This is a genomic window from Carboxylicivirga fragile (assembly GCF_050589805.1).
Taxonomy (GTDB): Bacteria; Bacteroidota; Bacteroidia; order Bacteroidales; family Marinilabiliaceae; genus Carboxylicivirga; species Carboxylicivirga fragile.
On record NZ_JBNGOY010000037.1, the window covers coordinates 1 to 57,671 of the forward strand.

A 57,671-nucleotide genomic window follows, 5' to 3' on the forward strand; every position below is an offset into this window, starting at 1 on the left:
TGGCAAAAGTGCCTGTTTTCGGGGTTTTATTATATCATTAAAATAGTGATAATTATTTAATTATCAAAGTAATATGTCACTTAAGAATATGCCTACATATACTCGGTTAGAAAATGACTTTCCATGTATTCCTTAAATTCACGTGTCATATTCTTAGATAAATCACCTAACATACAAGTTCCAATAATACACGATCTTTTATCGCCTGGGCACGACTGAATAGTGACCTTACCTTCTATTGCCTCATAAATAGCCAATAATGATAACTTAGCCGGATCAATTTTAATAACAAACCCACCACTAGGCCCTCTGTTTGAAGCTACAAAATCCTCCTTAGCTAATCGTTGCATTACCTTAGCAACATGATGTTTCGAACTTTCAATGGCTTCTGAAATCTGGTTCACATTCAGTTTCTTTTCACTTCGTGCAATCAATACCATAGCATGCAAAGCTATGGATGCCGCTTCGGAGAGGGTAACTATTTTTGACATAATACTATTTTCAGGTTATTCAATACTTAAATGGTTTAAAAAGGCTAAAATATAAAAAAACCCGCAACAATTAAGTTACGGGCTAATTTTATTAGCAAAAGAATTACTCTTGCTCGTATTTTAATGTCTTTGTAGTTAAATCACATACCTCAGTTGGACCAAAGTATTGAATTGGACCAGGGTAAACATATTTCGTATTTCCTGCCCAATCTTCACGTTGTTCAACAAACTTTTTATAAGGAGCACCATCCAAACGAACCAATGCCTTTTGAATAACAGGCTTCATTTCTCCATGACGCTTTTCCATGTTCATCATCATCGTTACTGGCACACCGCCTGCAATCCACTCTTCAGATGGCGCAATTAAGTTACGTACAGATGCCATATATCCTGTTTTACCCTCAGCGATTAATACCGATGCAGTACATCCCAAAGAGTAACAATAATCAGCATCAAAATTAGATGGTGCGGCACAACGCCCTTCGTAACCAAAGAAATGAGGCTGTCCTTTGAATTTACCTTTAAATTCACCAGCTTTCTTCATTTTCTTCAATTTGGCTTTCACCATATCAATCAACATCTTCTCCGTTTCAATTAACGAAACCTGAACGTTACCATGTGGATCACGATCTAACATTAATTGGTTTGCAATTGAATTAGGAAGAGAAACAAACACTTCACGTGATTCTTTTGAAATACGCTCAGCAACAAATTCACGTTTCTCTTTATTTCCTTCAAATGCATTTACTTCAGCTTCGTTATGTGCTAAAAAGTCGTTCAACTCAGCAATTAATTTCTTCATGGCTGGTATAAACTCAACCAAGCCTTCAGGAATAAGAGCAGTACCGAAGTTATCTCCATTAGCAGCGCGCTTAGCTACAATATTAGCAATATCAGTTACTACATCATCCAAAGTCAACTGCTTAGCCTCAACCTCTTCAGAAATAATACAAATATTAGGTTGTGTTTGTAAAGCACACTCTAAACCAATATGCGAAGCTGAACGCCCCATTAATTTAATAAAGTGCCAATATTTTTTAGCTGAATTAGCATCACGCTGAATGTTACCAATCAGCTCGCTATATACTTTACAAGCAGTATCAAAACCAAATGAAGTTTCAACCATCTCGTTTTTAAGGTCGCCATCAATTGTTTTTGGAACACCAATAACTTGGATACCTGCTCCTTTGGCTTTGTAATACTCTGCTAAAACACAAGCATTGGTATTTGAATCGTCACCACCAATAATGACTAAGGCAGTAATGTCCAACTCTCTACAATTCAATAGAGCCTGCTCATACTGTGCTTCCTCTTCAAGTTTTGTACGACCCGAACCAATAATATCAAAACCACCTGTATTACGATAGTGATTAACTACATCTTCGGTTAACTCGATATACTGATTATCAACCAAACCACCTGGTCCTCCAAGAAAACCAAACAATTTATTATCTGAATTTAGCTTCTTTAATCCATCGTATATTCCTGAAATTACATTGTGACCACCCGGTGCTTGACCACCTGAAAGAATTACACCAACATTTCTTGCTGAAGATACTTTTACTTCACCTGGTTCAAAACTCAACAATGGCATTCCATATGTATTCGGAAATATCTTCTCTATTTCAGCCTGATCAGCTACTGACTCAGTATTTTTTCCTTCAACAATTTTAACGCTACCTTGCAAAGACTTTGGCAATTTTGGAGCGTAATTCTCACGTGCAATCTGAAGTGGACTCTTAATCATTTTATCGTTCGATTAATAAATAACATATTGGCACTTTACAATGATAAATAAGTGCTTTTATAAAGTTTTGCAAATTTGCTGATATTTTTTCAAAATAGAAATAAAAGGGCCATACAATTTACAATCATTAACTTATTTAAACCAATTATCGTTAGATAGATAATATTTACCGCCCTCTATTTAACATTAACTCACGCTCATTTAAGTGAATAACCTTAAAACCTGTCCATTATCATTTATATTTATTAAATTTGGTAATATCACCAGTAATGAACAAAAAAGCTGTAAGTAAATAATCCGAAAATACTGCAATTTAAAACCTTACAACATGACACTCATTAAAAGTACTCCGAAAACAATAGGTATTTTAACAGGTGGTGGAGACGTTCCCGGCCTAAATCCAGCCATTCGAGCAGTCACCATTCGAGCTATTCACGAGGGCTATCGTGTAATTGGTATCCGAAATGGGTGGAAAGGTGTGATTTCAATTAATCCTTCACTAAGTATACATGAACAACCTTTTCTTTTTGAATTAAATGAAAATATAGTGAACCGCTTGGGACGAACAGGTGGAACATTTCTTCATTCAAGCAGAACAAAAGCCAATAAAGTAGCACTTGCAGATGTTCCTGAGCATTTGAAAGGTGATTACAAAGACGAATATAATGACTTAACGGATGAAGCGGTTCGAAACCTGAAATATGTTGGCATTGATTACCTCGTACCAATTGGAGGCGATGATACTTTAAGCTATGCAGTACGACTACATCATGAAGGAATAAAATTAATAGCTATACCCAAAACCATGGATGGTGATGTTCCGGGCACCGAGTATTGCATTGGATTTAGCACATGCGTTACAAGAACCATTGAATTAACTCATGCCCTTCGTACATGTGCCGGATCGCACGAGCGCTTTCTTGTACTAGAAGTATTTGGCCGTAATGCAGGATTCTCAGCACTTTTGCCAACAGTTGGTGGAGCTGCCGACCGTTGTGTGATACCCGAACACGAATTTAACATTGAGCAACTCACAGCTTTAATGGTTGAGGATAGAAATAATAATCCAAGTAAGTATTCAGTGGTTTTGGTTTCAGAAGGCGCAACTTTTGAAGGTGGCGATACTGTGTATAGTAGCAATGAGACGGACGCCTTTGGCCACAAAAAACTGGGTGGTATAGGTGAGATGATAGGCTCACAACTAAAAACACTGTCACCTAAATTTAATAACGGTAAAGAAATCAACATTATCAATCAAAAATTGGGGTACCTGGTTCGATCCGGTGAACCGGATGCCTTAGATTCAATTGTTCCTACAGCCTATGCCAATTTAGCACTCGATTTAATAATTAAAGATAACTGTGGTCAGATGGTCTGCATTAACGATGGAAAGTACAACCATGTTTCTGTTGAAGCGGTTAAAAAAGATGCCCACGGCAAAAGTACTAAAAGAGTGAATGTTCAAAGGTTTTACGACATAAATCGATACAGACCCATATATTCAAACATTGTTGGTGATCCAATGATGATATTAACCCGGGAATAAACTGAGTGCGTTTTAATATTTTTTAATAAACATTATAAAGTTTCTGCATAGAAGCATTAATAATGCCTTAATAGATTTGTTATATTTGTGCAAATTGAAACAAATGCACTTCTCTGTCATCATACCCGTATATAATAGACCTGAAGAAATAGTTGAATTATTAGAATCACTAACGCTTCAGTCTTTAATATCATCGTTCGAAGTAATTATTGTTGAAGACGGATCTACTGTCACATGCAAAGAGGCAATAAAGCACTATTACGATGAATTAGATTTGCACTATTATTTTCAAGAGAATCAAGGACCGGGACCAGCAAGAAACTATGGTGCTTCCAAAGCCAAAAGTGGTTATTTGATCTTTTTTGATAGCGATTGCATCATTCCATCCAATTATTTCAATATTGTTATTAAAGAATTAGAAGCACAAAACCTCGACTGCTTTGGAGGACCAGACAGTTCTCATCCGTTTTTCACACCCATACAAAAAGCGATCAGCTATTCGATGACTTCGCCTATTACCACGGGCGGCATTAGAGGTGGAAAGAAAAAGTTAGATAAGTTTTATCCTCGAAGCTTTAACCTTGGTATTACTGCTGAACAATTTAAAGAACTAGGTGGTTTTGCACCAATGCGATTTGGCGAAGATTTAGATTTTAGCATGCGTGCCGTCGAAAAAGGACTAAAAGTTGGTCTCATTAATGATGCACTTGTTTACCACAAAAGACGAACTCACTTTAAAGCCTTTTACAAACAGGTATTTAATTCTGGTATTGCGCGCATAAACCTTTCTTTAAAACACCCGGGCACACTTAAATTGGTGCATTTGGCTCCATCATTGTTTACAATAGCGTACCCATTGCTTGTTCTTATGGCTATCCTACTTAGTCCCTGGATCTGGATTGTAGCAATGATTTTCCCATTAACCATTATTGTCGATGCCTGGTCGCGCACAAAAAACCTAAAAGTCGGTTTTTTAAGTATGCTTGCATCCTTCGTCCAACTCTTTGGGTATGGCTTTGGTTTCATCCAAGCCTTTTGGGTAAGAATAGTAAGGGGCAAAGGTTCTTTTCATAGCTTTGCCCAATCCTTTTACGATTAAATAATAAAACTAATTGCTTACATGCTCAATATTGCAAGTCTCAGTTTTAACGAACTGATAACTTCTCGCAAATGATTTTAAGCGACCAGTTATAGCTTGTAAAGCTTTAGAATTTCCGAATTGTTTATCATCGACATACGATTCATAAACCGACAATAATCGTGTTGCCTCTTCTTCGAGACACAAATAATCTTGAGTAAACATTCTATTCATAGGCATTTTTTAAGTTTATATTCCTAAAACGCAGCCTACAAATATATATTGTCTTTTAGTTTAAGTTAGCGACAAGGATATGTTACGTTCCTCCATCATTCGACGTAGGTTCATAAGTGCATAACGCATTCTCCCCAATGCTGTATTAATACTAACATCCGTCTCTTCCGCTATTTCCTTAAAGCTTAAATCTCTGTAATGGCGCATCTCAACAACCTCTCGCTGATTGTCGGGCAATAATTTAACCAGCTTTCCAACTTCACCAAGTACCTGGTCGTAGATCATTTTTTCCTCAATCGATTTATCCGAAAATTTCACCGAATTAAATAAGTCATATTCATAACTATCATTTGAAATAACCGCCTTATTTTTTTGCTTACGATAAAAATCGATGATCAAATTATGAGCTATACGCATCACCCACGAAGAAAACTTTCCACTATCAGAATATCTGCCCTGCTTTAATGTTTTAATAACACGAATGAAAGCTTCCTGAAAAATATCCTCAGCAAGCTCCTGCTGCTTGACACACATTAAAATATAAGAGAATATTTTTGATTTATGTCTATCGATTAGAACATCAATAGATCCATAATTACCCTCAATAAAACTCTTTACAAGATATTCATCAGAAAGCAAAGTTTGCTTTTCCATAACACTATTTTTTTGGTTCTTGTAAAGGTCTACTTATAGGCAATTTTTTAAATGTGAATAATAATTTTGAGAGCTTAAAAAAAGTAAAAATTGTTTATATACACAAGTTTAATTTCCATTTACGCAAAACTCATCAACAAGTTTCAAATATCAAAACTTTTATATTCAACACCTTATACAATAACCCTCCTATACACAGTTTCTCTAAGAGAAAAATAATCCTTAATCAAGCACAGCTAAAATCGCCAAAAAATCAGTCTCATTACAGAACTTTCTTTAAAACACTAATTTAGAACTAAGAAATTTTCGCAACTAAAGCCAGCTTGTCTATCTTTGCATTCTTGAAATAATTACGAAAGGAAAGCATGCAAAATAATGCCATAATAATAAAGGGAGCTAAAGTTCATAATCTTAAGAATATAGACTTAGAAATTCCTCGTGATGAGTTTATTGTTATTACAGGTGTATCGGGCAGCGGGAAATCGTCGCTGGCATTTGACACATTGTATGCGGAGGGGCAACGTAGATATGTTGAAAGCCTTAGCTCTTACGCAAGACAATTCCTTGGCAGATTAGATAAACCGGAAGTAGATTACATTAAAGGCATACCACCAGCCATTGCAATAGAACAAAAGGTTAACACTCGTAATCCACGTTCTACTGTCGGAACGAGTACCGAAATATACGATTACATCAAACTTATTTTTGCTCGCGTTGGAAAAACCATTTCTCCAATTAGTGGAAATGAAGTAAAACGGCATTATGTATCAGATGCCGTTGAACATGTAAAGTCTCTTGCTGAAGGTACTAAACTAGCCATACTTGCTCCAGTGCAACATTCTGAAGACAGAAATTGTAACGAACACCTGGAGGTATTACTCAAACAGGGATTCAGTCGCGTTGAGATCAACAATGAATTCAAACGGATAGAAGACATCATAAAAGGATCGGAAGAATACCTGCCAGATTGTAAAACCATCAACTTGGTTATCGATCGAATTAGCTATTCAAATGACGAAGACACCATAAATCGATTAGCCGATTCGGTACAAACGGCATTTTACGAAGGGAAAGGTGAATGTGCTTTAAAAATATTCAATGGCAATGAAACTACCTTAGTTAATTTCAATAATCGCTTCGAACTAGACGGCATCGAATTTGAAGAACCTGGGGAGCACCTATTCTCCTTCAACAACCCAGTGGGTGCATGTCCTAAATGCGAAGGATTTGGTAATGTCATTGGCATTGACGAGGATTTGGTTATTCCAAACAAAAGTCTATCCGTTTTTGAAGGTGCAATCGCCTGTTGGAAAGGTGAAAAGATGGGGCAATGGAAAGAACAACTAATCAACAATGCGCATCGTTTTGATTTCCCTGTCCATAAATCATATTTTGAACTTAATAAAGAACACAAAAAATTACTTTGGACAGGCAATGAGCATTTTAATGGACTGAATGATTTCTTTACACACGTAGAGGAAAAGCAATATAAGATTCAATACCGTGTAATGTTATCGCGCTACAGAGGCAAAACGGTTTGCCCTGAATGTGATGGAGCCAGATTAAAGAAGGAAGCAGCTTGGGTGAAATTAGCCAACAAAAACATTCACGAATTAGTTAATTTACCAGTAGCTCAACTAAGTCATTTCTTTGATGATTTAAAACTGAACAAACACGACCAAGAAGTTGCCGGACGACTCTTAAAAGAAATTCAACTTCGTTTACAATTTCTTTGTAACGTTGGCCTTGGCTACTTAACCTTAAACCGCCTTTCTTCTACCCTATCGGGCGGCGAAAGTCAACGCATTAATTTAGCAACAAGTCTGGGAAGTAGTTTAGTTGGGTCACTATACATATTGGATGAGCCAAGTATTGGACTTCACTCTCGCGACACCGATTTACTTATTAAAGTATTGAAGAACCTGAAAGATCTGGGCAATACTGTAATTGTTGTTGAGCACGATGAAGATATAATTCGGGCATCGGATAAAATTATTGACATTGGCCCAGGTGCGGGAAGACTTGGTGGCGAATTAGTATTTCAGGGCGATTTTCGAGCACTTGAAGCATCCGATAAAAGCTTAACAACAAAATACCTCAAGGGAATTGAAAAAATTGAAGTTCCCAATACGCGAAGAAAATTCAACAACACAATAGATATCAAAGGTGCTTGCGAAAACAACCTAAAGAATATCAGTGTCAAATTTCCACTTAACATCATATGCGCCATTACTGGGGTTTCTGGTTCAGGAAAAACTTCTTTGGTACGAAAAATTCTATACCCGGCTCTGAAAAAACATTTAGGTGGCTATGCCGACAAAACAGGCTCGTTTGATCAAATGACTGGTGCCTTGGGTGAAGTTACCGACGTTGAGTTTGTGGATCAAAATCCTATCGGTAAAAGTTCGCGCTCCAATCCGGCCACCTACCTTAAAGCTTACGATGAGATTAGGAAGTTAATGTCGGAACAGCAGGCAGCTAAAAACAATGGATTTAAGCCGTCTCACTTCTCTTTTAATATCGATGGGGGCCGTTGTGAAGAATGCCAGGGAGAAGGCACCATAAAGGTGGAAATGCAGTTTATGGCAGATATTGTACTATTGTGTGAAAGTTGTCATGGGCATCGTTTTAAGGATGATGTTCTTGATGTAAAATACAAGGGCAAAAATGTATTCGACATACTTGAGATGACAGTGAACGAAGCCATTGAGTTTTTCTCTGAAACCAAAGATACGCTGTCGAAACGTATAAGCAAACGCTTAAAACCTTTGGCTGACGTAGGTTTGGGATATGTTAAACTCGGCCAATCATCGAGTACCTTGAGTGGAGGTGAAAGCCAACGTGTGAAGCTTGCTTCTTATCTGGCCAATGAAAAAAGCCAACCTACACTCTTTATTTTCGATGAACCAACAACCGGACTACATTTTCATGATATCAAGAAACTACTAAACGCTTTTGCCGCTTTAGTAAAGAATGGTCACTCCTTATTAATTGTAGAGCACAATATGGAGATAATTAAATCAGCCGATTGGATAATTGATTTAGGCCCTGAAGGAGGACAAGATGGTGGAGCCATTGTGTTTGAAGGCACGCCTGAAGATTTGATTAGCTGCAAAGAATCATACACAGGTCATTTCCTAAAACCTTACTTACAATAAACAAGTAAGCCACGCGATTGCGTGGCTTTTCTTTATATTCTTTCAATTAATTTCTATCACTTCTTATCTGGCTCCACCCCAAACAATACGGCAACACATCCAGATATAATGTCATTATCCTGTACTTTTCGTTCAAGAACTTCCATCTCCACAATCAACATCTGGGTTGATTCTACTTCAAAATCCCAAACTAAACTATAGTTGTGGTTACTATTATCAAAAATCACTTTACCTGAACGCTCTACTACTCGAAAGTGAATGGTTGGCAAACTCTCAATTTTGCTAATGCTAACCCTATACTTTTGCCCTTCAAAAAAGGTTTTAAAAAGCTCAGCTTTCTCTCCTTCAGATAGTACCGTTGCATTATAGTTACCATCATGAATATATTCACCAAGTTTTGCTTTACCAACATTTTTGGCAAACGAAAAGCATTGTGCTTTCAGAGAAATAACACCAAGTAGCATAAAAGCTACAAGTAAAAGGGATTTTTGGGGAAGTCGCATTAGGTTAGAGCTAGGGTGATATTAATACTACGATACAAACTCATTTCTAATTTCAGCAACTTTTTCAAGTAACTTATCAAAAACGTCATCAGAAATATAAGTCTCCGAATCGGCTTTAATTGTTGTCACTTTCTTTTCAGCATCAGTAGTAGCTTCAACTTTAGAAGTATTAATAATCTTAACCTGATCAAAAATTACCTTTAACTCATTTGTCTTTGTTAACAAGTAATTAATGTCTTCATTATCCTTATAATCTTCCAACAAATTAATAACGGTATATAAACTCAATTTTTGATAGACAATACGATCAATTAAACGCTGGTTACTTTCCAATGAACCATCCGTTAAACGAGTAGCTAAATACAGGCCTTCCATCCAACCCCCAACTAATACCATAACCGCAATTGCAGGTCGATCATTCTCAGTTAAATAAGCATTTGAAGTCATGAATGTTTCAGATATAATGTCCATCATTACATCACGGTTATTCATGTTATTCTCAAGCTTACGAAGCGTATTTTCATCAATCGCATCAATAATACCAAGTCCTTCGGCCAATTTTTTAGTATTAGCCATGTACTTAATCGAACTTTGCGTTTGATCAAACAAACTAGTATAACTCAAATCGGCAGAATAAATACCAAGATTCAGAGCCATCTGACGATTAGTTGTATACTTCTCAAGGTTATTTAATGGATTAAGTAAATCCTCATTATAGGTAGCTCCAGCTCTTTTTATCAACATAGCTGTTTCCAAAGGAGAAGGCAAGGAATAAAAAATCAGTTTCGATTTTTTAAAATCATCCATCACTTTTCCGTCAACTGTAACTGATTCTACAATCTTATCTTCCTCGGTTGCTTTCTTATCTTTCGAACCTGAAATACAGGCAGTAAAAGATGCTGATATTGCTAATATGGCAAAGAAATAAAAAAATGGTTTGGCCAGATTTCTTTTCATGAGAATATCTATTTTTTCGTAATTTACTGGGTAGTACTATTTATATTAATTCTGAAAAATACTATAAAATTTTTAAATAAAACAGGCCAAAGCTACTTTTAGCGCATTTTTTTTCAATCAGAATAAGCAAGACAAGGCATTGGACAGAATAAAACGACTATCGGACAATACATTACAATCTATCACACCAAAAAGCCCTATGATCTACTAAATCACAGGGCTTTTTAACTTATTTTATATTTTTTACTCGTACTTCGAAAAATACTTCATAAACTGTGCTCTTTCGTACATTCCTGGTTCTGTAATTTTACCATAATTCATGGCACCTCTAAAGTCAGATACTTTATCATAACCTTTTTCATCCATCCAACTACCCAACTTCTCGATCATCTCGGTGATAACCTTAGGGCCGTTCTTATATATTGATGAACACACCTGAGCAGTTGTTGCTCCGGCTAACAATTGCTTAATTAGGGCTTCTCCATCATGAATTCCAGTTGATGCCGATATATCAACATTCTGCACTTTATCCGAAACAATTGCTACCCAACGCAAAGTACGTCGCATATCAGCGGACGAACTAAGCACTTCAGCTGAAGTCATGCTCATTTTATTTATATCAATATCTGGTTCATAGAATCGATTAAACATAACCACTCCCTGAGTTCCTGATACTGATAATTTGTTTACCACATTAACTAAATTAGAAAAATACAATCCTAATTTTATGGAAACAGGGATATTAACAACTTTAGCTACATTCTTAGATACTTCATAATATAATTTTTCGTATTCAGCTGACTCAATATTTTTGTCGGTATTAACCACAAAAACATTCAACTCCAATGCATCGGCACCAGCCGCTTCCATCTGCTGGGCAAAATCAACCCATTCATCAGCTGAGAAACAATTAATACTGGCTATCACAGGAATATCATATTTCTCTTTACATCCCTTTATGAGATTCAAATAATCACCCACCTCATTATCGCGGGTATAACCTTTTATATAATCGATTGCTTCAGGATAATCAACACCTTCACCTTTGTAAATGGAATTGTTAATCTCGTGATTAATTTGCTCTTCAAAAAGCGATTTTAATACGACAGCACCAGCGCCTGCATCCACCAATTTACCGATTTTCTCAACACTATTGGTTAAGCCAGAACTACTGACAACAACCGGATTCTTAAGGTTTAAGCCTAAATATTTTGTTTCTAAATTTGCCATTGGGAATTGCTTTTTTTAACCATTATACTGAAACAAATATAAATAAATCTGTTTCAGTAGAAATACAAACTGCTATTTTCTTATCAGGTAATCTTTAATATAGAATGTTTTCACGCAAGCTACTTGTTGTAATTACGAGCACCAAATATCGAACTACCAACTCTTACCATTGTACTACCTTCTTCCAGTGCCTTTTCAAAATCGCCAGACATGCCCATGCTAATTTCTTTAAATGAATCTGAAGTTGAGAAAACACTTTGCTTTAATCGCTTAAACACATCTACCAGATTTCGGAATTCTGTTCGAATCTGATTCTCATCATCCACATAGCTTGCCATGCCCATTACACCTTGTATATCAACAAAAGATAGATCTGCTAATAACTCAGGCGATAGCAATTCCACTAATTCTTCAGCGCTAAAACCAAATTTGGTTTCTTCAGTAGCAATATGTACTTGTAATAAACAAGGTACTTTTCGCTGGCATTTAGCACCCTCTTTATTGATGGTTTTAAGCAACTTTTGCGAATCAACACCATGAATCAAACTTACAAACGGAGCAATGTATTTCACCTTATTGCTTTGCAAATGGCCTATCATATGCCATTTAATATCCTTTGGCAATGATTCGTATTTACCAACCAACTCCTGTACTTTATTTTCACCAAATACACGCTGACCAGCAGCGTATGCTTCTTCAATGGCTTCATTTGGTTTGGTCTTTGATACGGCTACTAAACAAGCTTTCTCTCCTACCAATTTTCGTACCTTATCCAGATTTTCTTTAATCGACATAGCTATCTTATTAATACTGCAAATTTACACATCCAACTAAGTTGAACAAAAAAAGCCTCCCTAAAAATAAGGAGGCTTTCGAGAATATCTTATGAATTCCTATTTAGTTTCCAACTTATGGATAACTAAACCAGAACGTAATTTTGGCTCAAACCAAGTTGTTTTAGGAGGCATAATATTACCAGTATCAGCAATATCGATTAACTGTTGCATCGAAACTGGATACAATGCAAACGCAACTTTCATACTACCAGAGTCAACACGTTTCTTCAACTCACCAAGGCCACGGATTCCACCAATGAAATCGATACGAGTTGAACGACGTAAGTCCTCTATGCCTAACATCTTATCTAAAACATGGTCAGAAAGAATAGTAACATCTAATACGCCTATTGGGTCGTTATCGTTATATGTACCATTCTTAGCATTTAACTTGTACCATTGTCCTTCCAAGTACATGCTGAATTCGTGCAATTGAGCAGGACGATATTCGTCAGCACCCATGCACTCAACCTCAAATACACCTTCTAGCTTAGTTAATAACTCTTCTGGAGTTAAACCATTTAAGTCTTTAACAGCACGGTTATAATCAATAATTTTCAACTGATTATCTGGAAAGTGAACTGCCATAAAGAAGTTATACTCTTCATCACCAGTGTGATTTGGATTTTGTCCACTTTTTTCATCACCAATACGAGCAGCAGCAGCTGTTCTGTGGTGACCATCGGCAACGTATGTAGCAGGTACCTTAGTTGTAAATAACTCTTCTAAACGAGCATTGGTTGCAGCATCGTTAACAGCCCATAGATGATGACCAAAGCCGTCTTCAGCAGTAAAGTCATAATCGGCAGCTTGACTCTTCACAATGTTTTCAACGATTTCGTCAATCTCTGGAACAGCTTTGTATGAGAAGAATACTGGCTCGATATTAGCATCCAGGTAACGTGTCAAAATCATGCGATCCTCTTCCTTATCCGGACGAGTCAACTCATGTTTTTTAATGATGCCATTTTTATAATCTTCGCAAGCAGCAGCACCCACAATACCATATTGTGTGCGTCCATCCATTGTTTGCGCATAGATGTAATATTTAGCTTCTTCATCTTGAGCCAACCAACCTTTTGCCTGGAACGCCTCAAAATTAGATACTGACTTTTCATATACCTCATCGGAATGAATATCAGTTCCTGCAGGACAGTCAATCTCTGCACGGGTAATGTGTAATAAAGAACAATCTTTTCCTTCAGCCATTTGAGCTGCTTCCTCACTGTTCATTACGTCATAAGGCAAACAAGCCAAGTCCTCAGAAATGTTTTGCGGGGGTCTTAATCCTTTAAACGGTTTTACAATTGCCATTACTTGATATTTAGTTAGTTTCTATAATTATTTCTTAACTCTTATGTGAAAGCAAAAATGAGAATAAGAATTTGTAAAATAAGTGATATCGGTCAATCATTCAAGTTTTTTTTATGCTTTACAACACATATTAAAGGAGGTGGTAAAATAGTAAATTAGTATACCAGTGAAATAGTAAATTAGGGTAATAGAGGAGATAGTGAATTAGGATAATGCATTAAGTAACAAAAAAAACAATAGCAATTCATTAAAAAAACCAGAAAGACTATTTCACTATATCACTACATTACTCAATACTATTTTACTTTCTTATCTCCGCCTTATAATCTTTGCAAATACTTTTTATATCCCACAGCCATTTTTGATAGTTCAAGTAACTTCTCTCTTGCACTATAACTCTCCTCTGATGAAATATAATTCTGCTGCAATGCAATTGAATTACAGACCACACATTCTCTAATTGAACCTTTTGAAATCCGGAGATATCTTAATGCCAAAGGTATTGTCTCCCCATACCCTTCCCCAATATTTAATGCTATAGAATTGGCAGCCCTTCTATATTGACCTGTCAACCCATATATTTCATCCTCAGGAAAGCTCTTTGTTTGTTCATATACCAAATCAATAAACGCCATAGCTTTTTTATACAAACCCAAACTTTCAAAATCAAAAAATCCAGTCATGATTCATGCATTTATTAATCTGAAAGTTACAAAAAACTTCAAAAGTAGCGAATACAATATCTAGGCAAATAGTAATATTTGATACAATTATTATAATTACATACTAATCATATTTCTATGACTAAACAAAAATAGCAGGACACTTGCGCACCCTGCTATTTACTATATCACTAAATTACTATTTCTCTAACAAGAACTACTTATTTACCTTAAATGTTTCGTCGCCATTTTCAAGAAAACCAATGATTTGACGAGCAGCAGCAGCGCCGGCATTAATGTTAGCCTCAGCCGTTTGAGCACCCATTTTCTTAGGTGTAAAGAAGAAACGTCCTTCGAAATTAGCTTCAAACTCAGCTTTACAATCTGGTGCGATGTCAGAAAGATATTTAAAGTCAGGACGATCAGCCATTACTTTCAAAATCTCTTCTTCGTGAATCACCTCTTTACGAGCCGTATTAACAAGAGCAGCTCCTTGAGGCATGCTTGATAACAATGCATAATTAATGGATTGCTTCGTTTGTGCATTGGCTGGAATGTGTAAAGAAATGTAGTGACATGTTTTGTATAATTCTTCAACCGTTTCAACAGGTGTAATACCAGCTGCTTCAATTGTTTCTTTTGCCACAAAAGGATCAAAAGCATACAATTCCATACCAAAACCTTTGGCAATTTCAGCCACATACTGACCTACATTACCATAAGCATGAATACCTAATTTCTTACCTCGTAACTCAGTACCAGCAGAACCATTAAAACCATTACGAGCCATAAATACCATCATGCCTAGCACCAATTCTCCAACCGCATTGGAGTTTTGTCCAGGTGTATTCATAGCCACAATGCCTTTTTCAGTACATGCTTCTAAATCTAAGTTATCGAATCCTGCACCAGCACGAACAACAATCTTCAATTCAGATGCCGCTTCAACAACTTCGCGAGTTACTTTATCAGAGCGTACAATTAATGCTTGCGCATCTTTTACCGCATCTAACAATTGAGCTTTTTCTGTATATTTTTCAAGAAGTGCCAACTCATAACCTGCAGCTTCTACGATTGGACGAATTTCGTCAATTGCAGCTTTTGCAAATGGCTTCTCAGTAGCAACTAATATTTTTTTCATGGTTATATTCTTAAATGGTAACAAAAAGCTGAGTCTCATACGAGACTCAGCATATCGGTAATTTTATTAAATCCTAGTGTTTAGCTTCGAATTCTTTCATTGCATCAGCTAAAGCTTGAATACTTGCTTTTGGCATAGCATTGTAAGTAGAAGCACGGAATCCACCAACTGAACGGTGACCTTTAATTCCACTCATACCTCTAGCAGTAGCAAAGTCAAAGAAGTCTTTTTCCAATTCTTTGTACTCGTCATTCATGATGAAACAAATGTTCATTAATGAACGATCTTCAACGTTAAGAACAGGCGCTTTGAATAAACGGTTACGGTCAATCTCATCGTAAAGAACAGCTGCTTTCTCAATGTTAATTTTCTCCATTGCAGCAACACCACCTAATCCTTTCAACCACTTCAAAGTTTGAAGCGCTGAATATATTGGGAATACCGGAGGTGTATTAAACATTGAACCACCGTCGATATGAGTACGGTAGTCTAACATTGTTGGGATGTGACGATCCATTTTACCAAGTGCATCTTGCTTAACAATAGCAAAAGTAACTCCTGCAGGCGCAAGGTTCTTTTGAGCACCACCATAAATTAAGGTGTACTTAGATATATCAACCGGACGAGAGAAAATATCAGAAGACATATCTGCTACCAAAGGTACATTTACATCTAAATCAGTTTTAATCTCAGTACCATAAATAGTATTGTTAGTTGTGATGTGGAAATAATCAGAATCAGATGGGATATCATATCCTTTTGGAATATGGTTATAAATAGAATCTTTAGAAGATGCTACTTCAACCACCTCACCAAAAGCCTTAGCCTCTTTTAATGCCTTATTAGCCCAAGTACCAGTATTTAGGTAAGCAGCTTTTTTAGCCATTAAGTTGTAAGGAACCATGCAAAACTGTGTACTAGCTCCACCTCCAACGAAAACCACTTCGTATCCGGCAGGTACATCTAACAATTCTTTAAATAAAGCGGTTGCTTCATCCATTACGGCAACAAACTCTTTGCTACGGTGCGATACCTCTAACAATGATAAACCTGTACCTGCAAAATTTAAAACGGCTTCTGCTGAGTTTTTAATTGTTGACTCAGGCAAAATTGAAGGCCCTGCTGAAAAGTTGTGAATCTTCATTTTATAAAAATTTTAAAACTGCGTATTTTGTTAATGTTTCTACAATTTGATGTTTTGAGAGCACAAAATTATGAAATATCTCATTCATAGACCACAAAATAATGAAGAATAATGACTTACAATTCGTAAGCAATTTCAATATGCAACCTTATTTTGTCCGATGCCGATAACATTTTATCAGGCACTTACTCAAACACAATCAACTAATTAGTTATTTTTCTATCCTCAATATAAATACATGACATTTATCATGTAGCGCGATAAAATATTTAAGTTTACCTCAAATATTTTAAACAAAAGGCAACTTAACTACTTTTGCTTTTAGCTTACGATTACGTACTTTGATATACACTTCTGTTTCGAACTTTGTGTATCCTTTGTTGATATAACCTGTTCCAATCCCTTTTTGTAACATTGGCGACATAGTACCTGAGGTAACACGCCCGATTACTTCGTCATTCTCGTTAACAATTTCATAATCCTTACGAGGAATACCACGGTCGATCATTACAAAACCACGAAGACGTTTCGAAACACCTTCTTCTTTTTGCTTTAGTAAATAATCCTTATCAACAAAGTTGTTTTGATCATTGAATTTTGTGATCCAACCTAATCCAGCTTCTATTGGAGAAGTCGTATCATCAATGTCATTTCCATAAAGGCAAAATCCTTTTTCTAAACGTAAAGTATCGCGAGCCGCCAATCCTATTGGAAGAATACCTTCTTCTTTCCCAGCTTCAAAAATCGCATCCCACATCTTAGCACCATCGGCATTGTGCATGTATAATTCAAAACCACCCGACCCAGTATAACCAGTATTTGAAATTATCACATCCTCAGCACCGGCAATTTTACCAGTTACAAAAGTGTAATACTCAATTTCTGATAAATTAATATCAGTTAATTTTTGAAGTATAGCAGTAGCTTTTGGCCCCTGAATTGCTAATTGAGAAATAGCATCGCTGGCATTTTCAATTTCAGCACCCATTGTATTTTGCTCGTTAACCCAAGCCCAATCCTTATCAATATTAGAAGCGTTAACAACTAACAAGTATTTTTCCTCAGCATATTTATATACTAACAAATCGTCTACAATCCCACCTTTTCCATTAGGAAAACATGAATATTGTGCTTGTCCAACACTTAAAGCAGCCACATCATTTGATGTAACTTTTTGCACAAGGTCAAATGCATTAGGACCTTTTACCCAAAACTCACCCATGTGCGATACATCAAAAACACCAACACCATTACGTACGGTCATGTGTTCATTATTAATGCCACTGTATTCAATTGGCATTTCGTAACCTGCAAACGACACAATCTTAGCGCCTAGTGCCTCGTGCTTTTCGAAAAATGCTGTTCTTTTCATTTGTATATAGTTTATATTGTTTTTACTCATCTTGTGGTAATTATGACATATTAAACCGGTCACACCCTTATTCCACACCTTGAGCAAATGTAGAAAAATAATCACCTGGTAAAAAATGATAATTACTCTGATTTTTGCCTAATAAATATCATCGCCATAAAAAAGACATATTTATTACCTACGAAATAATCCTCTACCAGATTGAAATAGATTTATTCTATCCATAGTTATTCCAATCAAAATTAGATTCCACTCATATCAAAACCCTTTACACATCTGAATTACTATACATTAAAACACACTATTAAAAACCAAACCAAGTTAAATACCTAATATCAATTTGCCTTTTAACCCGAGATAAAATCAGCATCAGCTATCAGCTTTAGGCCTTCTAGTATTGTTAAAAATCATGTTTTAAATGCTTATGTTTTTCAACACATGAGCACAAAAGACTGCTTCTTGCGTGAGTACCTTACTTTAAAATTCATAAAAAATGTTAGATTTGTTTATATTTTTGTAATTTGAAAAGCCAAATCAATAAATAACAAATGTCAAATTCATATCAGCACATTGATCTAAGTTACTTGGAAAGCATTACTGATGGTAGTCTTGATATAATTAAAGAGTTAATTGCCATTTTTGTGGAACAAGTACCCGAATTCACAGAAGATTTTGCGGACGGCATGGCAAATAAAGATTGGAAGAAAATTGCTGCAGCTGCTCACAAAGCAAAATCATCGGTTGTTTCAATGGGAATTAATAATTTAGGTAATATTGACCTTAAAAATTTAGAACTCCTTACAAAACAATTGTACGTAGATGAATTAGTTGCGAAGGGTGAATCAACAAGTGAGTTGGAGCAACTACAAAAAGTATTGGCAAGTTATCCTGAGGATAAAAAACAATGGATCGCTGAAAATAAGAATGAAGAAACAGTTATAGGACTCATTAAAAAATTTGACATTGTTTGTGAGGAAGCTGTTGAAGAATTAAATCAAGTTTTGGACAAATAGAAAATCTTAAAATATGTTGGAATTTAAAGAACAAAGTGGACTTATTATTGGATCTTTAGTCGACACTGATCGCTTAAATGCTACCGTTGCTTCTGAAGTTAAAACTGAATTAACCGATGTTTTGTCTAAAAGTGGCACCAAACTACTCATCAATCTTTCAAACGTAAAGTTTATTGATAGTACTGGTATTGGTGTTTTAATTAGTGCTCTTAAAACAGCTCGCCAACATAATGGAAGTTTATATTTATGCAGTATCCAAAGTCAGGTAATGAGCCTACTGTCACTTATGAAGCTTGACAAAATTTTTGAAATATATAAAAACGAAGAAGACGTAATGTAATATAAAAACCGCCCAAAAGGCGGTTTTTCTTTTTAATGTCTGGATTTTGTTACCATCATTTTTTCTTGCAAACGCTCAATGCCCATTTCACGTAAATAGGTAATTGTTGTTTCTGGTAAGAATTGTCTCATTCGGGGCTCATCATTCTGCTTAATAAAAGCACGAACTTTACTGGCGCTTACATATTCAGCATTCCCTTCAAGCTCAACCTCTTTTCGTTTTACTTCGGTATAACTTATACCCTTAGATGGTAAAATTAATTGCATTGCTTTATTATAGAAAGCTGTAGTGTTGCAATAGTCTTCAGTACCCACATAGCGCGATTGAATTCCCAGAACCGGAGCAATGTGCTCACAAAAAATGGCAATATCCAGTTCTGCCTGTTTTTGCGTAATCACATCAGGGTTTTCATTCTTCAGAAAGTAATTTGGAAAAGTTGCACCTGAAACAACATATTCTCCACCCTTCACCATTTTCACATTAGGCAAATGGGCAATACCAGCTTCAATCATTGCCCACCTATCCTTAAAAGAGAAACTTGAACGATCTTCTTCTACCACAAATAAATAAACCAAGCCATTTTCGGCGGAAGCTTTTTCAATTAAAAATTGATGCCCCAATGTAAATGGATTGCAATTCATTACAATGGCGGCTGTTTCTCCAAGAACAGACTCTTCTTTAAGCGACTTTAAATACTGCTGATAATCCTTAATACTTTTATAGCCAAATTCGAGCACTGCCATAAGTGGCTCTGCCGAAGCAATATGTGTATATCCAATTCCACAAAAGCGTGTAATATTTTCGGGACGGGTAAAAACAAAAGCCTGTTGATGGCTTTGCATTACATACTCTGTAAGATGAGTAACGATGTGCGCAAAAGCACCTGACTCACGGAATTGGGGTGCCACTGCAACGTATTTCAACACCTTTCCCTGGCACGAACCTACACCAACAATATCATCGTTAAGTGTATAAAGTATAACAGAATAATCCACGCTCGACTCATCAAAGTAAAAACCTAATGGGCCTAAAAACCGACGTATCAAATCAGTGTCGTATCGACTACTTAAATCCGGTTCCTCAATTCGAAATTCTGAATTCTCAATCATCCTATAAAACTGTTGTATCAGTCTGACAAAAATGAACAAATAATGATATTGCCAATAAATCTGCTGAGCCACCTGGAGAAATTTTATTCTCATTACACCAAGCTACCAGTTCGGTATAAATCGAAGTTTCCCCTCTTTGAAACGCTTCCATTGCCATTGTAGCTTTTTGCTTCAGCGTTTCCAATATGGTTTTATCGTGACGAAACAATACATTGGTATCGTTATTATTAGCTATTATCTTAAGTAATAAAGGAATAAGTTGATTCGCTAATTCTTTATCAGTCAACTTATTAAATTGGTCATTAAAGTGCTCCTTCATAAAAGGAAGTGCATGGTGCATTACCGTTGGAAAACCTTGTTCGGCTTCACCTCTTGCTCCTGCCCCTTGTAAACCATATTTCATAAAGCACACCTCTCCGTGGCTTAGACTCGAACTCTCTTTAAGACTACATAATTCGCGCTGAATAACACCTCGGGTTATTTGCTGAACCACCGAAGAAAACAGGTTTGATTTAAAAACACCTTTCTTCTTTTTAATCACACGGATGGCTGCGAATACACTTATGGCCAATAAAAATATGGCTCCTTTATGCGTATTTACGCCAAATGTAGCCTTGGTCATAGCCGCCTCCATCAATAAACCTATTTCACGAATATCCGGCAAAACATTGGACAGATCATTCCCCTTGTGCTCAATTGCTAGTTGTGCAATATCCTGAAAGAATGGCGAAATAGCTACCATCGAATCCATGAAAGTACGGTAATCCATATCTGTATGACAGCCCTGCGACGCCCTACAAACCAATCCAGGTTTTGGACTTAATGCAACTTCATACATCATAGCTTTTAGAGCATACTTCGAAACTGAACTTACCAATTCAGCATCATAGCAAAGCTCATTATATGTTTCCATTTTATGAAACATATTCTTGCGCACCTCTTCAATGGTATGTGTTCTTGAGTTACGACAAAAAGCTGCCGACTCATCACAAATAAAACATCTCTTAGCTTTACCCGAAGAGATGGCTTTACCCTTGGAGTCAAGCACATCCAAATCAATCAAACGACCATACTCATGCGATTCCTCAAAAGCCTCGGTAAGATCTTTCAACTCTTGAGCACCCATATTGGCCTCCGGAACTAAAAAAGCAATCCATTCACCAGCAGCATCTTTGGCTTTCTTTTTCTCCTTCTTATATTTTCCAATTGCTCTGCAAATTAAATAACGCTCAAACTCATTCTCAATCAAGCGCATAAATTGCTCACTGCATTCGCTTGACTTTGGATAACCAGGCACATTTAACTGCAGGGAAACAAGGTGCCATCCATATTTGACCAATGATAATTTGGTATTCCAACGGCTCTCCCTCGCTTCTAACAAAGCGCTTATTATTGAATTTGTATCGTTTGATTTTTGCATCAATCTTTTACTTGACGTATCACATCAATAATACTTCCATCGCGGTATTCAACAACACCAACAATTCTATCTGTATTCTCAATTGGTTTTGCTTTCCCAGTTATCTTTTCAACTTCAGTAGCAAGTTCCTTAATATCTTTAACGGCAATTCCTGCCTTAATTAAGTTTTCACGCAACTCAGGTCGCTTAGGGTTAACACATATACCTCGCTCAGTTACCAATACATCAATGCTTTCGCCAGGCGTTACAATTGTATGCACCTTATCCTTAACAATAGGAATTCGTCCACGAAATGACGGACAAACAACAACTGTAAGGTTAGCTCCAGATGCAGTATCGCAATGACCTCCAGAAGCGCCTCGTACATAACCTTCTGAGCCAGTAATTACATTCACATTAAAATCAGTATCTATTTCCAAAGCACCAAGCACAACAATATCTAACTTATTGGTCATACATCCACAGTTAAACGGGTTGGCATATAAACCAGCTGGAATCTCTATGTGATAGGGATTATCCATCAAAGAAGTACTTACAGCTGCATCAAATGACTGTACATCAAAGATAGATCGAAACAAACCTTCGTTAAGCATATCAACACCATAAGATGTTACTCCACCAAGGATAAAGCTCCCTTTGATCTCGCGGCGACGCATTATTTTACGAAGGTATTTGGCCACCGCTAATGATGCACCTCCTGCTCCAACCTGGAAACTAAAATCCTCTTTTAACTCACCTGAATGCTCAATAACGTTGGCAGCCAAACGAGCAATTTGCAAATCCATAGGTGCCTTTGTAATACGAGTTGTACCACCCGCAATTTTCGACGGATCACCAATTGAATCAACCTTCACAACGTAATCGACATAGTTTTGCGATATAGATCTTGGCACACAAGGATAGTCAACAATATGATCAGTCACCACAATTACCTGTTTGGCATACCAGGCATCAATGGAAGCATATCCCATCGAACCAAAAGCCGACTTACCATGTGACCCCGTGCAATTACCTTCCTCATCGGAGGCTGAGGCAGCTATAACAGCTAAATCAATCTTGATACGACCAGTATGAACACTTCGAACACGGCCTCCATGCGAATGTATTACAGCTGGTTTAGGCATCACACCTTCAGCTATGGCTTTTCCTAATTCACCACGTATACCACTTGAATATATCTGTGTGATAGTACCATCTTTTAGATAGGGCAAAATCGGATCGTGTGCTGAAGTTAAACTACTTGAAGCAAGTGTAATATCTTTTATACCTAGCTCTGCTAATATCTGAATAGATTGAACCAATAGACTATCTCCACCGCGCAGGTGGTGATGAAAAGAAACTGTCATTCCATCCTTAGGATTGGTTCTTAAAATAGCTTCTTTTAAATCGCTACATGTTTTATCAGAGTGAGGCATTTTAGCTTTATTGGGTGGAGGAACAGTTTCTTCTTCCATCCAGCCTTTCTTTAATTTAGTAAACGCCCCTGCAAAGGGCTCAAGTTCACCAATGCCCTCTAATTTCTCTGGTATATCTCTTTGAAGTATATTTTTCACAACCTTAGCTTTAATCATTAAGTACTCAACGTCAATTCAAATTACAAATCAGCCATTTCTATATCGGCCATTTCAAGTACGCGCATGGCACGTTGAACAACTGGAGCATCAACCATTTTACCATCTACAGCAAATACACCAATGCCTTCTTTTGTATTACGTTCAAAAGCTTTCACTATTTTAACCGCTTTCCGAATTTCTTTTTCGGTTGGTGTGAACACTTCATTAACTATTTCAATTTGACGCGGATTAATAATGGCTTTTCCAGTAAATCCGAGTTTCTTAATGTATTCAGCATCTTCACGTAAACCTTCTTCGTTTTCAACATCTACAAAGACAGTATCGAAAACATCAATCTTACATGCCTTGGCCGCCATCACAATTTGCTTTCTTGCATAGTCGATGCCAATGCCATCGTTAGCTTTTACCAACTGCATATCGGCTGCTAAATCCTGTCCCCCAATAGATATAGCATCAATACGTGGAGAGTACTTTGCAATATCATATACATTCTGGACTCCAAGAGCGGTTTCGATCATTACATGCACGTTCATTTTATCATGCGGTAACTGATGCTCATCCTCAATCTGCTCGATCACATCAATGATGCGCTTTATCTCATCTAAGGTTTCAACTTTAGGTAGACGAATAGCATCTGGTTGAAGCGGAACAATTTGCTTTAGATCTTCTAAACCAAAGGGTGTATCAATATGGTTTACACGCACGGTTACTTCACAACCCTCATACGAAATATACTCAAGCATGTGAGACACCAATATACGAGCGGAATCTTTCTGGTTTAAAGCCACTGCATCTTCTAAATCGAGTAAGACACCATCAGCTCCATATACACTACCTTGCTGCAACATAGCTGGATTGTTTCCAGGAATGTAAAGCATGGTGCGACGTTTAAATGTTCTTTTTTTAATCTCCATGTTTCTACTAGCTAAGGGTTCCTGATTGAATTCCTGCCGAACGCTTAAGAGCGGTTTCAAGGCGAGCTGAAATGGTTGGTGGCAAAGCACCTTTATCGTTTATTATAACGCGTACATCACTTATAGCAAATGTATCTAAATCGGTATTGATTTGGTTCAACAAATCCTCACCAAATTGCTGTAAAACAATCGACTCTAATTCGATTTTACGCCCAACTCCAAGAGGTTGAGGCTCCACCATTATTAGTACATCACTCGACTCAAAACTTCCTGCCTGAGCCTTTATTTTAAGTTCCATAGTCTTCAATTAAAGAAAATTTTCGTCAAATTTAATTTTATTAATCTATTCCAAGCTAATATAAAAGCTATTTTACAACACATTTTTCGAATGTTACAAAAAACAAACACCTTCCTACTGTTACACAAGCACATATAGACTTTATGATTTTTCTCAGTGTTCAAATATTTAGTAGATCCTTAATTTAAGACTATAGTTTATTTTTTAACAAAAAAAGCATTAAACACCTTCCAAAATAACAACTTAGCAAATTATTTACACATACTTTTACGAACAACTATAAACAACAATTATTCTAAACAATCTATAACTTGAACCAAAATAAAAGTAGAAAGTTTAGTTCTGAAAAAAAGGTGCTAAAATTGGTTGTTCCAACAATAGCACCTTTTCATTTTTTTATAGAGATTGATCTACTGATTTACAAAAAACAATTGTTCATTTTTAACATCAACCATAATTTTAGCATCTTTCGATACTTGATCAGCCAGCAGGCTCTTTGACAAATCGTTAATTAAATATCGCTGAAGCGCTCTTTTGATTGGCCGTGCACCAAACAAAGGATCGAATCCTGCTTTTGCTATCCATGTAAGTGCTGCTTCGCTAATTTCGATTTCAACATCCATCTGCTTCAATCGTTTTTTCAAAGCATTAAATTGCAAGCTAACAATCTGGCTTATTTCATCAACCGACAATGGCGTAAACATAATTATCTCATCAATCCGATTTAAAAACTCAGGCCTTATGGTTTGCTTCAACAAATCAAACACCTCACCTTTTGTTGCTTCAATACTCTCTGGCGTAATGCCTTTTGAACTATCAAGACCTTGCTGTATTAGATGTGAGCCCGTATTGGAAGTCATAACAACAATGGTATTCTTAAAATCAACCACACGTCCTTTATTATCGGTTAAACGCCCATCGTCTAGCACCTGTAAGAGAATATTAAACACATCGGGATGCGCCTTTTCTATTTCATCGAGTAAAACCACCGAATATGGTTTTCGACGCACAGCCTCGGTCAATTGCCCACCTTCATCGTAACCCACATAGCCAGGAGGTGCACCTATTAAGCGAGAAACGGAATGTCGCTCCTGATATTCCGACATATCAATACGTGTCATTTGATTTTCGTCGTCGAATAAAAACTCAGCCAATGCTTTTGCCAGTTCGGTTTTACCAACTCCGGTTGAGCCAAGAAAGATGAAAGATCCGATAGGTCGATTCATATCCTGTAAACCAGCCCTACTTCGTCGTACTGCATTAGCAACGGCATCAATGGCTTCATTTTGTCCAATCACACGTTTGTGCAGTTCATCTTCGAGTAACAACAGCTTTTGTTTCTCCGATTTAATCATCTTGGCCACAGGAATACCAGTCCATCGACTCACCACATGAGCTATATCTTCTGCATCCACCTCTTCCTTTATCATGGGGTTTTCAGATTGAAGCTGCGCTAACTCAACCTTTAAACGATCAATATCAGCCTCGGCTTCTTTTATTCTACCATAACGCAGCTCGGCTACCAGTTCATACTGCCCTTCACGCTCGGCTTTTTCCGCTTCGTATTTGTAGTTTTCAATATCACTTTTACTCTTCTGAATTTGATCAACCAAGGTTTTCTCTGCCTCCCACGATGCACGTAAACTGGTAAGTTCTTCCTTTAACTCGGATATATCCTGATTTAAAGATTGCAACTTATGGGCATCTTTTTCTCTTTTGATGGCTTCACGTTCGATCTCCAACTGTTTAATTTTACGCTCTACTTCATCTACCTCTTCGGGCACTGAGTTTATTTCCAAACGCAACCGACTTGCCGCTTCATCCATCAAATCAATGGCTTTATCGGGCAAATAACGATCGGAAATATAACGGCTTGACAACTCCACAGCCGAAACAATTGCCTCATCCTTAATTCTTACCTTATGATGCGACTCGTACCTTTCCTTTAATCCACGCAGTATTGACACCGAACTGATTGTATCTGGCTCATTCACCATTACCATTTGAAAACGACGCTCGAGTGCCTTGTCCTTTTCAAAGAATTTCTGAAACTCGTTCAAAGTAGTAGCACCAACAGCACGCAATTCACCACGAGCCAAAGCCGGTTTAAGAATATTGGCTGCATCCATAGCCCCTTCGCCTTTTCCAGCTCCAACCAAAGTATGAATTTCATCGATGAATAAAATAATCTCTCCATCGGCATTTTCAACTTCCTTAACAACCCCTTTCAAACGCTCCTCAAACTCACCTTTGTATTTTGCACCTGCAACCAAAGCCCCCATATCCAAGGAGTAAACTTCTTTACTCTTTAAATTTTCGGGTACATCTCCATTGATAATACGTTGAGCCAGACCTTCAGCTATGGCCGTTTTACCAACACCAGGTTCACCCACCAATATTGGATTATTCTTTGTTCGACGCGATAGAATTTGAAGTACCCGACGCACCTCCTCATCTCGGCCAATAACAGGATCAAGCTTACCATCGCGGGCACGCTGATTGAGGTTAATGGCAAAACGACTCAAGGTTTGGTAGGTCTCTTCGGCCGAAGCACTATCCACCTTCGATCCCTGGCGCAGCTCTTCAATGGCAGCCAACAAACCCTTTTCGCTCAGTCCTGCATCTTTAAGTAAGGATGAAACATCGCTCTTGACCTTTAACAATCCAAATAGTAAAAACTCGAGACTCACAAACTGATCACCATGTTTCTTCGAAGCTTCCGTTGCCCTTTGCAGAACTTCGCTAGAAGTACGCGATAAGTACACCTCAGCACCCGAAACCTTAGCATAGGATTCAATTACCGAATCGAGCACGCGTGTGTAATCACTTAATCCATTCTTTTTAACAAGAAAATCGATAATTGATTGATCGACTTGATGAATGGCTAATAATAAATGCCCCGGTTCAATGGCCTGATGATTTTTAGAAGTAGCTATCTGAGCAGCTTTCTGAACCACTTCCTGTGCTTTTATTGTAAATTCTTTTAAATTCATTTTGTAGTGTTTTTTCAAAGCACCACAAAACATCTACCAAACTTATTATCAGGACAATGTGTCATTTTAAAAAGAGTTTTTACAGACATAATTTCAGCTTTTAATTAAATTAACATACAAAATGTCAGTTTGCTTTTAAATAGAATATTAAAAAAGCCGTTTAAGAAATCTCTCAAACGGCTTTAATGGTATATTTTTTTGTCAATCTACTTCAAAAAGTCATCGAAATAGCGAGTCACCTTTTCCATTAAATGAACACGATCTCTACCTCTTACATTATGCTCGTGACGAGGATACATAAAATAATCCAATTGAACACCCTTCTTTACACACTCTCGCACGTACGATAGACTGTGTTGCCACACCACTACAGGATCAATCGCACCATGAATAAGCATTAATCGTCCTTCTAGATTTTCAACTGTTTCTTTCAGGTTTGCATTGGCATATCCCTCCGGGTTCTCCTCTGGTGTATCCATGTAACGCTCGCCATACATTATCTCGTAATAACTCCAATCAATCACTGGTCCACCAGCTACTCCAACTTTAAATACATCTGCATGCTTAGTCATCATTGAAATGGTCATGAAACCACCATAGCTCCATCCGTGAACTCCAATTTTATCGGCATCTACATATGGTAAGGATTTCAGATATTCAATGCCTTGCATTTGATCTTCAACCTCAAGCACTCCTAATTGACGATGTATGGCTTGTTCAAAATCTTTACCTCGATGCTGCGTTCCTCTGTTATCCAAAGTAAAGGCAATGTAACCCTTCTGGGCCATATACAATTGCCATCCTCTTGCTCCTCCCATCCAACGATTTTGCACCATCTGCGAATGTGGACCACCATAGACATAAACAATTACAGGATACTTTTTACCCGCGTCAAAATTTGGAGGCAAAACAATTCTTCCGTGTAAATCTGTTGTACCATCTTTTGTTTTAAGATCAATCAATTTCACTTCACCTACTTCAATATCCTTATATGGATTCTCACTCACATTAAGCGTTTCAATCAATTTACCCGTGGTACTTAAAAGATTAGTTTTTGATGGAACTTTTAATGAAGAAAATCGGGTTAAAGCATATTTTCCATCTGCGCTAATCTTAACACGATGAACACCTGCCTCCTGAGTTATCTTTGTTAATTTACCAGAAGAGACACTAACTTTATAGGCATGGCTCTCCAGAACGCCATCCTTTGTGGTCTGAACAAATAAGTTTTTGCCTTTTTTATCAAACCCATCTACATTAATAACTTCCCAATCGCCTGATGTCAACTGCTTTTTTAGCTTTCCTTCAAGGTCGTACAAGTATAAGTGATTGTAACCACTTTTTACACTTTGCCAAATAAACAGATTAGTTGAACCTGGAATAAATAAAGCTGCATGTTGCGGCTCCACCCACTTTTCATCTTTCTCTTCAAACAAAGTCTTTACCAGTTCACCAGTTTGTGCATCATATTTATTCAAATGCATGTGGTTTTGTTCGCGGTTTAATTCCGCAATAAGCAGATACTTTCCATCAGGTGTCCACGTAACATTCGTAAAGAAACGATCCTTTGGTTCGCCAGTTTTGAGATAAACTGTTTGCTTTGAAGCCACATTATATACACCAACTGTAACATGGTGACTAGCCATACCAGCCATTGGGTATTTAATATTTTCCAATTTAGCCACGCGCTCATCAACATTAACCAAGGGATAATCGCTCACCATCGACTCATCTTTTCGATAAAAGGCTAATTGGTCTTCATTTGGCGACCAAAATGTTCCTTTATGAATTCCAAACTCATTACGGTGTACCGTCGTTCCAAAAACAATATTGGAATCTTCTGAACTTGCAACTTCAAGTTCTTCACCTTTCTCATTTTGGATATATAAATCATTCTCTTTGGTATAAGCAAGCATAGAATAATCATTAAGCCAATCGCTATTGGCAGCTCCAACTGGCGTTTCAATAACTTTTAAGCTTGACAGTTTAATGTCAATCAGGAAAATATTTTTTCGAGCATTAATAACCACATTATTTTCCGATTGCCATTTTAAACGGGGCATACGCTTCAACTCATCCTGGCCATTTTCCTTCATAAGCTTATTCAACCAAGCTAAATCAAACAATAACTCTTGTTTTTCACTACCAATGGTTTGAACAATAACTGAATCCTGTCGTTGAAAAACCAATTGATTGGCTTCTCCTCTAAACTCCACATTATAAGGCCATAAATAATACTTTGCAAAGCTTTTACCACCTGGAATAACATCGTCTAATTTCAATTGAGCATTAATGATTAAAGCTACAAACATCAATAAACTCAAAGTTGATACAAATCGTCTCATATACTACTTTTAACTATTACTAATCAAGAATGCATAGTTGGTAAAAATATAGCAATTATACAATGAGAAATCTCTGCATTGGCCGTAATAAATAGATTACTTAAACGTTAGATAGAAATACTTATGCCGAAATAGGAATGAGTGCGACCTGAAATATTAAACATTTAATCATTTTTTTATGATTAGAAACTGTATATTTAATAAGTTTTAAATATCTTTCTGAAAATTTTCCAGACGATAAAGGTTACTGGAATCAAATAACAGATCGAAAAAAACTCATATAAAATGAAAAGAAGCCTAACAATACTCTTTTTACTGATTCTTATTCTGATTACGCCTGCAAGGTTGAATTCTCAAGAAGACACCTTGTTCAATACATGTTTAGAGCAGTTAAAATCTCCATTCATAGCAAGCGGTCAGCCTTTCAAAGCATTCTTAACAGGAACTGAAGTTGCCGAGTTTCACACAACCTTCTTCAAAGGTGGACTATATCGAATTGTAACAAGCAGTCATGAAAATAACAATGTTATCTTCTCAATTTATGACAAGGATCGTAACCTGCTTTTTAGTAACAGCGATTACGATGCGGCAAGTTATTGGGATTTTAAAATCGAAGGTTCTATTGAGTGTATCGTAGAAGCTAAGTTAAACGAAGAAGTATCAACATCGGGTATTGCATTAATGATGATAGGATTCAGAAGTGTAGAATAGAATTGCAGTAATCTACTTTTAAAAAAACCAAAGCTCCTTTCTGATTATTCAGCTAAAGGAGCTTATTGATAAAAGGCTAGCTAAATGAGTGAAGAGATATTAAAAGCCCTCATACAACTATTTGCTCTGGTTGCCTTTCCACGTACCGAAACACAATCTCGACGATTCATAGTCAAATCTTTTCTTAGTCAGCAACTCAACAAACAGCTCATTGAAGAGTATCTTGAACTTTTCGATCAATTGCATGAAGAGCACGAAAGCAAATTAAAAGCTAAAGGCAAATTTAATAAACGTCATGCTGCCAGTGCTGTTAAGGTGTTAAAAATTGCCACCGAAATTAATGAGGCCCTTACCTATTATCAAAAACTAATTGTTCTTATTCAACTTATTGAATTCCTCAATATTGATATTGGAATGAGTGAATTTGAGCGCGAATTTGTTGAAACAGTAGCGCAAACTTTCAATCTTCCTGAGGAAGAATATGAATCTATCATACAATTTATTGTTAGTTCGTTTGAAGAAACCATTGATTCATCAAACGTGCTTGTGGTTAATGATGATTACCACAAACCCAGTAACGGGAACAGGCATTTATTCTGGGACAACTTAAACGGTGAATTACGAATCCTTCATATTCATTCGGTTAGTCTTTTTATTTTTAAGTTTCAAGGCCATGTTGATCTAACAATAAATGGGCAGCTAGTCACCGATGAGCGCATACAAATACTAAGACCAGGTAGTTCATTAAGGAATAAAAGAATTGAACCAATATTCTACAGTGATGTTTTTGGTCAGTTTAATAAGGATAGCATTAGTGCTCCCATTGAATTTGAGAGTAAGGATGTAGAGTACCACTTTAACAAAAAAGCCATTGGCCTTCGCAAAACTAACTTTAGCTCTCACTCGGGCAAATTAGTTGGTATAATGGGCGGTAGCGGTGCTGGTAAAAGCACTTTGGTAAATGTACTAAGTGGTATAGCAACTCCTACTAAGGGGCAGGTTCTCATCAATAACATTGACATCCACCAGGACAAGGAAAAGGTTGAAGGTTTAATCGGATATGTTGCTCAGGATGATCTCTTAATTGAGGATTTAACCGTTTTTCAGAACCTGTATTACAATGCTAAACTTTGCTTTGATAACTTACCCGAATTTCAGATTCGACGAAAAGTATTAAAGCTGCTAAGAGCACTTGGGCTTTACGAGATAAGGTACATGAAAGTAGGCAGTCCACTTAACAAGAAGATTAGTGGTGGACAAAGAAAGCGTCTGAACATCGCACTTGAGCTAATACGCGAACCAGCCATTCTGTTTTTGGATGAACCAACTTCCGGCTTATCATCTCGCGATTCGGATAATATTATCGATCTGCTGAAAGAACTTTCGATTAAAGGAAAGCTTGTGTTCGTGGTAATTCATCAACCATCATCCGACATTTTTAAAATGTTTAACCAATTATTGGTTCTTGATACCGGTGGTTATCTTATTTACGATGGCGATCCGGTTGAAAGCCTCAATTATTTCAAAGCTTGTATCAACCATGTTAATAGAGACGAAAGCGAGTGCCCAACCTGCGGTAATGTAAATGCCGAGCAAATTCTGAACATTGTTAATTCGCAGGTGCTAGATGAATATGGTAATTTCACGAGTACGCGCCGCATCGAACCTAACGAGTGGTTTAATCTTTACCACGAAGGAAACGAATTAAAAGAACTTGAGTCTGATAAAAAAGAAAGAAAACTACCTAAGATCAGCTTCAAGATACCGAAACGCCTGAAGCAGTTAGGCATTTTTCTTAAACGTGATATTGCTGCTAAGTTAGCCAATAAACAATACCTGCTAATAAACCTACTTGAAACACCAGTATTAGCCTTAATACTGGCATCTATCATCAAGTATTACAATGTTGACAGTGCCAACACAACTGGCTACACCTTTGCCAACAATCCGAATATTACGGTGTACATTATCATGTCCATCATCATTGCTATTTTTGTTGGACTAACGGTAAGTGCGGAGGAAATAATAAACGACAGAAAGATTCTGAAACGTGAATCATTTTTAAACCTGAGCCGCTTAAGTTACCTCTTCTCAAAACTACTTATTTTGGGCGGACTATCGGCCATTCAATCCTTCTGCTTTGTTATCATTGGCAACAGCATTATTGAGCTAAGCGGTATGTTTATGGAATTTTGGGTAATGCTTTTCAGTGCATCTGTATTTGCCAATATCCTTGGGCTTAATATATCAGATACATTCAAAAAAACAGTTAACATTTATATCATCATACCATTTCTGATTATTCCACAATTAATTTTAAGTGGAGTTTTCATTAGTTACGACCGTTTAAATCCAAATATTTCAACACCTGAAAAGATACCTTGGTATGGTGAAATGATTACGGCAAGATGGGCATTTGAAGCCTTAGCTGTCAATCAGTTTGTAAATAATGATTACGAAAAGGATTTTTACACCTACGATAAATTAAAGAGCCAGGCAAGCTATCGAAAAGAATATTGGTTGCCTGCGCTACAAAACCATTTAGCAAAACTAGAACGGAAGCTTAAAAATGATCCAATTCTGATCAATGAGCAAAAGGAAGAAATTCTATACTCTCTTCAACTCATTAACACGGAATTAAAGAAACACGCGCAAATGTATCCGAGCAGAGCCTCACGATTTGAGCTTCTGAGCTTTGAAACCTTAAACGATAGCACTATCGCAAATACCAAAAGCTATTTCGACAAGCTAAAGGGTTTTTATCGTGAGTTATATAATAAAGCTGACAAGTTACAGGATATTAAAAAACATGAATGGAATAAAAGCAGCGCATTACGACAAGAGTTCATCGAATTGAAGAACCAGCATAACAATCTGGATCTTGAACGCTTCGTAAAAAACTCAAATTACTTTTTTGCCAATAAGATCATTGAATACAAAGGTGAATTATGGCAAAAAGTCGATCCTATTTTTCAGGATCCGGAACATGGCTTTATCAAAGCCCATTTTCTATCTCCTACCAAGAACATTGGCAACTATAAGCTAGGAACTTTCTGGGCCAACCTCATTGTAATTTGGGTACTAAACTCAGCCTTATTTGTCCTGCTATACAAAAGGGGACTACCTGGTTTATTCAATATTGGTAAGCGAATCAGGAATGGAATTAATAGAATGAGAGCTCAATCCTAAAATTCACAAGCTATAATTTATGGCACAAAAAAGCTGATAAACACATAACAATGCATTTATCAGCTTTATATTTTATTCAGAAAGAGAGAAGTATTACTCCTCCATTTCGATCATCTTAAACGGAATATTAATAATCGACTGGTAATCCTCTCCAGCTTCAAACATATCTTCATCATCCTCCTCATAATACCAATTGATTTCAACAGGATTACCTTTCTTATGAATCAATTCAAGCCGCTTGAAAATATCAAGAATACACTTTGACGAACTCGTATTAAAATACTCCAATTGAATATTAACACCAGTTTCATCCGAAGGTTGATCTCCAAACTTCTCTAACCAATCAATAATAGGTTTATAAAACTCTACTGAATTCTCTGGAATCGAACGCCCTTTGATTTCAACTAAACCATTTTCACCATCTAATCTTACGTATGGTGTTTTGGGTGTTCCTTCTCGTATAATTGTTTCCATATTGGCAATTAAACGTTTAACTAATATATGTATCTAATGAAAAGAAGATATACTCCTCATCAAATTGATAAAAATAATACTCTAACTTATTTCCTGTTTTCCTAACAATATCTAACATTCCAAGTCCGCCACCACCTTTATCCGAGAACTCCTCGTTACTCATAATGTCGCGATACAACATACGTACCTCTTCATCTGACAGTGAATTAACTTGATCAATTCGGTCTTTAATGTAATTTAATTTTTCTTTTTTTACAAAATTACCTGTCGATATCCTATAGAATGTTCCATCTTTACTAAGAATGATGATACCGAAATTACTCTGCTGCTTAACCGGCGCTGTTAACGGCGGGTAATCAACATGGTGATACAAATTTTGCAAGCACTCCACAAAAACATTGTACACCTTTTTTCTCACCCTATTTTTTTCATTTTTAAGGTTAAGACTTTTTTCGATCGATGCCAATGCCTCAGTAATGAGCTCAGAAGTGATACTCCCGTTATACTCGAGTAGTACTTCGCCCTGCTTTTTCTCTGAATACCAAGTTTTTAATTCGAACCCCATTCTTAATGGTCTATTACCGCTTACAAATATAAAAAAATTACCTAAACGATTGCGATGATCGCTAGTTTATAGTACTTACTTTTTATTTAAATATAAAGATACATCAATTTGATAAAGCCTTTTAATTGATTGACTAAGCCTCAATCACAATCCATCAGCTAAATCCCTGCTCCACCAGCAAAAAAGTTATCACGCGGTTTGCCTTGTACAATCTTTGAGTATGGCGCAACATTATTGGTCACCCACACATTACCGCCAATCACAGAACTTTCACCAACAGTAATACGTCCTAGAATGGTGGCTTGTGCATAGATAATAACATTGGATTCAATGATTGGATGGCGCGGTACACCTTTAATTGGATTACCATCCTCATCCAATGGAAAACTTTTAGCTCCTAAGGTCACTCCCTGGAATAATTTCACATTTGTTCCAATAATTGATGTGGCGCCAATTACCACTCCGGTACCATGATCAATAGCGAAAAACTCACCAATAGTAGCTCTTGGATGAATATCAATACCTGTTTCAGAATGCGCCATCTCAGATATAATACGCGGAATCAATGGCACATCAATCTGCACGAGTGCATGCGCAATACGGTAGTTTGAAATAGCTCGAATGGCTGGATAACAAAAAATCACCTCACCTTTGCTCTTGGCTGCCGGATCGCCTAAATACGCTGCTTCCACATCAGTAGATAAAACACGGCGAATCTCAGGAAGCTGGCTTATAAATTCAGCTGCCATATTATGGGCTTGCTCTCTTACACCTGGCACATCCATTTCATCAGGCTGGCTACATTCAAAGCATAAACCTGCAAATATCTGTTCAGAAAGTAAATCGTAAAGCTTTTCGGTATTTACTCCTATGTAATAACTGATACTATCGGCACGAACTGAGCTATCACCAAAATAACCCGGAAAAATAATTTCACGAGCCAGATTCACAATCTCAGCCAAGGCATCGATGGATGGCATGCGATGATCCTGGATGTGTTGATGACATACCGATTGGTATGATTGTTTTTGCGCCAATGCATCAATGGCAGCTTTTACCTTTGTTGCTGTTTTACTATTGGTCATCTCTTAGGTTTATTGCTTGGTTAATATGGTTAATGGCACATTGAAATCGAGTCTCTGCTTCTCCCGACACAATGTTATATTTTTTATTATAACGTTCTAATTCCTTCTTATATAATACAAACAACTCCTGTCGCTTGTTTTCATGTTCTCTAACTCCATCGGCAACCCAAGGTAAATCAGGCTTGCACAATAAAAATAAATCAACTTGCATTTGTTCTATGGCATCATCTAACCAAGTTGGATATTTATTAAAGATGTATGTAAACCATATTTTGGTAATGATCAAAGATGTATCAAAGAAGAGCCATTCTTTCTCACTCTTTATTGCATCTTCGTATTCCTTAACTTGAATACGAGCTATGTGCTCAACATCGGAATAAGTATAATCACGATTCAAATTTTCAACATAGGCGCGAGCATATTCAGGAATCCATAAGCCATCGTATTTTTGGCTCAATGCTTCAGATAACACGGACTTACCACTTGACTCTGGTCCGGTTAATATGATGACGTGCTTTTTCAATCTATTCGGCTTTTTGCTTTATACGCTTCCATTCGAAATAACCAACAAAGGCACCTATGGTATAAACCACAAATAAGCCGCTGTAAAAATACAAGCCCTTATATAAATACATTGCCATGGAAATAACATCAATAACGATCCAAAAGATCCAGTGATGAATGTACTTACGCGCTAACATCCAGGTAGCAACAATAGATGCAGCTGTTGTAAAGGCATCCAAATAAGGCATATCAGAACTTGCAATATCAACCATTGCAGGTATATACAAAAGAGCACTTAACAAGGCAGCATAAATAGCTACACCAACTAAAATTAGCTTAATAAATAAACGTTGACTGAGGTCTTTTATGGGCACGTTCTTCTTTTGATCTGACGAACGTGCGCTTAACCAATACCACCAGCCATAAGCACTAATAATAACATAATAGAACTGTAAACCCATGTCGGCATACAAGGCTGCTTGATAAAACACAATTAAGGAAACTGCCGAGGCAACAATACCCCAAGGCCAAAGCCATACTTTTTCGCGAATGGAATAAAACAAATAAATTAAGGAGGCTATGGTTCCCACAATCTCCATTCCATTCCTGATAATAAAATCAATCATTTGGTGCTTATCTGAGATCTTAAATCAATTAACTAAGTTTTTTATTTCAGATAATCAGAATAGTCCCTTTTATCAGACAATACCTCAAGGGCCTTAGTATAACTCTCGGACAAAATATTAATGGTTTCGAAATATTCCGAAGTATTAAATAAGTCGCGTGCTATCAATGCCTTCATCTGCGTGAGCATAAACTTCTCAGATATAGCTAACTCTTCCTCATTCTTCTCAATATCTTCTTCTTCACCATTTTTTATCAACTCGTCAATCAATGACTGACTTATTTCAAATTCTTCATTAAACTGATTAAAGCTCTTGTATTGCCCTTTTAATAACTCACGATTATTATCAACATAGGCCAAAATAACCTTATTAACTGTACCTGAAGCTACCAAGTCGCGGTAATAATTTGAATACATTGTAGTATCAACCGGAATAAATAGATCTGGCATAATACCACCACCGCCATAAACCGTACGACCTTTGATCTTTGTGGTATATTTTAAACTTTCATCAAACTGTATGCTATCCGAATTTAACATCTCGCCGTGAAGATAACGCTCTCCAATTTCGAAATGATAGGCATCTTCGCCCTTGCTATAATCTTTTTGAATACAACGACCAGATGGTGTATGATACTTTGCAATGGTCAAGCGAATCATTGACCCATCAGGAAAATCAAATGGACGTTGCACCAATCCTTTACCAAAACTACGGCGACCAATTACAATACCTCTGTCCCAATCCTGAACTGCTCCTGCAACAATTTCACTTGCCGATGCCGAACCTTCATCCATCAACACAACTAATTTACCCTCTTCAAAACGTCCCTTCTTGGCAGCATTATGACTTTGGCGTGGACTATTTATTCCTTGGGTATAAACCAATAATTTATCTTCGTCGATTAACTCATCAGCTATATCAATGGCCGCTTTAAGATATCCCCCACCGTTTCCACGAAGATCAATGATCAAATTCTCGAAATTATTAGGCTCTAATTTATCTAGTGCTTCCAAAAACTCATCGTGGGTATTAAGAGCAAAACGTGTGATTTTCACATATGCTGTTTTTGGATCGGCCATGTAGGCTGACTCAACACTATGAATTGGAATCTTATCGCGCTCAACCGTAAACTTCAGATCGCTTCCCTTACGGTTAACAGCCAGCTTTACTTTTGTTCCTTTCTTTCCTCTTAGGTATTTAAAGACATCACTGTTCTTTAATCCAACACCAGCCACATTATCGCCATCTATGGTTACAATGCGGTCGCCAGCAATAATACCGACTTTCTCCGATGGACCACCAATGAGTGGTGTCACAACCATTAGGGTATCGTTCATGATATTAAATTGAATGCCAATACCATCAAAACTACCATCCAACGGCTCATTCATTGCAGCCACCTCATCGGCCGAAATATAAACCGAATGCGGATCAAGGCTTTTAAGCATACCAACGATTGCTTCTTCTGTCAGGTTTCCTTGATCAACCGAATCAACATATAATGCATTTATTACCTGATACGTCAATTGCAGTTTTTGAAGGTTCTTATCGTAGCCCTGCCCAAACATGCCTGTATAAACGAAGACCAACAATAAATTCACTAGTGCAATCCGATACATTTTAAAGCTTGATTTTGATGTCATAGTTTTCTAAAATTATAGATTAAGTATACTCTCCCAAATAATACTTAAACATTAAATACCCTATAAAGAAACAAAAGCCGGAAAGAAAAAGTTCCTTCCGGCTGAATATTTTTTATTCCCACTCAATAGTTGCAGGTGGTTTTGAACTGATATCGTACACTACGCGGTTCACTCCTTTCACCTTATTGATGATATCATTTGATACCTTAGCCAAGAAATCGTATGGTAAATGTACCCAATCGGCAGTCATACCATCTGTTGAGGCTACAGCACGTAAAGCAACCACTTTTTCGTAAGTACGCTCATCGCCCATCACACCAACCGACTGAACCGGTAATAACATAACACCTGCCTGCCATACCTGGTCGTATAGGTTGTTATCTTTTAATCCCTGGATAAAGATATGATCAACCTCTTGCAACAAGGTCACCTTTTCAGCAGTAATATCACCTAAGATACGAATAGCTAAACCTGGCCCAGGGAAAGGATGACGACCCAATAATGAATCGGCGATTCCCATGGCACGACCTACACGGCGCACCTCATCTTTAAATAATAAGTTTAATGGCTCAACTACCTTCAGGTTCATTTCTTCAGGTAGGCCACCCACGTTGTGATGTGACTTAATGGTAGCTGACGGTCCGTTAACCGAAACCGACTCAATCACATCGGGATAGATCGTTCCTTGTGCCAACCATTTTACATCTTGTATTTTGTGCGCTTCAATATCGAAAGTCTCGATAAATACGCGACCAATAATCTTACGTTTTGTTTCAGGATCAGAAACACCTGCCAACTCATCCAGGAAAGCTTTTTTAGCATCTACACCAATCACATTTAAGCCCATGTGCTGGTACGAATCCAATACCGCCTCAAACTCGTCTTTACGTAACAAACCATTATCAACGAAGATACAAGTCAGGTTTTTACCAATGGCTTTGTGCAATAACACACCTGCTACCGTACTATCCACACCACCTGATAATCCAAGTACTACTTTGTCGTTACCCAACTTAGCTTTTAAATCGGCAACCGTTGTATCAACAAACGAATCTGGTGTCCAGTCTTGCGTACAGCCACAAATATCAGCTACAAAATTCTGTAGAATCAACGTTCCTTCGGTGCTGTGATATACCTCAGGGTGAAACTGCATACCATAGGTCTGCTCGTTCTCGATTTTATAAGCTGCTACCTTTACATCTTTAGTACTGGCAACAATATTATATCCTTCTGGTAAACTAACAATGGTATCACCATGCGACATCCACACTTGTGAATGCTGACTAACACCTTTCATCAATTCACTAGTCGTATCTACAAATTCCAAATTGGCACGACCATACTCACGTGTTTTTGAAGGCTGTACTTCGCCACCAAAAAACTGAGAAAGATATTGTGCACCATAACAAACACCTAGTAAAGGCATTTTTCCTTTAATGGCTGACAAATCAGGTTTTGGAGCTTCGGCATCGCGCACACTGTGTGGGCTACCACTTAAAATCACGCCCTTTACCGATTCGTCCATCTCGGGACATTTATTAAAAGGATGTATCTCGCAATACACATTAATCTCTCTTACGCGTCTGGCAATCAACTGTGTGTACTGTGAGCCAAAATCCAGAATAATGATCTTTTCCTGCATTAATCTTTGCCTTTAATGTTTGTTTATTAAAAATTTGCGCAAATATAAGGATTAATGTCGACTAGCGAATGTATTTGAAAGAGGAATTAACCCTTAAAAAAAATTAAAACACAGAGGCCGAAATCATTAGTTAAAGAACTCTATTATTTTCATAAAAGTACTAAGCGAATATAATGTATCAATAATCTTTCTGATAAAATTAAAAACCTTATCAAAACTGGGTTAACTAAGCATTTGTGCTCATTTAAAATAGAGTTCATTCTTATTTATTATCACAAGCTAACTTATAAGAAATTAGCTATTCCTATTAATTTGGAGTACCTTTATACGCGGATTACTAATCTTTTAGTATCAATCATTCACTATCATTTTTGTTGATGAGCTCATAAGCATAAATCATCACATTAGCAGACTTCATACTAATAGTTGAATTATCAGTAAACTAGTCCAAACATCAGAGTACTAATACATAGTACGCTAGGAGCTTCAACGGGCGTTTAGTTTTTTTTGGTGGTATCAAAACATTTTTAGATGAATAGTCATTCAGACAATTCAGGTAGTAATATTCGTATTACTACAGCACTACTTCTTGCAGCCGGTACTGGAAGCCGTCTTTTCCCTTTAACACAAAACTCTCCAAAATGTCTTACCCTTGTAAATGATAAATCGATACTGGACAGACTTATTTCCAATTTAAAAAGTCAAGGATTTAAACGACTTGTAATAGTTACTGGCCACTTAAAGGATTGCATCATGGATTATCTTGGCGAAAAATCAGGAGATCTTTCCATCGAATACATTCACAGCCCTTTGTATAAAACAACCAATAATATCTATTCGCTATGGATGGCTCGAAATATGATTAATGAGCCTTTTGTCCTTTTCGAGAGTGATTTAGTAATGAATTCAACTTTACTCGATGATATGGTTTATCCAGACAGGATGGCTGTTGCACTAATGAAACCTTGGCTAAACGGCACAACAGTCTCAGTAAATAAAGCCAATCGAGTGACTCAGTTTCAAGAAGGCACAACAGAAAGCTATTCTGACATTCGATACAAAACAGTTAATATCTACAGTTTTTCGCTTTCATCGTGGCAAGCCATTGTTAAACAACTAAACCAATACATTTCAGAAGGTAGTGTGAATTGTTACTATGAAACTGTTTTTGCTGAAATGATTGACAATAAGAGTTTGACTTTTGATTCGGTATCGTTTGATCATAAACCGTGGTACGAAATTGATACGCTGAAAGACTTAAGTGCAGCCGAATTATTATTCCCAAAGGAATTGAAAAAGGTGGCGATGCGCACAAACGCAATGGCATAGTTGAAAGAAAAGTAATAATACATGGAAGTGAATACGATGGAAAGTAAGTATAAAACACAAGAAGAAAAATACGAATACATAGCTAAACAGCATGGTGGTTATTATCGGCATAATTTTACCGATCATGCCTACTTATATAATCTATACTTTCCACCCAAGGATGTATTTAATCATCTGAAAGATAACATACACAACCTTGTTCTTAATTACCCAATGGCACAGAATGCTTTGGCCGAATTGATTGGTGATGTAATAGATCAACCTGCCGAAAGGATAGTTGTGGGAAATGGTGCCGCAGAGATCATTAAAATACTGTCAGGAAGTTTAGCCAAGAAACTAATCGTTCCTGTACCTTCATTTAATGAATATGCCAATGCTGCGCCAGAAGGAATAGCTGTGGAATTTCCACTTGAATTTCCTTCTTTTCAACTCGATGTAGACAAATTTACAGCCGAAGCCATTAAAGTTGGTGCAGACATGGCTGTTGTGGTTACCCCTAATAATCCGACTTCGCTTTTAGTGCCCAAAAAAGATTTAATTCGCTTGGCGGAAAAACTAAGTCATAGCAAGTGCATGCTTATTATTGACGAATCATTTCTTGATTTTGCTGATAACAAAGAGCAAATTAGTCTGGAGCAAGATATTGAGAAGTATCCAAACATAGCTATTCTGAAAAGCATGAGTAAGGCTTATGGTATATGCGGACTGAGAATAGGTTATCTGTTAACAGCCAACAAGGAATTCGCCAGAAAGGTGCGTGATGGAATCCACATTTGGAATATTAACGGTTTCGCCGAAGAATTTCTCAGGATACTTCCTCAGTATAAACAAGAGTTTGAGGATAGCTGCAAAATTGTTAAAGCGGACAGAGATATCTTTTACAAACAGCTTTGTGACATAAAAGGTATGATTGTTTTTAAACCTGATGCCAACTATATTTATTGTCGTTTGCCAGATGATGCCATAAATGGCCCGGCAGTAACAAAGAGTTTGTTTATTAAATACAATATATACATCAAAGATAGTGTTGGAAAAACGCAACCCGATGCTGATAGATACATCCGCATAGCGAGTCGTACCCAAGAAGAAAACACTAAATTGATTACAGCCCTAAAAGACGTCATGTATTTAAAAGAGTAAATAAAATGAATGATCAAAAACAAATAAGCGTCTATCGTTTCATTAAAGATTTGCCCAACATATGTTCCCTGTTTGGCCTCTTGAGTGCCGTAGTAGGAATTTATTTTGCCATAAAGGGAAATTTCCCAGCGGCAATTATAGGTGTTTTATGGGCGGTACTATTCGATTGGTACGATGGCATTATTGCAAGACGAATGAAGGGTAGAACAAAAGTACAAGGTGAATTTGGAGCCCAACTTGATTCCATGATTGACATTGTGAGCTTTGGAATTTTGCCAGCCATAATTCTAATAAGTTATGGAAATTATAACGTTTGGTTCTTACCTGGTGCATTTATAATTATTGCCGCCAGCGCTATCCGATTGACTTACTTCAATGTATATGGACTAATCGATAGCAAAACATACAAAGGTTTCCCTTTGGATAATAATGTACTTATACTAGCTCTGGTATTCTTGTTTGAAGGATTTTTCACATCATCGACTTTCTCCATACTCATATACGTACTATTAATATTGTTATCGGCGTTTAATTTATCTTCCGTACCTACACCCAAATTTGGAGGCAAATGGGTTTATGCTTTAGTAGCTTATGTAATAATGATGACAATTATTTTTGGGTGGCAACTAAGTAGTCGGGGTTAATCCTTGCTATATGCAGATAGTTCGTGATTATATGACTTCTACTGAATAAGCCGGGTTGAAAGGGGACAAATCTTAATACGCATCCTTTATATTCTCTTCGATAAAGCTAAAGACCTTATTGAAATACTTAATCTCAACAGACTAACAACTACATATCAGACCATTAGAATGCAATAATTCATATTAGCTGCCACGCAACAACTGTTAGCAAGAACTATATCACTATTTTGCTATAACATTGGGCAGTTGAATGCAATTCTGTTAGATAGCTTTGTTGTTACCTATAATTTTTAATCATTGGTACTGATCACTAAGCAGACTTTGTGAATAGTCAATAATATCAGACTTAATATTTGCAGCATGCAATATTGTATGAAAAAGAAACGAATTATTACAAGGCTTAAGTATGTTATTTTTTAAATTTTGTGAAAATTCTGGGTGACTTTCTTTATAGGCATCAGACAACCAAAAGAAACAAGCTGCATCATATAATGCTGGGTGATTGCCAGTGTGAAGCCATCTTCCATTTTCACCTAAAAGTTCACCGTGATCAGATACAAATATAACAATTGCATTTTGACTTTCGTAGGTTTCTATTATCTCGTTCACAAAGTAATCAACAAATAACACAGCATTGTCATACGTATTAATAATCTCTTCGCGAGTATTATCAGTAACAGATCTTGAATGAATTACAGGGTGAAATTTTTCAAATTCATCAGGATAGCGATATTTATAATACCAGTGAACTCCATATGTATGTAAAATTAATAGATTTTTATCTCCACTTTTATTGTTTAAATATAATGGTAAAGCATCTAAAATATTCTTATCAGTACATTTTACATCCGTATAATCATTAGTTTTAATGTTTACATTTTTATACCAATCACAAGCTTTTGCGATACCTACATATGTATAGTCTGGAATTTGATTTGTCAGCCATGCGGTATGATATTCTGCGTTTCTGAATATACTAATAAAAGACTCTTCTGAATATGCACGAGCGGGCTGAATGGAGTCAGCTCTGGTAAGCATCTGTGGAATAGATGCTGACGTATATCCAAATAATGAATTATTTTGTGGGAAGGTAAATAACTCCCTTTGCGCTAAGAGCGGAGTTGTATTGCGATGGTAACCATTAATACCTAGATGATCTCCTCTTAATGATTCTCCTATAATCAAAATGACATTTGTTGAATCACAACCACTATGGGAGATATCACTAGTGATTACCTTTCTTTTAACTTTACTAAAATCAATTATCTTTTTGTACTCAGAAAGGGAACGTACAATTGATAAAGGTGACCGCATTGATAAAGTTTTGTCCCTTTTATACTCTAGTATTACACTAGGAAATATCAATACAATACCTACTATAAAAAAAATTGCTTTTTTCTTTTTCGATATATTTATTATTTGAAAACCAAAAACAGCAAAGCCTAGTATCCAAGCAAAACCTATACATAAGTATGCGATTAACTTAAAACTTACAAATTCTCGACTTACATTCCAACTAGTATTTATAACAACATCAATAACCTCACTAGTGATGCTTATATTATACAAATATAAAACTGTAGATGAAGCCATTGACACAAACAAAATAGGACAAGCAATAATAATGTATACCCATCTATTTATAGAGAAAATAAGTAGTAAGCCTATTAAGCCTGATGTTAATATAGTTCCATGCACAAGGAATTTTACAAAATCAACAGGTCCGGATATCGGCAAGTGGATATAGTTTGCAAACGCTATATAAATTGATTGCAAGACAATAAGCGTTAGAAAAAAAATGAATTTGCGACTATTTGTGCTTTTATATATTGATATCATTAAAAATGGTGGAGTTTATATATTTGTAATTGAATTCGGCTATTGGTAGCCCTTTTTTATTAATTAAATGTCCATTTGTCAGCGTAAATACCATAAATATGATTCATTTCATTTTTTAGAATATACTCCTCACTAAAGCCCGGAATGGAATTCATGTGATAGACATATGGTTTAATCCCAGATTCTAAAAAAACACGTAGTAAGGATTCATTACGTTTAGCAAACCTTAAAGATATAGCAATATCGTTAACCCCTTTTTGTTTAAGCATTTTTACATCCTCGGTTGAATAGTTGTATATGACTTGTTCTGCTGCCATTGCAGATAATATCCCTACATCCACAGCTTCCATAAGTGTTTGTTCGTCAAACAACTCCATAATCAACCTTTCTTTATCGATAAAAAGCTTAGCGAAATTAATAGGATCATTTAACATGTCCGTAACGAGAACAGCATCTTTATGCTCCATAAACCATTCGTTGATAGATGCCATATCCAAAGGAGTATATTGATTGTGAAGTTTTTTTGACATAAACTGATAATGATTGACAGGTAGATGACCCTGATAGTTAGATATATTTGACCAGTGTTTCCAATCATGAGCGGCTACATACTCTCCATCACTGGTAGTGATAATATCTAATTCAAACATCCTAAATCCCTTGTGATAGCTTAAATCTAATGCTTCCTTTGAGTTGGTGTATTTGAAGTTATTTATTTCACCACCTGCATGTGCTATAAACCTTGTTTTATCATTAATATATTTAGTCCAATTATTTACACTTGTATTTTTGGGGTCTTGAGATATTACCGGTTCCCATGCATAAGTTGTATATTTTGAATGCAGAAAGCTTATAAATGAATAACTCTCATTAATAAGACTACTGCATGATATTAATACAGCATATGTTATTACCGCAATAAACTTAAATGATCTATCTATTTTCTTTAGCCTAACAATATATAGTTTTATGGCTTTTATCAAATAGATAGAAAGGAGTGATAAAGCAATAAAGAACATCATCATAGCCATGACTTCTTCAATATTTAATACATACTGACTCCTATAGCGACAAAACAGATAAAATCGGTACCCAATAAATGAATGAATGTAATACAATGCTATTGATTGTGCGGTAATAAAAAATGAAGTAGATGAACCATAAATAATTCTACCAATACTAGATTTGGCCTTGGTTCCAATACCTAAAAGACCAATGTATAATAATAACAAGGTGATAATATCAAACCAGCAGTAGAACTTATTTACCATAGTAGGCGATTAACTTATTTGAAGGAGCAAAATTACTTCCTTTTTTATTGCAGACAAGTTCGATGTGTATTTTTCTATATTGAATTATATAAAGATTACACGAATAAGATATTACCATTCACATAGTATTAAAAGGATACTTTAAAGGTCATTGTGGTTGCTTAGGTATAATTAATTCTTGTTCATAAATAATTTTACTTCGACGCCACCCATGATTAAACTAAATTAACAAGCCAATACGTTTAAAATAATTTATTTGGCACTTCGCCCAAACCTGGCTCCAAACAAGATTTTCTGAGCCTTGATCAAAAACGTTAAGGACGCTTTTGATTTGGTATAAAAAACATACCGTAACTGAATACTTTTAATTAATATTCTCTTCTATAAAATTAAAGACCTTATCGAAAAAGGCTTGGCCTCCTACTTTCCATACGTTTAAATGGTTGGCTTCAGGATACGCTAGAAATTCCTTTTTTTGACTCGCTAAATTCTCATAGTTCAGTCGGCCATAGGCAATATTGATTCGCCTATCCTTTTCACCATGTACCATCAATACAGCTTGATGAACATTTTTAGCCGCTTCAGATGGCACCGTTTCATCTGCTTTAAAATCACCCATCAACTCCGATAGCCAGATAAAATAATCTACCACAAACCCAGGTGCAAAACTTACCGTATTTTTAGAGTAGTCGTGGACAATCTGTCTGTAATCAGAAAAGGTACTTTCAATTATACCCACTTTAATTCTATCATCAATTGATAAAGCTTGTAAGCTAACTGCAGCGCCCAATGACTGCCCCCAAATTATATATTTCTGGCTTAAGTTTGGTAAGGTATTTAAATCATCAATTAAACAGGAGATATCTTGCTTCTCTTTATTTCCAAAGGTGCAATATTTGCCCTCGCTTTGTCCATGCGCTCTTAGATCAATTAATACTGCATTAAACCCTTTATCTGTAATGCGCTTTGAAACCGGAATAAAATGCTCCTTATACGATCGAATACCATGCACCAGAATAATGGTGCCTTTCTGATTAACACTATCCGTTTTAATAAGTAATGCATTCAGCTTTAATCCATCCTTTGATTCGAAAATAATACTTTCTGAATTTAGACCATAATTCTCTGGACTAGCAATAGTAACATTCGCTTCGACATGACTCTTATATACCTCATTGTTGATTTCGATAATCATACGAGGGCCTACGTAACTAATAAATGAGAAACCAACACAAAACAATGCGGCAAGTGTTATCAGTATCTTGTTTCTTAGTCTATTTTTATTGAGGGTTATTTTGAGCATATTATTTTGACACTTTTAATCTTGTCCACCAACTTATTAAATTTAATCCAGATCAGCTTCAATAATAATGCTTATTCCGTCACACTTATTTCATTTATTCTTTCACTTAAATCCACAGTTTTTCTTTTCCAGCTTTTTTCTAAGTACAGATACAATAAATAACATGTAAGTAGCCCAAAAGGAATCATTAAAATTCCGTATACGAACTCATTAATGCTTTCTACATATCCAGGCGATATAATTTCTAAAACTATGCCTAATGTAAAACTAAAAAATACAATGCCTCCGTAATAAGCAATAATGCCGAGTATGGTAAATCCCCACTGGCTTTTACGATATTCTTCTGCCAATTTGTAAAAATGCTTTCCTATCCAATACAGTAATAATAATCCTAACATATGTATGTGTTTTAAGGCAATTCAGATTCAGTTATTTTACTTTCTTCTCCAAAAATTCAAGGTCATTATTAAGTAATGCTTGCAAGCACTCTTTAACATCCTTTACTGTCTGACCATAAATTTCAGTGAGGTAGTTATTATTCATTCGTTCCATTAAACCAAAGAGCAATACCGATAACCAATCAAAACAATTGATAAAAAACAATCTGTGATTGTGTATCGGTATTGTTCTTTCTTAGTAAATGTGAGCAACTCACTTACTCATGTATTCAAGTTTAACAATCTGTTGAGCTTCCTTGGAATTAGGATCCATAACCGACATTATATAATCCTTGTATGATTCTATTCCTTCAACATTCTCAATCTTTGTTGATGACACTATAAAATCATTTACTATTGGCATTGGCTTCTCTTCGTCAAGTAGATCGATAATATCAGGTATCGTGAGTTTAAAATTGTTTCTTGATTCACCACAAATAGACCAAAGAACATTGTAATTCTCTATTTCGTTTTTATACCAAAAATCAGCTGTATAATAGTCATAATCACTAGATGATGATGCTTCAAAACCTTGAACAGTTTCATTTAACACTTGATAATCTAAATCGGGTTTTGAATAATTGTTATTAACTTCACTGGCGACCTCCCTGGTAAAAAATCTTTCAGTATCGATATATATATTAGTGGTTAATTCAAATTTATGGAAGAGACTAGTGGGTATATTAAAACCATATGCTCGGTCTCCAGTATACGAAATCTCCCGTGCTAGAGGTGCAAAAAAGTAATTAGGATCAGAAGCCAAAGCGCCACGAACTTCTATCCAAACCCTTTCATTTTCGGGATAATTTATCGTAACCATGTCTTCAATAACTGGCAATTCGTTGTAATCAACATCAATAGTTGAACTTTCAATCAAATTTTCCAATAAAACATATTTCCTTAGATTTTCATTTTCATGTTTAAATGAAACATAAATATTATCAGGAATACGCTTGAGACTTGTCGTATACTCAGCACGATTACCCCAATTTATAGAACCATAAGAGCCTATAAATGTAAAATCATCTAAGTACCCATTCGTATTATTAATTACTATTTCTATCTGCTCTCCGTTCGATTTCTGCCTTTCGTTTTTAAGAAATTCAAATACATAAGGCTTGACATCGATAAACGTTTTTAAATAGTAAGTAGTATAGGGTATGTCATCCACATTTATACGCTCAGTTTTGCGTAAAAAAGTGATATCAAATTCCTTATTCGTATCAAAATCTGATGTCAATTCTAATGTTGTATTATTCACTAGTTCACTTTCTATAATAAGGTCTCCCATAGCATCAGTTATAAAAACATGACCACTGTTTTTTATAGATTGTTCTGGATAATCCTGATAGAACCCCGCAGGTAATGTGATGGAAATAATTTTAGTCTCTTGAGGTTTAATTGGGTCATCTTTTTTACAATTGCTCATTATTAGAATGAATGACAAAGCAATAAATATATTTACAATTACAGTTTTCATTATTATGAATTTTTATTTTTTCTCAATTAACAAGCCAGCTTACGACCAAGCCCATTATTACAATATGAATCAATCAATACATTCTAAGTTAATCCAAACATAGACTGCATACATATGAATGCATTTTGACCACTGAAAAACTTACGTTTGGCTAATATAATAAAATACATTGTGTATTTTCTAAAACCTAATCTTGCCCTTAAAAATATTAGAATGACTGGCTCCCTGAATATAGATGTCCTGATCGGGCCCATGTATACCTAAGTCTTCGGCTTTATCTTTCTTTCGTAAATATCGTTTCGACTCCCGAAGCAATTGCTTTCGCTCCTCTTCATTTAAGCGGTACTCCGGCCCCTTCTTTGTGGATAAATCATCGGACAATAAGGCTTGCTTCTGCCCCAGAGAATCGGTCATTTGCAACTGCGAATAATAAACGGTTAGTTTTTCGATGTTTTGCTGGTAGCGCTGCAACATGGTGGAATCAATGGCTAAGTCATAAGTAGCCTTGTGCTTTTCAACAATACTTACCTTAAAAGCTGAATCCTGATGAAGGATGACGCCCCGAACAAAACAGGTATCTGTTATTTCGGGAAAAAGGTAAAAAGCTACCTTTTCGCTATTGCTAATGGTATCTCCCACCACGGGGTGAAGCTGAACAATAGATTGTGCACTTATGCCCTTACTTAATGTTAGTAAGATTACAAAGAGCCCTAATTTAATAGTGGCACTCGCTCCCTCTGATAAGCCCTGTTTGTTTAACCTTCTGCTATTGCTATGGGAAAAGCGCGATTCTTTTCCCTTTGTTAGGTTGATCATTGTATTTGAGGTTTAGGTTTGATGGAATTAGTTAACGGTGTAGCTTAATATTTTAAATCTACAATTCATATTTTACCACGCTAGAGTTATTTTTCTTTCACAAATCGTAATGTCCCTTTAGCTTTTGATAGTTATAAACTATCTTTTACTAATAGCGAAGTTGCAAACTTCGCTGAGCTGGGGCGTTCGTTGTTTTAATTGCCAATTATTAAATCTATTGTCTTTAATAGTTTATCTTCAACTTCGCCAACAAATTGAGTTGTAGTATCAATTTTACTCACAACTTTCTCGCATAATTCCCACTTTTTATATGACACCCCATTTTTTGAAACTAAATCCCCTGATATGCTTATTTCTTCATCTGAACCATAAATAGAATTCATAATTTCTAACGGATAATAATATTCAATCCCGTTTTTATTCCAGACCAATATATTTGAGTCTGGAATTCCATATTTTTGTAATGTCTGCCTTACACTCGTGTCATGTACTTTATCCAAAACGGCAATTATTCTGGTTCTACATGGACTTTTTTGCAAATCAGTAAAAATACTCCCTGCGACATTTACAAGCTCCTTCATTCTACTGTCAGAATTTGAATTTAATATGCTAAACTGCGAAGTAGGATATTTTGCTTCTAAAACCTTTGTTAAATAATGTTGATCACATTTACCTTCTGTAAGAATAATACATGATGGTAAATACAAAGATTCTAATCTGTTACCCAACAAAAAGAAGTGAATATTATTGAAATCAGAAATAGTTTCAGTCTTTGATATATCTATTATATCACCTTGTTTATTAATGGAGTAATTATTTGAAATTTTCAATCTATCCAAAAAAATTGTCGAGTGAGTTGCTAAGATTAATCGCTTTATATGTCCAAAATATTTACTTCTGTGTTCTCTATTAAATAAAAAGTCCGCAAGAACTCCTTGAGCTTCTGGGCTTATCCCCAATTCTGGTTCATCTATAAGTAAAGTATCAAAATCAGTATCCAACATGCAAGTAACTAAAGTTGTTATTAGTCTAAAACCACTACTTGTATATGAAATATTGTGACCATCGCAGCTGATATACTTTTGAGACATAGTATTATCTTCAACTGTATATAGTATTTGTAAATCAGAGCCAAGTAAATTTTTAACAATTTCAAACAATTTATTTCTTTGACTATCGGACAACTCTGAAATGGCTTGTTGAAGATTTATAGGAGAATTATCAATGTTTTGCTGTTGATGTTGCCACTGTGACAAAAACTGTCGCCATTTGTCACTCTTTTTGTTTTTATTGGGCGTATACATCCCTAGCATATGAAAATTCTGATACCTTGCTGGTCCAAGATAAGAAGCTTGCTGACCTAAAGACTGAGTTAATGTCTTTAGAATAAAAGATTTCCCACAATTATTCCTGCCAACCAACACACTATATTCAGCTCTCTTAATTTCTTCGATACATTTACCTGCATTTTCAGTAAATGATGTATTTGGTTTCTGATCGTAAGTATAATTCATAAACTATTTGATTGACGGTTCTTTCCCAATGACGCCCAACAAGTCTATATAAACATATAACATCATCATACATTTCCTATAGCCATAGTATAGCATTGCTGTATATTAATTAGTTATTCAATTTTAAATACTTAAAATCGCTTCTTCCAACTTCACTTTACCCACCCTAATGGTTAATACCCTAAACTTTCAATCGTAACACATTTATTTTACTGCGTTAGTTACTCTAATCAATAGAGGCCAGATGTTATCGATCTTAGCTGCCTAATTTTTTACCTAAACTTTTTTAGGTGGTGTAATAGTAATAGGGAGCCAGGGGCTAGGTATTAGGTTTTAGGTTCTAGGTGTTAAGTGTTAGGGTCCGATCGTTATCGGTCTATTTATTTTCAGTGCTTCATTATTTTATATGCTGGTGTCAGTACTTATTATTCCTCAGCGAGCCTCTGTTATAAGCTTCCTGCACCCTTTTCTGCACTTCCAGCTCTTCGGCGTGCGCTTTCTGCACTCCAGTACCTTTATCCAGCTCTTCAGTATGCTCTTATAGGTCGCCAGTACGTTCATCCAGCTTGCCAGTACGTTCTTCCAGCTTGCCAGTACGTTCTTCCAGCTCGTCAGTACGCTCAACCAGCCCTCCAGTATGCTCTTTCAGCTCGCCAGTACGTTCATCCAGCCCTCCAGTATGCTCTTCCAGCACGTCAGTACGTTCATCCAGCCCTTCAGTCAATACTTTTTGCTTCTTGCTGTACTCACCAAAGGCCTAAGAACAGTTTAGCAAACTCTTCATTAACACAATAAACAAGCAATAGCGATCTTTAAGCCGCATAAAGCGTATGCATTAAACCTATTTACATCGGCTATAGATGATTATAGATTAACAATAATTCCAATGGGTTTTTAAAGATAGCTATAAATACTTAATTAGGTCTCTGGAGAACCTATTTATTAAATACTTTTATACAAAGGCATTAAATCTTTGTACGAATGGCCTATTTTTAGATTTAAAGACCCGTTGTATTACAAATAAAAAAATTAAAAGTCAATAGAAAATTTAGTTGGTGATTTATTTCTTTATTAATAATTTAGATTAACCATTACAAATTTATGATTGTTAAGAGTAACTAATACAGATAATTAATTATTAACTATTTAGATATCGCAAAACCTATTATTAACCGCCCATGGTACTTGCCCTGCTGCAAAGAATAAGACTTTCTGGCAGAAAGGTATACGATCAATGGGCAGCTAAAACCTTAAGTGATGAGTTTAAAGAATAATTTTGGTTTTTCAATTGCTGAACTGCTTCAGCGTGGTGATAAATTTATTTTTTGTTTCGACCGTGATAAGGCTGAGTTTGAGGGCTACGGCTATGGCGACGACATCCGTAGCACAATCATCAGCAGCATTGCTGCGCTAAAAGCCCTGCCTACGGATATCTATTACGAGGGCGAACAAAAAATGTGTACCAACAACAAGAATGAGATCCGCGAGGATCTGGAACATGACATCAACGATCTGGCCAATCGCAGCCGTCTGGCCTTGGGTGCCAAGTCGGTGGAGTATAGCTTATTTCGCTTTGGTACCCTTGCCGAATTAAGTGATAACGATATGGTAAGCAAGGCTTCACATGTGGTTCAGGTAGCTCAAAAACGCATGGATAAACTAGCCAAACGCATGGTGAATGATGAGTTATTAAATGCCATAACTACAGGTGGAAACAAACTGGATGATGCCATTGACAAGCAGGCGGAAGCCCAAAGCATACGGAAAGAAAAGGTAGTAGAACGCCATAACATGGCAAATGATTTATATAAAAATATGAGTGAGCTGTGCGAGGCTGGTAAGCGCATTTGGAAGGGCAAAAATGAGGCCTATTACACAGACTACGTTATATATGGTTCGTCGAAGCCAATGGCCGATCAGGCCGAAGAGGACAATGAAGAATAGATTATTTGATTTGAGTTCTGGTTAGAATCGCTAAGGGTCGCTTTGGGTAAGGCGGCCCTTTTTATTGTTTTAAACACAGAGAGGCAAAGGCGCAGAGTTTTTTTTTAAAACCTCACCCTATCCCCCTCAAAAATGGAGAGGAGAAAGAATGATGTAGTAAAAAATACGTAAGAGAATGTCCTAAAATATTAAAAGTTCAAATTCACAGTGGTGCTCCCTGAGCATTTGTCGAAGGGGAAAGCATGATGCAGTAATTCGCCCCTATTATCCCCTTAAAAGGGGATGTGATTAGTTGTTTTACAAGACGATTAAAAATTAGTGCTAATTAGTATAATTCGTGGGCAAAAAAAAACTGCGTCAATTATTCCCCTACTTCAGGAGAGGCTAGGTGAGGTAAGAAATTAGAGGATAAACGAAACTACAAGCCAAGTCGCAATAAGTTTAGCTGTTGAACCAGGCTCGTGAGTGCGACTTTATTTCCTTGACTTTATACCTGGGGTGGCGTTACACTTACCCCAGGCTATATTGATTTAAGCCCGCTGGGCTTAGAAGAAAATTAGTGGATTAAAAGAAACACAGAGACACGGAGAGGTTAATAAATTTTCTCTGCGCCTTTGTGCCTCTGTGTTTTTTTTCACGAATTAGCACTAATTGTTTTCTATGCCAGGGGGCTTAAACCTTTTCTTTATCAATGCACACTAGCGCCTTTAATAATTTAAATAAGATGCAATAACTTAAGTGTGGGAATGGCCTCAGCTGGCAATCAAAAAAATAAGGTTGAAATATTCTAATGATCTATTAAGAAGGTTTTTGTGATTACACTTCCCTAATCGACGCTTAAATATTATTTTTAAGGAAATCATAGTATAAAAACTACTCAGATGGTTCAAGAACTGAAATACCAAAGCTTGATTGCAGCATGTGGCATGAACTGTGGCTTATGCATTGGGTACTTACGTGACAAGAATCCCAGTGGGGGATGTTTTAAAAAAGACGATCTAAACAAACCTGGTTCCTGCAGGAATTGTGTAATTGTTAATTGTAAAGCGTTGGCAAAAACAACATCAGGTTTTTGTTACGAGTGCGGTAAGTACCCTTGTAGCCGATTAAAACGCCTCAATACCCGTTACCGGACAAAGTATGGAATGAGTATGCTTGATAACCTTAATTTTATAACAGGTAAGGGAATGCAAAGCTTTTTAGAAAACGAACAGAGCCGTTGGGCTTGTGAAAATTGTGGGGCGGGGCTTTCGGTGCATCGACCTTTTTGTTTGGAGTGTAAAGCAGAGGTGAAGAAATAGTATTGATAATTTTCTATAAGAAATTTGGTTTTGAAATAGTAAATTAGAAGGCGTCAATATTATAGATTCATTATGGGAAAATTGAAAGAACAAATATATATTAATCGCTGGCTCGATTTGAAACCTTATGATAGTCCGTGTTCAACAGATGGGTATTATTTAGAGCTTTGTAATCTTGTTAAAAAAACAATGATTACGAATAAGCAATCATTTATGCTTCAGAACCATTTAGATAAGGATGAGATTGATGTAATGGCTTGCTTTTTGACCTCTTATTTTGAGGATTTAATTTCAGGGACAAGGATTTGGGATACTTTTATTAAGGTTCATAAAAGAAGTTATAAAAAGGTTTTGCCTTTTTATGAGATAGATGAATATTATGAACAAGAAATTAACTTGCCAGACATCTATTTTTTGATTTGGTACTTTATGAATACAGTTCAGCAAGACAAATTCATTTCACCTTTTATGGAGTATATAATTGAAATATCTGAAACGGTAATGGATGTATTTGAAAATGCCTGGGAATATGCTCCCGAAAATGAATACTTAAAAGCATTCTATTCCATTGATGAGAAGGAAACGGATTTTTACTTAGCAAGAAACTTAATTGATAATGTTCTGTTTAAGTCCTATTTGTTTTATCCCGATACCCTTTTGGATTTGAGAGATGGTGAAATGGAGATGATAGAGGAAAGTAAAAATGATGAAAATCTAATTAATTTTTTAAACGATAATAGAGATCACAAACTATATAATACCTATACAAGACTACTTGGATTGAAGGGCCAAGAGTGGGTTGCTGAGATTCTAGGTGATGGTCACAGTCTGAGTAAACACTATCGAAAGATTTCTAAAAAAATAAGTGGATATTTTTTCTACAAAGGTCAAGATGAAGAAGATGTTTTTCTTGAACATATAGCTTCAGGGAAGCAATTTAAATTAACAAAAAAATCGTTTGGCCATTATGGTGGTTTAAAGGATATTGATACCATTTTGTTTATGGGCATTGCTGAATGGAGAAATGAATGGTGGTTCTCCGGAGTTTATTTTCAATCTGATTTTAATCCAGATTTGGTTCTGGATGAAAAAAACTCGGTAAAAAGCAGAAGTGTAGTTAATTTTCTGGACTACCAAAAGAAAGACATGGATGAAATTTTAAATGAACAGTTAAAAGCATTTAAGATGTTTAATAATAAACAGCAAATTGCTTTTATGCAGTCAGATGAGATTGAATTCTTTACTGGAAATTTTATCGAGACTTTTAATGCCTCATTAAATTTATCTCAAAAAGAAAAGGAGGAGGCTAAGCAAAGAGCTAGAAACGATGGGTTTTTAGGATCTGAACATGAAAAGAAGGATTTTTCTCGGGTCTCGGAAAGCGGATTGGTATTTTTTAACCCTAAGAGTGGTGTGGAAATCGCATTAGCCGTGAATAGTGCTTTCCCTATAAAAAACAATCCTTATTTTAATGAGAGTGAAAGTGAAGAGCACATTATACGTTTGTTTTTTACTGAGGGATTATCAACTGAATTGACGATGTACTGTATAGATAATTTTAAGCATGAATTAAAGTTTTTTGAAACTGTGGAAGGCAAAATGTATCTTGATAATATTGATTTTTTACTGCGATTTTGGAAAAGAGGTAATTATCATACAAAACCAAGTATTACATTTACAGGAGTAGATCATTAGCTTCGTGGTATTGTAAATCAAGCAGTCTCCTGCTTTTTTTCTTTATGGGGAAGTTGGTTTTTGCACAAAAAGCGACCATGCACATTGGCAGAATAGGGGTTTAAGCCCTAGATGCTTACACAAAATGAAAAATAAACATGAATAAAATACTTGTATTAGATATTGAAACGACTGGCTTCCTTAATCAAGGCGGAAGTATTGTTGAGATAGGAATCGTTGAGTTATGTCTTGAAACTGGGAGTACGGATATCATTTTTGATTCATTGCTTAAAGAAGATATACTTACTGCCAAACATCGTGAAGAACCAATGGGATGGATCTTTCGAAACTCCGATCTGACGCCAGAACAAGTTAGAAATGCGCCTCCGGCATCAGAGGTTTTACCACAAGTACAAGAAATACTGGATAATTATCCTTTAGGATGTACAGCCTATAATAAGCAGTTT

The 57,671-nt window shown here is 36.3% G+C and carries 49 protein-coding genes (1 of these 49 running past the window's edge); 14 read left to right on the top strand and 35 right to left on the bottom strand.

The genetic code is table 11. The annotated features are described in order from the left end of the window. Window positions 1–92: 92 nt before the first annotated feature. Together ACRD7B_RS15820 and ACRD7B_RS15825 are read right to left on the bottom strand one after the other, a co-directional pair. Entirely contained in the window at window positions 93–491 is a 399-nt protein-coding gene (locus tag ACRD7B_RS15820) for an RrF2 family transcriptional regulator (protein ID WP_430825562.1), read from the bottom strand. A gap of 103 nt (window positions 492–594) precedes the next feature. Further along, window positions 595–2,238 carry a diphosphate--fructose-6-phosphate 1-phosphotransferase gene (locus ACRD7B_RS15825; RefSeq protein ID WP_430825563.1) on the bottom strand — a complete coding sequence of 548 codons (1,644 nt, stop codon included), beginning with the start codon at window positions 2,236–2,238 and terminating at the stop codon, window positions 595–597. Window positions 2,239–2,566: 328 nt separating this feature from the next. Between ACRD7B_RS15825 and ACRD7B_RS15830 the strand changes: the two genes are divergently transcribed. Together ACRD7B_RS15830 and ACRD7B_RS15835 are read left to right on the top strand one after the other, a co-directional pair. Next, a complete protein-coding gene (locus tag ACRD7B_RS15830; protein WP_430825564.1) occupies window positions 2,567–3,784 on the top strand; it encodes a 6-phosphofructokinase in 1,218 nt (405 codons plus the stop codon). A 103-nt stretch (window positions 3,785–3,887) separates the two neighbouring features. Beyond that, a complete protein-coding gene (locus ACRD7B_RS15835; RefSeq protein WP_430825565.1) occupies window positions 3,888–4,883 on the top strand; it encodes a glycosyltransferase family 2 protein in 996 nt (331 codons plus the stop codon). Between the two features lie 9 nt (window positions 4,884–4,892). Here the strand turns inward: ACRD7B_RS15835 and ACRD7B_RS15840 are convergent, their stop codons facing one another. Both ACRD7B_RS15840 and ACRD7B_RS15845 read right to left on the bottom strand, forming a co-directional pair. Beyond that, complete coding sequence (locus ACRD7B_RS15840) at window positions 4,893–5,096, bottom strand: hypothetical protein (RefSeq protein ID WP_430825566.1); 204 nt, start codon at window positions 5,094–5,096, stop codon at window positions 4,893–4,895. A gap of 60 nt (window positions 5,097–5,156) precedes the next feature. Then, window positions 5,157–5,750 (bottom strand): RNA polymerase sigma factor, encoded by a 594-nt coding sequence (locus ACRD7B_RS15845; RefSeq protein WP_430825567.1) that lies wholly within the window; start codon window positions 5,748–5,750, stop codon window positions 5,157–5,159. Between the two features lie 365 nt (window positions 5,751–6,115). On the opposite strand from ACRD7B_RS15845, the gene uvrA reads away from it, so the two are divergent. Continuing rightward, window positions 6,116–8,908, top strand: coding sequence for an excinuclease ABC subunit UvrA (gene uvrA / locus ACRD7B_RS15850; protein WP_430825568.1), 2,793 nt, complete (start codon window positions 6,116–6,118; stop codon window positions 8,906–8,908). A gap of 56 nt (window positions 8,909–8,964) precedes the next feature. Here uvrA and ACRD7B_RS15855 read toward each other — a convergent pair whose 3' ends face one another. The 9 genes from ACRD7B_RS15855 to gcvT form a co-directional block, all read right to left on the bottom strand. Then, the gene (locus tag ACRD7B_RS15855; protein WP_430825569.1) at window positions 8,965–9,411 is read right to left on the bottom strand and encodes a hypothetical protein; all 447 of its coding nucleotides are present in this window, start codon (window positions 9,409–9,411) and stop codon (window positions 8,965–8,967) included. A gap of 27 nt (window positions 9,412–9,438) precedes the next feature. After that, complete coding sequence (locus tag ACRD7B_RS15860) at window positions 9,439–10,368, bottom strand: hypothetical protein (RefSeq protein WP_430825570.1); 930 nt, start codon at window positions 10,366–10,368, stop codon at window positions 9,439–9,441. 243 nt (window positions 10,369–10,611) lie between these two features. Continuing rightward, the gene (locus tag ACRD7B_RS15865; protein ID WP_430825571.1) at window positions 10,612–11,598 is read right to left on the bottom strand and encodes a dihydroorotate dehydrogenase-like protein; all 987 of its coding nucleotides are present in this window, start codon (window positions 11,596–11,598) and stop codon (window positions 10,612–10,614) included. Between the two features lie 119 nt (window positions 11,599–11,717). Beyond that, window positions 11,718–12,392, bottom strand: coding sequence for a YggS family pyridoxal phosphate-dependent enzyme (locus ACRD7B_RS15870; RefSeq protein ID WP_430825572.1), 675 nt, complete (start codon window positions 12,390–12,392; stop codon window positions 11,718–11,720). Window positions 12,393–12,491: 99 nt separating this feature from the next. Continuing rightward, window positions 12,492–13,748: a DUF1015 domain-containing protein gene (locus ACRD7B_RS15875; RefSeq protein WP_430825573.1), complete on the bottom strand. Its 1,257-nt coding sequence runs from the start codon at window positions 13,746–13,748 to the stop codon at window positions 12,492–12,494. 320 nt (window positions 13,749–14,068) lie between these two features. Then, window positions 14,069–14,431: a four helix bundle protein gene (locus ACRD7B_RS15880; protein ID WP_430825574.1), complete on the bottom strand. Its 363-nt coding sequence runs from the start codon at window positions 14,429–14,431 to the stop codon at window positions 14,069–14,071. A 196-nt stretch (window positions 14,432–14,627) separates the two neighbouring features. Then, the gene (locus tag ACRD7B_RS15885; RefSeq protein WP_430825575.1) at window positions 14,628–15,551 is read right to left on the bottom strand and encodes an NAD(P)-dependent oxidoreductase; all 924 of its coding nucleotides are present in this window, start codon (window positions 15,549–15,551) and stop codon (window positions 14,628–14,630) included. 73 nt (window positions 15,552–15,624) lie between these two features. After that, window positions 15,625–16,695: a 3-phosphoserine/phosphohydroxythreonine transaminase gene (serC, locus tag ACRD7B_RS15890; RefSeq protein WP_430825576.1), complete on the bottom strand. Its 1,071-nt coding sequence runs from the start codon at window positions 16,693–16,695 to the stop codon at window positions 15,625–15,627. A gap of 289 nt (window positions 16,696–16,984) precedes the next feature. Beyond that, window positions 16,985–18,067: a glycine cleavage system aminomethyltransferase GcvT gene (gene gcvT, locus ACRD7B_RS15895; protein WP_430825577.1), complete on the bottom strand. Its 1,083-nt coding sequence runs from the start codon at window positions 18,065–18,067 to the stop codon at window positions 16,985–16,987. 548 nt (window positions 18,068–18,615) lie between these two features. On the opposite strand from gcvT, the gene ACRD7B_RS15900 reads away from it, so the two are divergent. Further along, window positions 18,616–19,080 (top strand): Hpt domain-containing protein, encoded by a 465-nt coding sequence (locus tag ACRD7B_RS15900; RefSeq protein WP_430825578.1) that lies wholly within the window; start codon window positions 18,616–18,618, stop codon window positions 19,078–19,080. A 13-nt stretch (window positions 19,081–19,093) separates the two neighbouring features. Next, window positions 19,094–19,420 (top strand): STAS domain-containing protein, encoded by a 327-nt coding sequence (locus tag ACRD7B_RS15905; protein ID WP_430825579.1) that lies wholly within the window; start codon window positions 19,094–19,096, stop codon window positions 19,418–19,420. 32 nt (window positions 19,421–19,452) lie between these two features. Here ACRD7B_RS15905 and citC read toward each other — a convergent pair whose 3' ends face one another. From citC to ACRD7B_RS15940, 7 genes are all read right to left on the bottom strand, one after another. Then, window positions 19,453–20,529 (bottom strand): [citrate (pro-3S)-lyase] ligase, encoded by a 1,077-nt coding sequence (gene citC, locus ACRD7B_RS15910; protein ID WP_430825580.1) that lies wholly within the window; start codon window positions 20,527–20,529, stop codon window positions 19,453–19,455. Between the two features lies 1 nt (window position 20,530). Then, a complete protein-coding gene (locus ACRD7B_RS15915) occupies window positions 20,531–21,949 on the bottom strand; it encodes a triphosphoribosyl-dephospho-CoA synthase (RefSeq protein ID WP_430825581.1) in 1,419 nt (472 codons plus the stop codon). Continuing rightward, window positions 21,949–23,502 (bottom strand): citrate lyase subunit alpha, encoded by a 1,554-nt coding sequence (gene citF, locus ACRD7B_RS15920; protein ID WP_430825582.1) that lies wholly within the window; start codon window positions 23,500–23,502, stop codon window positions 21,949–21,951. Before citF ends, ACRD7B_RS15915 begins: the two co-directional genes overlap by 1 nt. 41 nt (window positions 23,503–23,543) lie before the next feature. After that, window positions 23,544–24,437, bottom strand: coding sequence for an HpcH/HpaI aldolase/citrate lyase family protein (locus ACRD7B_RS15925; protein WP_430825583.1), 894 nt, complete (start codon window positions 24,435–24,437; stop codon window positions 23,544–23,546). A gap of 7 nt (window positions 24,438–24,444) precedes the next feature. Next, on the bottom strand, window positions 24,445–24,735 hold the full coding sequence (citD, locus tag ACRD7B_RS15930) for a citrate lyase acyl carrier protein (RefSeq protein WP_430825584.1): 291 nt from the start codon (window positions 24,733–24,735) through the stop codon (window positions 24,445–24,447). A gap of 410 nt (window positions 24,736–25,145) precedes the next feature. Then, complete coding sequence (clpB, locus tag ACRD7B_RS15935) at window positions 25,146–27,728, bottom strand: ATP-dependent chaperone ClpB (RefSeq protein ID WP_430825585.1); 2,583 nt, start codon at window positions 27,726–27,728, stop codon at window positions 25,146–25,148. A 206-nt stretch (window positions 27,729–27,934) separates the two neighbouring features. Continuing rightward, on the bottom strand, window positions 27,935–30,073 hold the full coding sequence (locus ACRD7B_RS15940) for a S9 family peptidase (RefSeq protein WP_430825586.1): 2,139 nt from the start codon (window positions 30,071–30,073) through the stop codon (window positions 27,935–27,937). Between the two features lie 285 nt (window positions 30,074–30,358). On the opposite strand from ACRD7B_RS15940, the gene ACRD7B_RS15945 reads away from it, so the two are divergent. Beyond that, on the top strand, window positions 30,359–30,784 hold the full coding sequence (locus ACRD7B_RS15945) for a hypothetical protein (RefSeq protein WP_430825587.1): 426 nt from the start codon (window positions 30,359–30,361) through the stop codon (window positions 30,782–30,784). A gap of 84 nt (window positions 30,785–30,868) precedes the next feature. After that, the gene (locus ACRD7B_RS15950; RefSeq protein WP_430825588.1) at window positions 30,869–33,973 is read left to right on the top strand and encodes an ATP-binding cassette domain-containing protein; all 3,105 of its coding nucleotides are present in this window, start codon (window positions 30,869–30,871) and stop codon (window positions 33,971–33,973) included. Between the two features lie 93 nt (window positions 33,974–34,066). Here the strand turns inward: ACRD7B_RS15950 and ACRD7B_RS15955 are convergent, their stop codons facing one another. The 7 genes from ACRD7B_RS15955 to guaA form a co-directional block, all read right to left on the bottom strand. Further along, window positions 34,067–34,447 carry a DUF1987 domain-containing protein gene (locus ACRD7B_RS15955; RefSeq protein ID WP_430825589.1) on the bottom strand — a complete coding sequence of 127 codons (381 nt, stop codon included), beginning with the start codon at window positions 34,445–34,447 and terminating at the stop codon, window positions 34,067–34,069. Window positions 34,448–34,463: 16 nt separating this feature from the next. Continuing rightward, entirely contained in the window at window positions 34,464–35,012 is a 549-nt protein-coding gene (locus ACRD7B_RS15960; protein ID WP_430825590.1) for a SiaB family protein kinase, read from the bottom strand. A gap of 158 nt (window positions 35,013–35,170) precedes the next feature. Then, window positions 35,171–36,097: a serine O-acetyltransferase gene (locus tag ACRD7B_RS15965; protein WP_430825591.1), complete on the bottom strand. Its 927-nt coding sequence runs from the start codon at window positions 36,095–36,097 to the stop codon at window positions 35,171–35,173. After that, window positions 36,087–36,620: an AAA family ATPase gene (locus tag ACRD7B_RS15970; RefSeq protein ID WP_430825592.1), complete on the bottom strand. Its 534-nt coding sequence runs from the start codon at window positions 36,618–36,620 to the stop codon at window positions 36,087–36,089. The genes ACRD7B_RS15965 and ACRD7B_RS15970 overlap by 11 nt, the downstream gene beginning before the upstream one ends. Window position 36,621: 1 nt before the next feature. After that, window positions 36,622–37,227 (bottom strand): nicotinamide riboside transporter PnuC, encoded by a 606-nt coding sequence (pnuC, locus tag ACRD7B_RS15975; RefSeq protein WP_430825593.1) that lies wholly within the window; start codon window positions 37,225–37,227, stop codon window positions 36,622–36,624. A 41-nt stretch (window positions 37,228–37,268) separates the two neighbouring features. Further along, window positions 37,269–38,870, bottom strand: a complete 1,602-nt coding sequence (locus ACRD7B_RS15980; protein WP_430825594.1) for a S41 family peptidase — start codon at window positions 38,868–38,870, stop codon at window positions 37,269–37,271. Between the two features lie 112 nt (window positions 38,871–38,982). Continuing rightward, on the bottom strand, window positions 38,983–40,512 hold the full coding sequence (gene guaA / locus ACRD7B_RS15985; RefSeq protein WP_430825595.1) for a glutamine-hydrolyzing GMP synthase: 1,530 nt from the start codon (window positions 40,510–40,512) through the stop codon (window positions 38,983–38,985). A gap of 531 nt (window positions 40,513–41,043) precedes the next feature. On the opposite strand from guaA, the gene ACRD7B_RS15990 reads away from it, so the two are divergent. The 3 genes from ACRD7B_RS15990 to ACRD7B_RS16000 are packed head-to-tail and all read left to right on the top strand — an operon-like array spanning window position 41,044 to window position 43,625. Further along, window positions 41,044–41,841 (top strand): phosphocholine cytidylyltransferase family protein, encoded by a 798-nt coding sequence (locus ACRD7B_RS15990; protein ID WP_430825596.1) that lies wholly within the window; start codon window positions 41,044–41,046, stop codon window positions 41,839–41,841. Between the two features lie 21 nt (window positions 41,842–41,862). After that, a complete protein-coding gene (locus ACRD7B_RS15995) occupies window positions 41,863–42,981 on the top strand; it encodes a pyridoxal phosphate-dependent aminotransferase (RefSeq protein WP_430825597.1) in 1,119 nt (372 codons plus the stop codon). 5 nt (window positions 42,982–42,986) lie between these two features. Beyond that, window positions 42,987–43,625 carry a CDP-alcohol phosphatidyltransferase family protein gene (locus tag ACRD7B_RS16000; RefSeq protein WP_430825598.1) on the top strand — a complete coding sequence of 213 codons (639 nt, stop codon included), beginning with the start codon at window positions 42,987–42,989 and terminating at the stop codon, window positions 43,623–43,625. Window positions 43,626–43,919: 294 nt separating this feature from the next. Here the strand turns inward: ACRD7B_RS16000 and ACRD7B_RS16005 are convergent, their stop codons facing one another. The 8 genes from ACRD7B_RS16005 to ACRD7B_RS16040 all read right to left on the bottom strand — a co-directional run bounded on the left by ACRD7B_RS16005 (window position 43,920) and on the right by ACRD7B_RS16040 (window position 53,009). Next, on the bottom strand, window positions 43,920–45,464 hold the full coding sequence (locus ACRD7B_RS16005) for a phosphoethanolamine transferase family protein (RefSeq protein WP_430825599.1): 1,545 nt from the start codon (window positions 45,462–45,464) through the stop codon (window positions 43,920–43,922). 59 nt (window positions 45,465–45,523) lie between these two features. Next, complete coding sequence (locus ACRD7B_RS16010) at window positions 45,524–46,735, bottom strand: PI-PLC domain-containing protein (protein WP_430825600.1); 1,212 nt, start codon at window positions 46,733–46,735, stop codon at window positions 45,524–45,526. Window positions 46,736–47,099: 364 nt separating this feature from the next. Beyond that, window positions 47,100–48,038 carry an alpha/beta hydrolase gene (locus ACRD7B_RS16015; protein WP_430825601.1) on the bottom strand — a complete coding sequence of 313 codons (939 nt, stop codon included), beginning with the start codon at window positions 48,036–48,038 and terminating at the stop codon, window positions 47,100–47,102. Between the two features lie 71 nt (window positions 48,039–48,109). After that, window positions 48,110–48,436 carry a hypothetical protein gene (locus ACRD7B_RS16020; protein ID WP_430825602.1) on the bottom strand — a complete coding sequence of 109 codons (327 nt, stop codon included), beginning with the start codon at window positions 48,434–48,436 and terminating at the stop codon, window positions 48,110–48,112. 253 nt (window positions 48,437–48,689) lie between these two features. Next, window positions 48,690–49,955, bottom strand: a complete 1,266-nt coding sequence (locus ACRD7B_RS16025) for a hypothetical protein (protein ID WP_430825603.1) — start codon at window positions 49,953–49,955, stop codon at window positions 48,690–48,692. A 180-nt stretch (window positions 49,956–50,135) separates the two neighbouring features. After that, window positions 50,136–50,771, bottom strand: a complete 636-nt coding sequence (locus ACRD7B_RS16030) for a hypothetical protein (RefSeq protein ID WP_430825604.1) — start codon at window positions 50,769–50,771, stop codon at window positions 50,136–50,138. Between the two features lie 194 nt (window positions 50,772–50,965). Further along, complete coding sequence (locus tag ACRD7B_RS16035; RefSeq protein WP_430825605.1) at window positions 50,966–52,285, bottom strand: ATP-dependent nuclease; 1,320 nt, start codon at window positions 52,283–52,285, stop codon at window positions 50,966–50,968. 538 nt (window positions 52,286–52,823) lie between these two features. Next, window positions 52,824–53,009 (bottom strand): hypothetical protein, encoded by a 186-nt coding sequence (locus tag ACRD7B_RS16040; protein WP_430825606.1) that lies wholly within the window; start codon window positions 53,007–53,009, stop codon window positions 52,824–52,826. A 533-nt stretch (window positions 53,010–53,542) separates the two neighbouring features. Here ACRD7B_RS16040 and ACRD7B_RS16045 point away from each other — a divergent pair. The 4 genes from ACRD7B_RS16045 to ACRD7B_RS16060 form a co-directional block, all read left to right on the top strand. After that, entirely contained in the window at window positions 53,543–54,229 is a 687-nt protein-coding gene (locus ACRD7B_RS16045) for a hypothetical protein (protein WP_430825607.1), read from the top strand. 881 nt (window positions 54,230–55,110) lie between these two features. After that, window positions 55,111–55,530, top strand: coding sequence for a DUF3795 domain-containing protein (locus ACRD7B_RS16050; RefSeq protein WP_430825608.1), 420 nt, complete (start codon window positions 55,111–55,113; stop codon window positions 55,528–55,530). A 72-nt stretch (window positions 55,531–55,602) separates the two neighbouring features. After that, the gene (locus tag ACRD7B_RS16055; RefSeq protein WP_430825609.1) at window positions 55,603–57,225 is read left to right on the top strand and encodes a DUF3843 family protein; all 1,623 of its coding nucleotides are present in this window, start codon (window positions 55,603–55,605) and stop codon (window positions 57,223–57,225) included. A gap of 137 nt (window positions 57,226–57,362) precedes the next feature. After that, on the top strand, window positions 57,363–57,671 hold the 5' portion of the coding sequence (locus ACRD7B_RS16060) for a 3'-5' exonuclease (RefSeq protein WP_430825610.1). Its footprint extends 255 nt past the window's final position; only the first 309 of its 564 coding nucleotides appear in the window; its start codon is at window positions 57,363–57,365; the stop codon falls past the right edge of the window.

What these genes read in the sequence shown, in the direction of transcription:
- ACRD7B_RS15950 (WP_430825588.1), top strand. Translation starts at nt 30,869, where the DNA reads ATGAGTGAAGAGATATTAAAAGCCCTCATACAACTATTTGCTCTGGTT.
- ACRD7B_RS15940 (WP_430825586.1), bottom strand. Translation starts at nt 30,073, where the DNA reads ATGAGACGATTTGTATCAACTTTGAGTTTATTGATGTTTGTAGCTTTA.
- ACRD7B_RS15955 (WP_430825589.1), bottom strand. Translation starts at nt 34,447, where the DNA reads ATGGAAACAATTATACGAGAAGGAACACCCAAAACACCATACGTAAGA.
- citC (WP_430825580.1), bottom strand. Translation starts at nt 20,529, where the DNA reads ATGATTGAGAATTCAGAATTTCGAATTGAGGAACCGGATTTAAGTAGT.
- ACRD7B_RS15900 (WP_430825578.1), top strand. Translation starts at nt 18,616, where the DNA reads ATGTCAAATTCATATCAGCACATTGATCTAAGTTACTTGGAAAGCATT.
- ACRD7B_RS15880 (WP_430825574.1), bottom strand. Translation starts at nt 14,431, where the DNA reads ATGACTGGATTTTTTGATTTTGAAAGTTTGGGTTTGTATAAAAAAGCT.
- ACRD7B_RS16005 (WP_430825599.1), bottom strand. Translation starts at nt 45,464, where the DNA reads ATGATATCAATATATAAAAGCACAAATAGTCGCAAATTCATTTTTTTT.
- ACRD7B_RS15855 (WP_430825569.1), bottom strand. Translation starts at nt 9,411, where the DNA reads ATGCGACTTCCCCAAAAATCCCTTTTACTTGTAGCTTTTATGCTACTT.
- ACRD7B_RS15845 (WP_430825567.1), bottom strand. Translation starts at nt 5,750, where the DNA reads ATGGAAAAGCAAACTTTGCTTTCTGATGAATATCTTGTAAAGAGTTTT.
- ACRD7B_RS15945 (WP_430825587.1), top strand. Translation starts at nt 30,359, where the DNA reads ATGAAAAGAAGCCTAACAATACTCTTTTTACTGATTCTTATTCTGATT.
- ACRD7B_RS15825 (WP_430825563.1), bottom strand. Translation starts at nt 2,238, where the DNA reads ATGATTAAGAGTCCACTTCAGATTGCACGTGAGAATTACGCTCCAAAA.
- ACRD7B_RS16030 (WP_430825604.1), bottom strand. Translation starts at nt 50,771, where the DNA reads ATGATCAACCTAACAAAGGGAAAAGAATCGCGCTTTTCCCATAGCAAT.
- ACRD7B_RS15980 (WP_430825594.1), bottom strand. Translation starts at nt 38,870, where the DNA reads ATGACATCAAAATCAAGCTTTAAAATGTATCGGATTGCACTAGTGAAT.
- ACRD7B_RS15835 (WP_430825565.1), top strand. Translation starts at nt 3,888, where the DNA reads ATGCACTTCTCTGTCATCATACCCGTATATAATAGACCTGAAGAAATA.
- uvrA (WP_430825568.1), top strand. Translation starts at nt 6,116, where the DNA reads ATGCAAAATAATGCCATAATAATAAAGGGAGCTAAAGTTCATAATCTT.
- ACRD7B_RS15820 (WP_430825562.1), bottom strand. Translation starts at nt 491, where the DNA reads ATGTCAAAAATAGTTACCCTCTCCGAAGCGGCATCCATAGCTTTGCAT.
- ACRD7B_RS16015 (WP_430825601.1), bottom strand. Translation starts at nt 48,038, where the DNA reads ATGCTCAAAATAACCCTCAATAAAAATAGACTAAGAAACAAGATACTG.
- ACRD7B_RS15875 (WP_430825573.1), bottom strand. Translation starts at nt 13,748, where the DNA reads ATGGCAATTGTAAAACCGTTTAAAGGATTAAGACCCCCGCAAAACATT.
- ACRD7B_RS15915 (WP_430825581.1), bottom strand. Translation starts at nt 21,949, where the DNA reads ATGCAAAAATCAAACGATACAAATTCAATAATAAGCGCTTTGTTAGAA.
- ACRD7B_RS16025 (WP_430825603.1), bottom strand. Translation starts at nt 49,955, where the DNA reads ATGAAAACTGTAATTGTAAATATATTTATTGCTTTGTCATTCATTCTA.
- ACRD7B_RS15960 (WP_430825590.1), bottom strand. Translation starts at nt 35,012, where the DNA reads ATGGGGTTCGAATTAAAAACTTGGTATTCAGAGAAAAAGCAGGGCGAA.
- ACRD7B_RS16010 (WP_430825600.1), bottom strand. Translation starts at nt 46,735, where the DNA reads ATGGTAAATAAGTTCTACTGCTGGTTTGATATTATCACCTTGTTATTA.
- ACRD7B_RS15885 (WP_430825575.1), bottom strand. Translation starts at nt 15,551, where the DNA reads ATGAAAAAAATATTAGTTGCTACTGAGAAGCCATTTGCAAAAGCTGCA.
- guaA (WP_430825595.1), bottom strand. Translation starts at nt 40,512, where the DNA reads ATGCAGGAAAAGATCATTATTCTGGATTTTGGCTCACAGTACACACAG.
- gcvT (WP_430825577.1), bottom strand. Translation starts at nt 18,067, where the DNA reads ATGAAAAGAACAGCATTTTTCGAAAAGCACGAGGCACTAGGCGCTAAG.
- ACRD7B_RS15925 (WP_430825583.1), bottom strand. Translation starts at nt 24,437, where the DNA reads ATGGAGATTAAAAAAAGAACATTTAAACGTCGCACCATGCTTTACATT.
- ACRD7B_RS16020 (WP_430825602.1), bottom strand. Translation starts at nt 48,436, where the DNA reads ATGTTAGGATTATTATTACTGTATTGGATAGGAAAGCATTTTTACAAA.
- ACRD7B_RS15865 (WP_430825571.1), bottom strand. Translation starts at nt 11,598, where the DNA reads ATGGCAAATTTAGAAACAAAATATTTAGGCTTAAACCTTAAGAATCCG.
- ACRD7B_RS15990 (WP_430825596.1), top strand. Translation starts at nt 41,044, where the DNA reads ATGAATAGTCATTCAGACAATTCAGGTAGTAATATTCGTATTACTACA.
- ACRD7B_RS15870 (WP_430825572.1), bottom strand. Translation starts at nt 12,392, where the DNA reads ATGTCGATTAAAGAAAATCTGGATAAGGTACGAAAATTGGTAGGAGAG.
- ACRD7B_RS16050 (WP_430825608.1), top strand. Translation starts at nt 55,111, where the DNA reads ATGGTTCAAGAACTGAAATACCAAAGCTTGATTGCAGCATGTGGCATG.
- serC (WP_430825576.1), bottom strand. Translation starts at nt 16,695, where the DNA reads ATGAAGATTCACAACTTTTCAGCAGGGCCTTCAATTTTGCCTGAGTCA.
- ACRD7B_RS15965 (WP_430825591.1), bottom strand. Translation starts at nt 36,097, where the DNA reads ATGACCAATAGTAAAACAGCAACAAAGGTAAAAGCTGCCATTGATGCA.
- ACRD7B_RS16000 (WP_430825598.1), top strand. Translation starts at nt 42,987, where the DNA reads ATGAATGATCAAAAACAAATAAGCGTCTATCGTTTCATTAAAGATTTG.
- ACRD7B_RS15830 (WP_430825564.1), top strand. Translation starts at nt 2,567, where the DNA reads ATGACACTCATTAAAAGTACTCCGAAAACAATAGGTATTTTAACAGGT.
- clpB (WP_430825585.1), bottom strand. Translation starts at nt 27,728, where the DNA reads ATGAATTTAAAAGAATTTACAATAAAAGCACAGGAAGTGGTTCAGAAA.
- ACRD7B_RS16055 (WP_430825609.1), top strand. Translation starts at nt 55,603, where the DNA reads ATGGGAAAATTGAAAGAACAAATATATATTAATCGCTGGCTCGATTTG.
- ACRD7B_RS16035 (WP_430825605.1), bottom strand. Translation starts at nt 52,285, where the DNA reads ATGAATTATACTTACGATCAGAAACCAAATACATCATTTACTGAAAAT.
- ACRD7B_RS15840 (WP_430825566.1), bottom strand. Translation starts at nt 5,096, where the DNA reads ATGAATAGAATGTTTACTCAAGATTATTTGTGTCTCGAAGAAGAGGCA.
- ACRD7B_RS16045 (WP_430825607.1), top strand. Translation starts at nt 53,543, where the DNA reads ATGAGTTTAAAGAATAATTTTGGTTTTTCAATTGCTGAACTGCTTCAG.
- pnuC (WP_430825593.1), bottom strand. Translation starts at nt 37,227, where the DNA reads ATGATTGATTTTATTATCAGGAATGGAATGGAGATTGTGGGAACCATA.
- ACRD7B_RS15905 (WP_430825579.1), top strand. Translation starts at nt 19,094, where the DNA reads ATGTTGGAATTTAAAGAACAAAGTGGACTTATTATTGGATCTTTAGTC.
- ACRD7B_RS15860 (WP_430825570.1), bottom strand. Translation starts at nt 10,368, where the DNA reads ATGAAAAGAAATCTGGCCAAACCATTTTTTTATTTCTTTGCCATATTA.
- ACRD7B_RS15995 (WP_430825597.1), top strand. Translation starts at nt 41,863, where the DNA reads ATGGAAGTGAATACGATGGAAAGTAAGTATAAAACACAAGAAGAAAAA.
- citD (WP_430825584.1), bottom strand. Translation starts at nt 24,735, where the DNA reads ATGGAACTTAAAATAAAGGCTCAGGCAGGAAGTTTTGAGTCGAGTGAT.